The following is a 56,942-nucleotide window of genomic DNA, read 5'->3' on the forward strand; positions in this document are numbered from 1 at the left end:
TTCAGGCTGTTGCGCTGAGATTGAAAATCAACCGTCCCTCTTTTTTCAAAATGTCGCGCACCTCGTTCTTAGTAATCGGCTTTTCAAACAACGAAAGCAAAGCGAACGAAAAATCATTAACCGCACACATTCTATGGGTGGCACAACTCAGCAGTACTCTTAACCCCTCTTTTGAGCGTCCGACTTCTTTAACAAACGAACTTTTAACCAATTGAAAACCGTTATCGTGCATTACATAATCGGCATCGATATTTGTATTCAGCAATCCATAATGCAACAGTTCTTCTATCGCCCTTGTCAGCTCGAGGTCGCCCTGATCAAGAATAAGAGAAATGCTACAATCGGCCTCCAATAAACGGGCCAACTTAAGGTATACCAACTGGGAAACAGCATAGACATGATGGTATTCAGAATTATAGAAGTAGGCAAATGGCTCAACGAGCACGACAGAGGTCTTGGAATCCAGCCAGATTCGATCAGCTGGATTTAGACTAGTTAGCCGTCGCTTTACTTTGGTCAAATGTCCCTTATACCTGACAGCGTGAATAGAATCTAGGATCCAGGTCACCTCTGAAATATGAAGCCGCTGGGGCAAGTCAATTGTGTCGCTACCGTTTATGACCTCTTGCATATAAAAATCAATATGATGCTCATCAGATAAGGATTTTGCTTCATTTAAAGTTAAACCAGTGCCTGAAACATAATCCACTTCGAGGCGCAAATCCTCATATTGGGACTTCGGCATTACAGAGACACCATACTTATCGGGATGATTCCAAACATCCGACCCCATAACGAGACCAAAATTCGTAAATCCTCTCGTGGAATATGGAACACCACATACCTGTTTTGAATAATTCAAAACATTCTCTGTATAAGCTAAGGTGTTCAGAGCCTCTTCTTTAGTTTCGGTCGGAAAGCCAATCATAAAAAATAGATGAACAGGAATACCCGCATTGAGACAATCATGGACATTGCGATCAATCCAATCAACTCTCGTGTTCTTCTTCATTAGATCAAGAACTCTTTGGTTGTATGACTCGAGGCCAAACTGAATCTGCCTACATCCACTTTGGTATATCTTGTTAAAAACTTCTGTACTTAGGGTTGGAGAGAACCTCGTTTCTCCATGCCAGAAAAACGTTTTTCCCGATGCGTTTATTTCATCCGCGAGTTGCTCCATTCTTTTGCCTTCGAATGTTTCATCCACAAAAGAGAAAACTCTCGTGCCGTATTTTTCATTTAACCGACACATTATTTCAAATACTCTCGATATAGGCATCTTTCGGTAACAACCACCGGTGGCACCGGGAATGGTGCAGAAGGCGCAATGATTAAAACACTGCCTAGAGGAATAAACCGGCAATATTAACTCAGGCATGAAGTATTTAGAAAGGGCGAAGCCATCGAAATCGGGAACTGTATCGTTGATAAATGTTTGCTCAATCCGATGGTTTTTATATATCTTTCCACCTTTAGCATGGCAAAGGTTTGGAACACAGTCGAGATTGTCATCACCAGAGTCAAGAGCCTCAAGAAGACGTGCAAGCGGCTCTTCGCCGTCATACATCATTATCGAATCAATGTATTCAAAAAAGGGATGCCATTCTTTCATGCAGTCATCTGCTAAACGAGTAATGTAATTGCCGCCCAATGAGACGTGTTTAACAGATGGACATTCTTCCTTAATCAGTTTCGCTAACGTAACTGCAGAAATCAATTGGAAACAGCCGCTCACCGAAATCCCAATAAACTCGAATTTTTCCCTCTGAATACGCTTAAGAAAGGCAGTTTCATAGAAGGAAATAAACGGATTATGCAAGGTATCCGCAAGCGATTTCATTATTTCTGGTGTCGAATAATAATCATAGGGCAGATCTATGGAGTTGAACGTGTATTTAACTCCATATGAGACGTGATTTATGATATAGAGTGCATTTCTAAAAATGTTTTCAGCATATTGTCTTTCTTTTAGATTAAAGTATCTCTTCGATCTGAAAATATCTTTTGCCTCGTCAACATTAAGTGCCGACTTTTGTATCAACTCGATTGTTAATTGAACATTCGAACTAAACGAATCCTTTGATTCCCGATACCTTTTACAGCACTCTTCGACATGTCTAAAAGATAGGAGGTCATCGTAAAATTCCACGTTTAAGTCAACAATGTCAACTTTGTATTGTTCAACCTCTTGAAGATATGACTTCAAAACAGGCAAGGCAAGATACGGCCCCACTGGACTCCATCCTGGGGGAAATACTAAAAGCGTTTTAGGCATATCAACGTCACATCTTTCGCAAATAATTCAATTGAAACACAACTACCATCATAATTGAAAATACACCAAGTCCTGTAACGAGAATTGAGAACATCGCGATGCTCGTGAACAGCGAAACAAGAAGTGTTGAAATAACAACAGCAACCGATTGCAAAGACTCCCTAATTGAAAACAGGCTTATCGATTCAGATCCGTCTCTCGCCAAATCCTGCAGCGATGTTATGAGAAGCACATCTTGAATGGCGTTTCCGGCACCGACGATAAAAAGGAAAATAAACGATATCCCAGACGCATAGCGATAGCCAAACGCCAGATACGCACCGAGCGCAAGATACGTCACAAAACAATATGATTTAACGCAATCGGAACCACTGATTAAACGACCATATATTGTATTTCCGAACAACAGTCCGATTGTAAGACTACTCTGAAGGAATCCGTATTGTATCGATGACGAGTCAAATTGCAATTGCGCTATAGCTGGCAAAAGAGAATTCAGAGAGCCGAATGCCACGCCACTAGAAATATCGATTAATAGGAAACCAATTGCCAAGTGCTTCGCGCTAAGATCACTAAATGCAGTCCTGTTTTTTTCATTTTTGCTTATTCCCTCTTTATCATTAACCTCGATAACCGACGGAACATCTCGCAGCAACCAGAACGACGCGGCAAAAGAAAGCGCGTCTAATGCAAGAACAGCCTCCGCCCCAAATTGAGCGACAACAAAACCGCCGGCAACTGGCCCCAGAACCATCATCAAATTCTGCAGGAACCCAAACGAATTATTAATTACGTCGCGATTGATACTATTCGTATTGGCTCTTAACAACGAGTAAAAGCAGGGCATTTCTACCGTTCGGCAAAGCGATACCGCGCACGTAATAGCAAACATACTCCATTTACTATCAACAAAAATATAGCAAACGAATAATCCCGCGCGAATTAAGTCTGCCAATCTCATGGCCTGCAGTGTCCCGATACCCATCTTCTGAGGCAGCTGCGCGAGCGCAACTGAAAACAGAGAGGGGGCAAATCTGCAGCAGACCATCAAAGCAGTTGCAGAAACATCGTGAGTTACCTCGTAAATCAGCATTGGCAAAGCAATATTCGCACACCAATTGCCTATTTCGCTTATCCCTCTAGCAATATATAGGACCCGAACCGGACGGCTAGCTCTCAATACCGTGAACATCACGATTAACCTCGTATTTCAGGCCTCGTTCATCCCTTAATAGGAATCCATAATCAACCAAGTACCGCCTCAACACGGCATAATCAGGATAGAGCTGTGACAGCACACGATTAACCTGAAGCTCCGTATAACTTGTATTTAATTCAAAGAAAGAGACGGCCCATAGCAGCATGATTCTTTTATAGCTTTCCTTTTTTGGAATTGAAACCAGCTCGCCATTCTTGAGAAATCGTTTTTTAAAGTCTATTAGCTCATCCATTCACATCCTCCATTTCATACGCATCTAATACTAAAAATGCATACGCTTTAGGTCATCGCATTCAGCTTCTTTATTCGAACTAAACTCGAACTAATCTAAATTATTTGCTCAGACACTCTTCGAAAGCTCGTTTTTCACTCTGAGTAAAATGCCCTTCCCAGTCAGTCCACGAACAGGAAGGCAACTCACAACGAGCGGAGTCGAAGCCCTCTGCCGTCGGTCGCTCAAAATGCACGATAACCTTTTCAATATCGCCATCTGTAATCAGGTCAGAATGAATGACCTCGGTTCCATCTTCGAATGTCATATACGGGTACATCACGTAAACCACCTCGCAAACATAAATCCAGTTTAGCATCAAGCTATTGCACCAAAGACAGCAGGCCCCCTTGATGAGTTGATGGTATCTGTTAAATGTCACGTATGATTCACATCTGGTGGGTACCCTGATGGCTACACGAAACGAAGCAGATTTACACCGGGAGGACCCCGTATGACAACCAAGTACACCGACGCGCCGCGCACGCGCGTCATGACGCCGGCATCGCTCAACAACGGCGTGCACGAGAACCATTCCATCGGACAGACCATGGCCATCGCGCCCAAAAAGGGCCTGTTCGATGACATTTCCATTCCCCAGATCATCGCCGGCGCCGCAGCTGCCGCCACGAGCGTGGCGCTTGCCTCCAAGATTGGTATCGCTGGTTCAGTAATTGGTGCCGCCGTGAGCTCGGTCATCACCGTTGTGTCCTCGCAGGTCTACCGCCACTTTATCTCTGCCAGCGCCGAAGCCCTCAAAGGTACGCACGCCGCCGTCGACTACCCCGCCGGCGCCTATGAGCCCGTTGAGCTTAATGCCGAGGAGCACCTGGGCGGCGCCGCGACTACGCAAGAGATGCGTCAGGTCGCGGGACGCGCGACCACGGCGCGCGTCGCCCCCAACAGCCTGCGCGCCAAGGCGGCGGAAGAGCGCAGCCAGACGCAAAAGAAGGTCATCATCTTCTCGATCGCCATCGCCATCGTCGCGGTTATCGCCTGCGCCGGCGCCATCCTTATAACCACCGCCGGTGAGGGTCTGGGCGAGCGCCCCGAGCCAATCCTTTCGTCGCGCACGACCGAGCAAGACGCGGACAGCGCCGGCCAATCGCAAAGCCAGCAGAACGACTCACAGGCCAACTCCGCACCCACCGATTCTTCCTCGACCACCCCTGATCAGTCGCAAGGCACCGATTCCTCTTCGAACAGCGGCGGCACACAATCCGGAACGACCGACTCCAGCCAAACGACCGACGGCTCTCAGCAGAGCACGGGTGACCAGACGAGCGGCAATGCATCGGGCACGGGCTCAACCGACAACAGCAACACAAACAGCTCGAGCGGAACCGCATCCGGCACGGCATCCGACAGCTCGAGCCAAGGCACGACATCGGGCAACTAAGCACGATCGCCTCTCACAGATAACCGACCTGTATAACGGGCGCGAACCGGCAACGGTCGCGCCCGTTTGCTTTGGGCGCCGAGGTGGCAAGCCCTGCGCGATGGCAAGATGCTTTGGTGTGTAAAGAGGAGATTTGCCATGAGCAAGACAATAGTTAAGCCCACGCTATCGCTGGGCAACCACATCTATCTGTATCGCCTGCTGCGCGATGCGATTGGATGCGGCAAGCAAACGTTTATGACACAGGTCGAGGAGACACTCGCCGCTGGCGATATGACCGCTTATGACCTGGGCTTCGAGTCCACGCGCGAGCTGCTCGAGGAACTCGACGACTGCATTAAGCTGACCGTCTTTAAGGGCGGACGTCTGTATGCCACCGTCATCGCCAATGAGGCCTGGGATGCTGCCCTTGCCAAGGGCGAGGACAAGCCCAAGGCCGCCAAGGGCGCCAAGCAGTCCTACAAAAAGAAAAAGCGCGGCGAGAAGGACCTGAAGGCCGTGCGTCCCAAGCACGTTAAGCGTCCCGAGCCCGAGTCCGTGGCCGAAGTCGCTCCGGAGCCCGAGCCCGAGGTAGAGGCTGAAGTCACTGCTGAAGTAACGGCAGAGGTCGAAACTGAAATCGCTGCCACGACCGAGCCCGAAGTCATGGCTGAGCAGGAAGCCGCCGTTGAGCTCAACGAGGTTCCCAAGTCGAAAGCCGAAGAAACCGCCGGCCAACCCGAGACGCCTGCGTTCCAAAACAGCGATGTCTTTGGCGACAACGCCGAGGACGACCAGTCCGACGAGCCCGCGAATCAAGACGCTACCGAGGCGACGCCGGAACCCGAGACGCCGCAGCCCGCCATCTCGCTCACGGTTGTCTATGACCCCGAGAACGCCAACGCCGGCATCACCACCATGGTATCCACGCCGGTCGAGGCCAAGCCGAACGTCGAGGCAGAGGACACTCCGCAGGCCGGTGCCAAAACCGGGACCGAAGACACGTCCATCTCCGTGGAACCGACAGATTCCATAGCTAAGCCAGAAGCGGCATCTGAGTCTGCACCTGTCATTGAGTCCGCATCCGCACCCGCCTGTGACCAGGCTCCCACACCTGCACCGACTCCGGTCCCCAATTCAGCACCGGCCCCCGCTCCCGCAGCACCGACCATCCCCGGGGACTTCCCCATCGATTTCGCGACCGAGGTCTTCTGCCCTAGTCCGCTGCTGCACCAGCTGTCGACTTATCTCCCCTACGGCGCCGACACCCTCGGCATCGTCGGCGAGTACTACTGGATCGCTCGCGAGCGCGGTACCATCGAGGCTGGCCGTAACCGCGCGAGCTTCCCCCTGCGCTACACACAGGCCGGCAAACGCCACGAAGTCACCGTACGCATTCGCCGCAACACCACCGGCGGCCTCGGAGCCACCTGGGCCATCGACAAGGTCGAAGCCCCGGTCGAGTAAAAAACGGCCTCGGATAGCCAATTGACCATCCGAGGCCGTTTGAATTCAGGCCTTTTAGTTGTCATCGGCGCATATAGACACCAGAGAAGCAAGCTCATCCTCAAGTTGCGGAGCAAAGTATCTAAAAGAAACCTGCGCTCCAGTCGGTATCGACTCAATCATATTCGCAGCATTATCTGAAACTCGGTACGATGCAGTTTCACCTGTCTTCAAATCCTCTATTGAGCAGACAGCGTCTTCAGCATCAATCGACCTAAGCACGCCTTCTCCTTGTAACATCACATCGGCATGCCCGCCAGCTATTTCTAATGAACCTGAGTCTGTCGCAGTCACTTCTCCGGAACCTCCGCGCGATATCTCTTCCTTTGTTGAACAGCCCACCAATGAAGCCATCAGCACCAAAGACAGAGCTAGACGAATCGCCCTACTTCGAAAAAGTCGTTCCATAAGTCCACGCATAATAGCTCTGATCATACTTCAGGAAGGATAAAGATGAATTCCAGCCGTCCGCTATGCCAATCATCTGCCTTGTCTCTCCAGTTTTCTTACCAGTAAGTGTGGCGTAAGCCTCCGCTGTTACAGAATGGGCTGATCCGTTGTACAAACTCGCATGTAAAACATTCGGTCTATTAGAGTTAATCTCATTTTGAATGCTCGCGATAGCCGGAGAGGAGACAGTGCGGGCGATAAGAGTACTTCCTCTGCTTGCGCAGTAATTTGTAAACCCCGTTGCACAGGTTGATATCGGCGTTCCGCCCAAAACAACGCCGGGAACAGTCTGTTCTTCATCGGAAAGAGCATGGGTATTGGTGTAATTCCATATCTGCATATATTGCGAAGGGTCGCTATATAAATTGGCAATGCCATACAGTTCCGCAACGTTCGAAAAAGCTGTCACCATACAAGCATAGTGGGCAGTAAGCCTCTTAATCTCGCTTTCATCATATGACATAAACTGAGAAATGGAACGAAATCCAGATACTGTGTAATCCTGCATTTGAGTTGCGTAAATTACGACATCGTTCCAGCTTGAAGGTTTATTCGATAAAACGACAGGCCGTCCTTCTATGGAAACAGCCGGGATTGTTCTTCCGCAATTTGTTGTTATTGAACCGTCCAAAGATTGCACACCGAATTCGAACGGATTGATCATTACGACTGGGTTATTGAAAGAATAAGACTCAACACCAAGATCTCCTCCCCGATCCATAGGGCTGACTAAGCCGTCACCAAAACGGTATCCCGTAAGTATTTCATCATCTGAAGCATCTAAAACCAAATAGCCCGCGGCTCTATTGAATGTCACAACCGGAACAATGTAGCCAAGCGGGGACCCATCAACGTCTACAAAAGGAATAGGGTCAGAAGGCGTATACGAAGAGCCGAGGAGTCCCTTTATATATTTATCGGCAAGCTCTTGCGCAATTTCTGAAGTAAATTGTATCTGCTCACCATCAATATTGCCCGTCGAAGCAAAAACCTCTTTCGGACGTGCGGCTAAGGCGACAATTGAAGACGCGACAAGTTGCAGAAAACGACGACGCGAAAGCATATGTTCTTCTTTCTAGAGGAGCGACTTATAAGATACTCCTATTCTATAACCTTTTTTGTAACGTTACAGCACTGGTTATATTTCAATTCGATTTGCTTATGTCCTTGTAACCCAATACGTCTTTACGTTTTAAACGGAATTAGAAAATCACTCATAGCAAAAACGGGCTTTAATCCCAAAGAGATGACTTTGATTATGAATCAAACCAGCAGCCAGGGCATAGCTGCAGTGCAATTGCTACAAGAAAGGCCGCCCTTGCTGGCGGCCTTTCTACTTGCTACTAGTCACGCGTGAGCTTGCGGTGAATACGATGCGGCTGGGCTGCGTCCTCGCCCAGGCGCTCGATGCGGTTGGCCTGATAGGCCTCGAAATTGCCCTCGAACCAATACCAGTTGCCCGGATTCTCGTCGGTGCCCTCCCACGCCAGAATGTGCGTGGCAACGCGGTCCAGGAACATACGATCGTGGCTAATGACCACCGAGCAGCCCGGGAACTCGAGCAGCGCCGCTTCGAGCGAGGAAAGCGTCTCGACGTCGAGGTCGTTCGTGGGCTCGTCGAGGAGCAGCAGGTTGCCGCCCTGCTTGAGCGTAAGCGCCAGGTTCAGACGGTTGCGCTCGCCGCCGGAGAGCACGCCAGCGCGCTTCTGCTGGTCCTGGCCCTTAAAGCCAAAGCTCGCCACATAAGCGCGGCTCGGAACCTCGGTCTCGCCGACCATCATGTGGTCCAGGCCATCCGAGACGACCTCCCACAGGTTCTTGTCGGGGTCGATGCCGGAACGGTTCTGGTCGACGTAAGAAATCTTGACGGTCTCGCCCACCTCGAGCTCGCCCGAAGTCAGCGGCTCCAGGCCCACAATCGTCTTGAACAGCGTGGTCTTACCGACACCGTTGGGGCCGATAACGCCCACAATGCCGTTGCGCGGCAGGGTGAACGAAAGGTCATCGATGAGCACGCGGCCATCGAACTCCTTGTGCAGGTGATGGGCCTCGAGCACCTTGTTGCCCAGACGCGGGCCCACAGGGATGCGGATGTCGGTCCAGTCGAGCTTCTGGCTGGCGCGGGCCTCGGCCTCCATCTCCTCGTAGCGAGCCAGACGGGCCTTGTTCTTGGCCTGACGAGCCTTGGGCGAGCTGCGTACCCACTCGAGCTCGGCCTCCATGCGCTTGGCGAGCTTGGCATCGCGGTTGCCCTGCGCCTCGATACGGGCGGCCTTGGTCTCCAGATACGTGGAGTAGTTGCCCTTGTAGGGATAAAGGTGGCCGCGGTCGACCTCGCAGATCCACTCGGCGACGTTATCCAGGAAGTAGCGATCGTGCGTGACGGCAAGCACCGCGCCCTGGTAGTTGTGCAGGAAGTGCTCGAGCCACAGGATCGACTCAGCGTCTAGGTGGTTTGTGGGCTCGTCGAGCAGCAGCAGGTCGGGAGCCTCGAGCAGCAGCTTGCACAGGGCCACGCGACGGCGCTCGCCGCCGGAAAGCACGTTGACCGGCATGTCGGAATCGGGCAGCTGCAGGGCGTCCATGGCCTGGCCGAGCTTGGAATCGATATCCCAGCCATCGGCGGCATCGATCTCGTCCTGAAGCTTGCCCATCTCGGCCATGAGGGCGTCCATGTCGCAATCCGGGTCGCACATTTCCTCGCCGATCTTGTTGAAGCGATCGACCTTGGCGATCATGTCGCCAAACGCCATGCGCACGTTCTCGATGACGGTCTTGTCGTCATCGAGCGGCGGCTCCTGCTGCAGGATGCCCACGGTGTAGCCGGGGGTAAGCCTGGCATCGCCGTTGGAGACTTCCTCGATACCGGCCATGATCTTGAGCAGGGTCGACTTACCCATGCCGTTGGGACCCACAACGCCGATCTTAGCACCGGGATAGAAGCTCAGGGTCACGTCGTCAAGAATCACCTTGTCGCCATGGGCCTTGCGAGCCTGATACATCTGGTAGATAAACTCCGCCATTTGCCTGTTTTATCCTTTCTACCTGCTGTTTCCCTATTCTTGATTCGCTTTAGTGGAAACAAAATGAGGAAACCAGCTCTGAAACTTAACGAAAAAGGGGCATGGTTGCCCACACCCCCTAATACTACCTGGGAAAAGTCCCTCTTAACACACTATGAACTGCGTACGCTAGTTTTCCGCAACCTTAGCGAGCGGCTCGCTGCGATTTGCGCCACAGCAGATACGAATAGACGTAGGCAGCTCCAGCTGAACCAAACGCCAGAACCGCAATCACCGCAGCGACGACTTCACTCGAAAGCACGCTACCCGCCACGCCCATCACAATCAAACCAACACCCAGCACCATAAAGCAGGCGCCGCCAAAGCGCTGCGTGCGTCGCCAGTTTTCGGGGTCGGCAAGCGCCCAAGGTGTCTTGATACCGAGCGTATAGTTCTGCTTCACACGCGGCAAGTAGTTGCCTACGCCGATGAACAGCAAACCGACAACACCGGAAATCAGCACGTTAACCGAACCGACCGCCGGCACCACGCCCCAGACCGTAAGCTCACCCAACCAGCTTATGGCACACATGAACAAGGTGAAGGCGATTACGAAGCCCTGATAGAACTTGCCCGAGGTCCGATACGCCTCACCTTTGGGGTCGATGCGCGGCACCACGCAGAACATTGCGAGAAGCGCCAGAGGCAGCACGCCGAGCGCGGAGGCCATCCAGCTAGGACCCCAACCGTCGACGGCGCCGTTCGCGCCCCAGTGCGTGGGAATCTGCGCAGGCAAGCTCGGCATCACCATGAGGTGCGCTACGACATTGGCGACGCACAGAGCGACCAGCGCAACCCACACGCGCGACGATACCCCCGTGGGGTGAATGCCCTTGTTTTCGTTATTCATCCTTATCACCTTCAGTGTTTGTAAAGCCCATAAACCAGCCAATTAAATCCTGCATGACGGTGGTGTTTAAGCTGTATACGATGTTTTGGCCATGGCGCTCGTCGGTCACCAACCCGGCGTTTTTGAGCGTCGCCAAGTGATGGCTCAGCGACGGCTTACTGATATCGAAATGCTCGGCAAGCTCCCCCGCCGTGCAATTGCCTTCGCGCAGCAACTCCAAAATGCGCCGTCGCGTTGGATCGGCAAGCGCCTTAAAACCCTCTCCCGGCATAAGACCTCCTCTCATCATCTCTCATGACGTGCACACTATACTCGATATTTAGATGTTTGTCTAATTATCTAATTTGATACTAAGTATAGAACATGCGTTCGTTTTTAGATACAATGGGCCAAGAAGCAGATGGGTCAGCTCCCTCTTACCAAGAAGGAGATGGACTATGAGTATTAACGATGTCCTGACGTTGTTGTTGCTTGTAATCGCGGCCGTGGAGCTCGGCATCCACATTGGGGGTCGAATGAAATAGCCGCCTCCGCGTAATGCGAAGACGGCCACTTCTCACGCCATAAACGTGTTTCGGAGTTGGCTAACCCGCGGCAACGGGTGCCATCTGCTTCATCTTATGCGAATCACCGCCTCATTTCAACAAGCCCCTAGGGCTCAAATGGAATCGCGATAATACCTATAATGGTGATAGCTAAAACACGATTCGCTTCCCCATCGGAGGATGTCTATGACCGAAACCGCCGCTCTCGTCGAGACACGCGACACCAAACTCGAGATCATCATGGGCCGTGAGGCACTCGATAGACTCGCCAACGCCACGGTGCTGGTGCTCGGCTGCGGAGGCGTGGGCTCCAACTGCTGCGAGGCACTTGTCCGCGGCGGCATCGGTCATTTTGTGATTCTGGACAAGGATATCGTCGCGCCCAGCAACATCAATCGACAGGCCATCGCCTTTCACAGCACCGTCGGCAAGCGCAAGGTTGACGTGATGGAAGCCATGATCCACGACATCAATCCCGCCGCCAGCGTTATCAAGCGCACCGAATACCTGCTGAGCGACAACATCGACGAGTTCTTCGCGGGCGTTTTGGAGCAGACGGGTGGCAAGCTCGACTACGTCGTCGACGCCATCGACACCATCTCGGCCAAGCTCACCATTGCCAAATATGCTCAGGACCATGACATCCGTTTGGTTAGCTCCATGGGCGGGGCCAACAAACTCCATCCCGAGTGCCTCCGCTTTGCCGACATCTTCGATACGGTACGTGACCCCATGAGCCGCATTATGCGCAAAGAATGTAAGAAGCGCGGAATCAAGAGCCTACACGTACTGTTTAGCTGCGAGGAATCGGTTAAGACACAGCCCCGCGATCCTTCCAACATCCACGAGCGCACCGAGCTGGGAACCGCCAGCTTTATGCCGCCCATCATGGGCCAGATGATCGCCGGCGAGGTTATCCGTCAGATCAGTGGCCGCGGCACCGAGCGCGTGCGCGCCGATGGCCAGCGCCTAGACTAGCGGAGCGCGCCGAGATGGAGCCCCGGTTATTTGATGCACACTGCCATCTTGATCTAATGGCTCACCCGGACGCCGTTGCCGATGAGGCAACGGCGCTGGGCCTGATTCTATTTGACTGCGGCGTCGATCCGCACGACTTTGCACGCGCCAAGAAGCGCGCCTGCGGCCGTTCAAATATCTTTGCCGGCATCGGCCTCCATCCCTGGTGGCTCGCCGACGGACGATGTGGCAACGCTGAAATCAATCTGCTTTGCGAAGTCGCTGCACAAGAACGCTTGATCGGCGAGGTCGGGCTCGACTTTTCCGCTCGTTTTGCCGGAAGCGAGTCGCTACAAGTACAGGCATTTGACCGGCTCTGCGATGCACTCGTGCAGCACCCTCTTGCCGGGCGCGTGATATCAATTCACGCTGTTCGTTCGGCAGGAACCGTACTGGACGCCCTTGAGTCATATGGATTGCTCACCCCAAGCCCCAACTCCCCCGCCGTCATCTTTCACTGGTTTAGCGGTACCTCGAACGAGTTCGTCCGTGCGCGAAACGCAGGCTGCTATTTTTCCGTGAACGAGCGTATGCTCGCCACCAAGCGCGGTCGCGAATATGCCCGACAGATTCCACTCGACCGTCTACTGCTCGAGACCGATGCGCCGGCCGAACCAAACACAGAAACAAGTGTGCAATCGCTCATCAGATCGCTCGCAAGGACCTCGATGCACATTGCCTCACTCAAAAACTGTGACGCAAAGCGCATCGAGTCGGTAGTTTTAGCAAATGCGCACTCTGTTTTTGACCTTCGCTAACCCCTGTGGGCAAAAATGCCAAGGGACATGCGAATCGCACAACGCAGTCCCTATTGGCAGGCAGTACAATTCGGCAGCATTACACCAATTCGTGCATGAGATCACGGTTGCGTGCATACAATTCGTCAAAGATATGACGACGCGACGCATATAGCTCGTGGGCATCCATATCGGGCACGATTGTTTGTGCAACGCCAAGGACTTGGGCGAGTTCATCCCATGATGCATAGGCGCCACCTGCGAGAGCTGCCATGATGGCATCACCGAAGCATGCGCCCACCGTAACCTTGGCAACCGAGACCTCGCGCCCGCATACGTCGGCGATAGCCTGCATCCAAACTGGATTCTTGGTTCCACCTCCGACAAGCATAATGCGCCCAATTGGCAGTCCATGCTCTCGCTCGATAATGTCGACATGGGATGCAACGGTATACGCGACGCCTTCCAAGGCGGCGCGAACCATATGGGCTCGCGTATGCCTTCCGGTCAGGCCAAAGAAGACGCCACGTGCCTCGGGATCGTTGAGCGGAGTACGCTCCCCCGCAAAGTACGGCAGGCACAGGAGCCCATCGGCACCCGGCGCCACATCGGCGGCATCATGCGCCATGACCGAATATGCATCGGGGCCACCGTGGCCCTCGGCCTCCACGGCGTCGCGATACAGCTCTTGGCGCAGCCACGATGTGAGTGCACCCGCCGTATTGGTCCCCGCGCAGATCCCGTAAGTTCCGGGAATGATAAACGTCCCTGGCCACAGGCGGGCATCATCGACCATATGATCAGCTAGGTAGATGAAATACGCCGTGCTCCCCAACTGAACCATCATATCGCCGGGACGAAATACACCCGTCGAAATGGCCTCGGCACCAGAGTCGCCCGTTCCCACTAAGACAGGTGTCCCTGCCGCGAGCCCTGTCGCCTCAGCCGCGCGCTGCGTAATCGCCCCGGCAATATCGGTAGCCGACATTACCTCCGCCATCTGGTCAGGCCGGCAGAAACGAGCACATTCCCGAGCATCAACCCTCCAAGTGTAGCGGTCGTATAGGGGAAGAAAATCCTCCGCCAAGTAACGGTCCACCGTAAAACGCCCCGTCAACTTTGCGCATAGAAACGATGATGCCGTCAGGAACTTCGCGGCACGTTCGTGCACCTCGGGCATTTTCTCCTTAAACCATAAGATCTTAGGAGCAATATCTGATGAGCAGGGATCGTGCCCGAAAAGTTCGCGTGCGCGACCTGACCCATATTCGGAAAGGAGCTCGTCAATCTGCGGCTTCGAACGTGCATCGACTCCATACAAAATCGCGGGCGCCAGCGCGTTGCACTCGGTATCGACCGGCACACAGTCGCAACCCAATGCGGAAAGGCCCACGCATCCGATCTGCGCCGCGTTAACCCCCGATCGCATCACCAGCTCGCGCGACAAGCGGCAAAAATCGCCCCACCAAACTGCCTCAGCATCATGCTGGTACCATCCATCACACGGGTTGTCCGTCTCATGTCCACAAGAGGCTTGGCAAACGATGTTGCATCGATCATCGATTAAGACGCCTTTAGAGGCGCTTGTCCCAATATCAATACCCAGATAGAGCGCCATAGGTGCCTACTCCCCTCGCGCCGTACGAGCGGCAGCCATAAAACGAACCACCCGCTCAACATCAATCGGGGCATCCAGCTTTCCGTCGCGCTTTAAGCACGTGCCGACAAACGCGCCATCGTAGTGAGCAAATACGTCAGCCACGGTATTTTCGCGACAACCGGTGCCACATACCACGGGCACTTCGCCAACACGCTCGCGGACCTCGTCGGCAAGCTCGCCCGAAGCGCCACGACCGGCAGCCGAACCGCCGATGACCATCGCATCCGGTAGGCAATTAAAGAGAAGTGAATCGGCAATGTCCGCGGTCGTGCGGTCGTTGAGATAAACCTCGCCCTCGCTCGTGATGAAGTGAAAAAGCTTGAGGTCGTCCAAGCGCAGCGCCGCCTTGCGACGCATGGTGTGAGCGAAATCTCGGTTAATCAGCCCGAGATCACCGGCCCAGGCACCGCAAAAATTGCAGCGCGTGAACTGCGCGTCGACGGCAGCGCACAGCTCGATTGTGGCATCACCATCGTAAATTGCCTCAGCTCCCCAAGGAGTCGACAGATCATGGGACAGAGCCCCGATTACATAGCCCATCGATGCAAGGGTTGAGGGAGAAACATGCTGCTCATAGGGCATCGAGAGCTCATTGGTAATCAAAATGCCATCGACACCGCCCTGCTGCAACGCCTCGAGATCGCGCTTGGCGGCTTCCACGACCTGCGATACGCTTCCGCCCGGGTAATACAGCGGATCGCCCGGCAGAGGACGCAGGTGCAGCATTCCGATAACCGGCTTTTCGTTCTTGAACATCGAAGTTAGAAACGACATAACGTGCTCCTTCATAGGGTTATTGCAGGGACGTTACTCCCCCAGCACCTCGACGTACACTTTTCGCTTCTGCGGACCGTCAAACTCCGCAAGATAGATGTTCTGGGCACTTCCGCACACGATGTGGCCATCTTGGACGGGAAAGAAGCAACTGTTTCCACAAATCATGCTCTTGATATGCCCACAGGAGTTGTTACCGGTGGCTCCATAGCTCGGCAGGAAGTGTGCATGCGCATAGGGGGCATCGAGTGGGGCGATGCGATCAAGCGTCTCCATAAGATCCGTCTCCACGCAGGGCAGCCCCTCGTTTACCACGATTCCGCAGGTCGTATGCGACAAAATAATCGCCGCCAAGCCATTGGTCACCGAGCTGCGTTCGATGGCAGCGTGCACGTCCTCGGTAATATCGATGAACTGGTCCGGAGCAGTCGATAGATAGCTCAATGTCTCGAGCGTCACCATGTTCACTCATCCCCTTCAAGAAAACGCAGGGCATTACCCCAGTAGAGCCTTTCTCGCGCATCATCGCGCATGGGCACGGTATCGAGCGCCCGCTTGAGTTTGAATGCACGGAAGCGCGGCGTATTGCTGGCGAACATCACTTGGTGCGATAGCGCGCGCTCATACCACAGCGGCCCCATATCGACCGTGAAAAGACGCTGCATCATCTCCTCGGGCGAATCGATGTAAGTGATAGAGGTGTCCGCGTAGCAGTTGGGATACTTGAGCAGCATCGCCACGGTCTCGCGCACCCAGGGCCAGCCAAAATGGGTCAAACTAAAACGCACATTTGGATGCGTTGCGATTGTGTGCTCAAATGCAAGCGGGTTACTGCGCGAGAGCTCTGCGCCCGGCTCCCAAGACATACCGGCATGGAAAACCACCGGCTTGTTATAGCGCTCGCACAGTTCGTAAAGCGGCTCGGCCACAGCATCATCGGGGGCAAAACCCTGCTTTGCAGGATGCAGGCAAAGCCCCTTTGCCCCCAACTCGGTAAAGGCGCGCTCCAATTCGTCTGCGGCACCGCTCACCTGCGGGTCTACGCTCGCAAATCCCCACAGACGATCGGGATGTGCGGCAACCAGCATGGCAATCTGGTCATTGGTGCCAAAGTGCCCTCCGCATGCCGTGGTTACATCGAGCGGCATGAGCACGCTCTTCTGCACATCGCAGACGTCCATCTCGACTTGAAGCTCATCCCAATCCATGGGGCCCATATGCCCCATACCAAATTCTCGTGACCAAAAACCGAATCCATCAGGCTCATCACCCGGCGTACAGATCTCGCCGTAGAGCATAGGATGGACCAACATGTCGATAACCATTTCGTACTCCTTTCCAGGCATTTGACCCTAGTACGGCTCAAACGAACCGATCACTCGGGACGACAGCTCAGCGCCCGCCTTCATACACGCCGGAATATCAAGGCCATCGATCACGCCCTTGGTAAACCCGGCGATATACGAGTCGCCGGCACCCACGGTATTAACGACCTTCTCCGCCGGCACGATCCCGCACTCATAGAAGCGCTCACCGTCATAGGCAATGCTTCCCTTCTCGCCAAGCGTGGCAACCGCAACGCGCGGCCCCAATTCCTGCGCGTGACGTACCCAGTCCCGCAGCTCCGGAGTGTCATCTTCAAACGACATAAATGCGTAGTCAACGTAGGGAAAATGATTCTCGCAGGCATATTCGGGATCCTGGCTGAACACCGAGAAGTCCATAACCACCGTCTTGCCCGCATCATGCCACTCGGGCAGGAGGTCCAAACAATTGCCAAACAGGTCGGTATGAATGATGTCATGCTCTAGGATAAACGCCCGGTCATCTTCATTCGGACGATATGTCTCCATTACGCCATCGATTGCCTCGAGATGCACGCGATCGACGCCGTCTTTCAATGCCATGAGCATCACCGAGGTGTCGCCATCCTCCACCCGCAGATGAGAGATATCAAACCCCTCGGCGGCCAGCGCCTCTCTCATCTTGTCTCCGTACTCGTCCTTGCCGACAACCGACACGGCGGATACCGAAACGCCCATTCGTGCAAGATGGATACCCCAGTCAATGCCATTACCAGTCGGATAGAACACGCCGATGTTTTGATAGACGTCCGCACAGCAAAAACCAGCCGCACACGCTTTAATACCCATGGTCTTCTCCAATGTTCAAAAGGGGACCCACCACATGGCGAGCCCCCTTTTCGCGTTTCGCTTATTGTTTTGCATCGGCTGTCCAAGGCCTCATAGCCAGACCGCCGTACGCTTTCTTAAGCTATTCGACGATTGGTGCTCCGTGGCCCCAAGAACCTTCCATGCCGCACACGGTCGAGGCAAACCCGGCAGCAAAGTCGAGCGCGCGCTCGATGGCCTCGGCGCCACCCTCACCACGCTTGGCGGAATCGAGATAGCACATCAAAAACGAGGTGAGGAACGAGTCGCCCGCCCCCATGGTGTCCTTCATGTCCGTTACCGGTTTAGCCAGCTGGCGGTAATAACGCTCGCCGTCGTAAGCGATGCAGCCCTCGGCGCCCGCCGTAGCCGACACAAAACGCGGACCCAGATCCTTCACCCATGCCAGACGCTCGCGAATCTCGTCCTCACTCGCGGCATCCGCCGCACTAAAGAAAGCAAAATCGACATAGGGCGCAATCTGCTCGTAGTACTCGTCGGTGGAGTCGTCCGAAAAGTCAAAAGAGACCGTGACGCCCGCAGCCTTCAACTTGGGCAGCTCGCGCTCGGTGAAGCAATAGTTGCCCGAATGAACCACATCGAACTGCTTCATGTACGAAAGGTCAAAGCGATCGAGAACATAGCGCGCATCGCCACGGATACCGCCCTCGTTGGAGCCGAGGAAGACACGGTCACCGTCAACGACGGTCACGCGAGCCGCTCCGTTCTCGCCAATCATCTGCTCGCACTTGTCAAGCTCGATACCCTCATCCTCGAGGCTTGTAATGACATGCTCGGCAGCGGCGTCATTGCCAAAAATGCCCATGTATGCAGAGCGTGCGGCACCGCATTTCTTGGCATAAACGGCGAAGTTCACCGCATTGCCGCCGGGATACATGGTGTGGATATGCTCGTAGCGATCGACGACGTTGTCGCCAAATCCGAGCGCGTTAACGTTAAATGCCATGGCCTTTGCCCCTTCTAGTACTCGACAACACCCATATAGCGACGGAAATCGGGATCGTGATCAAACACCTTGCCGCGTGCAGCACGCAGCTCGCAGTTCATGGCGTAGAACAGCACCGGGTCCAGATAGGCACGGACGCTCGCCGGCACGGCTTCCATACCGTACTCCTTGGCATCGAGCACCATCAGCGTATCGGTATGCGTCTTAAGGAACGCAAGGGCGCGCTCGTCCATGGCACGGCACTCGCTGGAGCCCATCTGCAGGAAGTAAAAAACGCCATCCTGAGTAGCCTCGAAGGGGCCGTGGAAGTACTCGGCAGAGTGGATGTAGCTGCAGTGCTGCCACTGCATCTCCATAAGAGAGCAGATAGCGAAACCGTAGGTCTGGCTAAAGTTGGGACCGCTGCCCAGAATGTAGAAGAACTCGTGCTCCTGGCAAAGCTTGGCAAAACGATCGCCTAGCTCGGCATTTACCTTCTCACGTGCCGGGGGAAGAATCTTATCCATCTCGGCGATACCGGCATACATATCGGCAAGATCGGCGTAGCCCTCCTGCTGATCGAGCAGCTCGGCCGCAAGCGACAGCGAAATGCCAGCGGGGACCTCGGCCTGCGGCACGCCCTCGCCCCACGGGTAGACCCACGTGGTCCACTTGCCGGAGTCAATCTTGGATCCAGCGTTGTCGGTCTGGGCGATCACCGTAGCGCCGGCAGCAAGGGCAATCTCACAGCCCTCGACGACCTCGGGGGTGTTGCCACTGTGGCTGCAAGCAATGACCAGGGATTTCTCACCCAAGCGGCGCGGGCGCATGATATCAAACTCGCGAGCCGTATAGATATACGAAGTGAAGGTGGTTGCCTCGCGCTGCAGAAGCTCATGAGCCGGGATCAAATCGATCATGGAGCCACCGCAAGCAATCCAGTAGACGCTGTCGAACTTGCCCTTCTCGGCAATTGCCTCTTTGATCAGATCGTGTGCGTTCATATCCAGTTCCTTTCTTGTTTGGTCCGCAATCAATGACGTTGGCTGCGTGGCCGATAGTTGGTTTAGTCAATCAGATATTTCTCGAATGCGGCCATGTTCTTGGCATCTGCCGCCGCCGGGTCATCGTAGTAACGCCCGTCCGTGATTTCCTGGCCCAGCATGCCATCGAAACCATGGGCATTAAGCGTAGCGACGAAGGCGTCCATATCGTGCTTGCCATCGCCCCACACCAGATGGCCATACGGGTCACCGTCGATAAAGTGCATCTCGTGAATTGCCCCATCACCAAAGGCGGCAAACCAGTCCTCGAGCGTCTCGCCCGCAACGCCCATCGCGGTTGTATCAACCATGGGCTGTAAGTACGGGCTCGCGACCTCGTCAATCATGCGCTTCGCATCGGAAACCGTCGTTACAAGGTTGCTCTCCTCGGGACGCAGGCTTTCCATCGTAAGCACCAGACCGTGCTCACCGGCATACTCCGCCAGAATGGACAAGTGCTCGCGGCTGCGCTTCCAGGCTTCCTCGCGGTCCTCGTCCCAGTCGCCCCAGCCCGAGTTGACGGACATACGGTCGCACCCAAGTACCTCGGCAAGCTCAATGCCGTGCTTAAAGTACGCCAGGCTGCGCTGTTCATGCAGCGGTTTGCGTGCGCAGTACTGCCAAGGATAGACAACATTCTCGGGGCACAGAGTACGATACCTAAGCCCACGGTCTGCAGCCTTTTTCGCCAGGACCTCAGCCTCAAAGTAGCCCGTGTGGTCGAGCGTCACATGCGGCTCCGCACACCACAGCTCAATGGACTCAAAGCCCAAACGCTGCTGCACATCAAGGAAGTAATCGAGCGACCACATGATGTAGTGGATATTCATGCCCGCAATCTGTTCGCGGCGCAGCGTCGGTTTGGATTCAGACATCTTATGCCTCCTTATTTCGATCGAACACGATTTGTCCGTCCGACATCGTCATATCAACCGAAAGATCGCGTGCGTCGCGATAATCGAGGTCGAACACATCCCGATCGAGCACGCAGATATCGGCAAGCTTGCCGACCTCAAGCGTACCCAGTTCGTCTTCGCGCATCAGATCGTACGCGCCCCCGGCAGTCCAAGCACGCAAGAGCTCGACAAGCGTCAGCGCGTTGGCCTCATTCACGGGCAGCCCATCGTCGAAGTATCCACCGCACGCGCTGTAGATTGACTCGCCCAGGCTCGGAATCAGCAGTGGCAAATCCGTACCACAGCACACCGTGCATCCGGAATCTTCCATGCCGCGGCGATTCCAGCTGTGCAAAAGTCGCGTCTCGCCAATTTGTCGACGCATCATCGACAGGCAATCCTCGCGCCGGTCCAGCGTCAAAATCTGCGGATAGACCTCGCAAATTCCACCTAACTTGCCAAACTCGACAAGATCGGTCGGATCAGAGTTCTCGAGATCGGTAATCGCATGGCGGCGAAGCAACCGTCCATGCTCGTCTCGAGGCAGCGAGGCATAGAGCGCCACGGTGCGACGAACGGCGCCATCGCCCTGGCAATGCAAGGAATATCGGAAGCCGTCAGCATCAATTGCGCGCAGCTCGTTCTCAATCAGATCCCACTCGGGCTCCTCGACAACCGTCTTGCCGGCAGCTCCCGCATCGGCCGTGTCCTCATAGGGGTCAATCATCTCGGCAAGCCCCGCCCATACGCCGCGATCGGTCATACGGTTGAAGCCAGAAAAACGAACGAACGGTCCCCGAAAGCGCTCTCGTGCCTCGCGAGCATACGACAGATTTGCACCGGCACCCACCGGCTGCGACATCATAGAGACGCGAACCGTCAGCTCACCAGATTCTTCACGGCGAGCCATTTCGTCGGCAAAACCGTAGTAGTCATCAAACGCCATCTCCTTGATGGCGGTAACGCCGCGCTCGTTAAGCATGCTCATGTAGTCCGAATACCCCGCACGTACCTCGGGCAGCGCGAGGAAATCGCTCATCATGCGCCAGATCTTCTCGGCATAGCACGCCTGGGGTGTGAAGCCGTATCGCGCACTGGCGGCAGCATTGAGAACGCAGGTCTCCGCACCCGGTGTAAAGCAGACGACAGGGATATCGCCAAAACAATCGTCAAACACAGCCGCCGTATTTGCGTTCTCGGCATCCGATGCCAACGTTTCGGGTAGGTTGTGGCCAAAAGCCGCCGCGCAATCCGGATGATCTTCTTTCCATGCACGCAAGAGCGACACGGCCTCTTTGGCATCAGCGATGCCGGACAGATCAGGCCCCAACGTCCGCAGCGCCCAGCCTGTATAGAAGGTATGCACATCGATCAGGCCAGGCATGACGGTGCGGTCGCCCAGGTCAACTACCTCGTCCGCCTGGGTCAAATACGAAGCTAGCTCACACTTGGTGCCAACAGCCTCAATTCGATTGCCACGGACCGCTACGAAACCTTCAAACGGCAGGTCCCCCGTACCGGTAAAGACGCTCTTAGACGTCAGGACCGTCAAACGATCAGACATCACAACCACCTACGCCGGAAGCATGCCAGAAATTGCCGTTACGATCAGGCCAAAGACGACCATGAAGATGAAGAACTTCCAAATGGTCTTCCACCATTGGCCAAACGAAATCTTAGCCACGCCAAGGCCGGCAACCGTCATGCCCGCCACGGGACTGATGGTGTTGATGGTCTGGTTGGCAAACTGGAGCGCGGTAACGGCCGCCTCGGGATTGAGGCCCATGAGCTCGGTCAGGGGGCCCATAACGGGCATGGTGAGTGCCGCCAGGCCAGAACTCGAGGGAACCAGCAAAGAGAGCAGGCCAAGGACGATATACATAAACGTGGTGTAGACGGCGGCGGGCGCACCGGCGAGCGCAGTAGCGAGCGCCTGGAGGATGGTGTCGATGATCATGCCGCCCTCGGCGATGACCAGAATACCGCGAGCGATACCGATAACGATGGCGGCGTACGCAAAGTCGGCGAGACCTTTAACGAACTCCTCAGCAATCGTCTGCTGGTCAAGACCGCCCAGGATACCGGCAAGCAAGCCCATGCCAAGGAACACGGCGGAAATCTCATTCATGTACCAACCCTGGGTAACAAGACCCCAGACGATAATGCCCATACCGCAAGCAAAATCGATAAGCACGAGCTTCTGACGGGTAGTGAACTCTTCCTCGATGGAGGCATCGGTCACGGAAAACTCGATACGCTTGAGCTTATCGTCCTCGTACGTAATGGACGACTCGGGGTTTTTCTTGACGCGCATGGCGTAGCGCATGGCCCATGCGATACCGACGGCAGTGAAGATGACCCAAGAAACGGCGCGCAGCCACAGTTGCGGATTGCCCTCGATGCCAATGATGCCCTGGGCGATCAAAACATTAAACGGATCGATGGTCGAAGCGCAATATCCCAGGTTAGGACCAAGGAAGCAGATGATGAATGCCGTCATCGAGTCATAACCGATACCCATCATGATGGGAATGAAGATGGCATAGAACGGCAGGGCTTCCTCAGACATACCAAACGTGGTGCCGCAAATGGACAGCAACGTCATCGTGATGGGAATGATGAGGATGTCCTTGTTCTTGAGCTTTTTAATCACGCGGCTCATGCCGGCATTCAAAGCGTTGGTCTTGGTGATGATTGCGAACGACCCGCCAATCAATAAGACGAACGCAACGACGTCGGCAGCCTCCTGGATGCCCTTAGTGGGCGCTTGCAGGACCGCGAAGATATCCTGCCCCAGATTGATGGTCTCGCCGGTCTCGGAATCGGTGTAGTTCTTATCGACCTGTTCATAGGTTCCAGCAACGGCGACTTCACGCTCGCCCGCCGCTGTCGAAATCGTCTTGCGCTGATACTGACCAGAGGGAACGATCCAAGTCAAGACCGCAAAGACAACGATCAGCAAGAACATGATCGTATAGACATGCGGTAATTTGAACTTAAAACGTCTGTTTGTCTTCTTCGCCTTCGTATCTGACATAGATACCTCCAAAGAACTCGAGACTGCATCGCATCTCGCTTCAACGTTTGCACAAGGCAAACGTTCTATGACGTTCTATAGGTTACCAGCAGCTTTTCTCGCCATCAAGATAATTTCAAACTGATTGCCGCAACGCGGTTGAACGGTTGCGTTTGCGCCGTGAACGGTATGGAAACGCCCGGTGAGATGATCCACCGGGCGCTTTCATACGCAATGTCCTAGATGTCAAAAACGTAGCGAGACCCAACGATCCGCTGACGACCGATGATAAACGGCCGCCGCTGCTCATCGAAAAAGAAGGCTTCCATATAAAACAAGGGTTCGCCAACGGGAACTGCCAACAACCGAGCGACCTCGGGCGACGCACACGCGATCTCAAGCGTGCATGGGTCGGTAAACGCGGGCGTGCGGCCCGTCAGGTTGCGCACGAACTCAAAAATGGATTGGTTAGATAGAGGTGCCGTTGATAGATAGGCGTTGTCCTCGTAAACATATATGTTGTTCTCGAGCATGACAGGGACGCCATCGGCAGTACGCACGCGCTCAACGCAGATCAAGTCAGTTCCAACGGGAACACCAAAGAACTGTGCTTCGGTGGAATCCGCCGGCAGCATCTTTCTCGAAATGACACGCGCCCCCGGTTCCATTCCGTTAACGCGGCATGCGTCCGAAAAACTCTGGACGTCATCCTTCTGGCGAATCTTGCGCTTGAGCTTGGGGGCATTGACAAACGTGCCTTTCCCCTGTCGCTTCGTTAGATAGCCCTGTTGGACGAGCTCCTCAATAGCGCGTCGCACGGTAACGCGGCCAACTTTATAGCTCTCAGCCAATTCGAATTCGTTGGGTATCCGCGCACCTGCCTTGTAGGCACCGGAGTTGATTTCGTTTTTGATGATATCGATAACCTGTTGGTACAGCGGTATCGCTGCTTTACCGTCAGTTAGCCCTTCAGTCGGTGGCATATACCCTCTCCAAGCACAATTAAGCCTAAAACGGACTTAGGGGCATTCAACAAGTCCTTAAGCCCGCATTAGCTTAAAGTATGCTAGGTGTCGCACCAAAATGTCGGCTATTTACTCATCAGACCCGAAAAACGCGCAACTACCGCGCTCCTAAGAAAGCTCAAGCAGTTCCGGCAGCTGGTCGATGATCTTGTCCGCAGCATCCTGGCTAAAGCCAAACCGCTCCTCGCGCTTGGCGATTACCGTCAGACCCGCTCGCTTGCCGGCAGTGATGCCAGGCACCGAATCCTCAACGCAGCAGCAACGGACCGCAGGCAGCCCCAACAGGTCCAGCGCATGCAGGTAGATGTCGGGCTCGGGCTTGCTCTCCTTAAACTGCTCGCCGCTCACCACGTACTCAAAGGCATCCGACAGACCACATGCATCGAGTACTTCCTCGATGCTGTCCATGGGAGACGAGCTCGCCAGCGCCACGCGAACGCCGCGGCGCGGCAACTCTCGAATCGTATCCACAGCGCCCGGGTTAATCAAAGCCTGGTAGTCACGCGGACGCTTATGCGCCCACTCGTCCCAACGGGCCAATGCCTCCTCGCCAGTGAAGTGCCCTTTACCGGCGCGCTCAAACCAATCGACTAGCATATGCAGGAAGAACTGATGTGAGGTACCAACCTGCCCGTTCAACTCCTCTTGGGTCAGATTCAACCCAAGCTCCTTGGCAAACGCGGCAGTCTCCCCCAGGTAGTAATACTCGGTATCGACAATGACGCCGTCCATGTCAAAGATAACGGCGTCGAACGGAAATGCGGACACGGCACCCTCCCTAACAAAAGGGCGCCCGCAAGCGGACGCCCGAACCATGCACTATCGGCGATTCTAACCCAGCAGCTGGTCAAGTGCTACCGCGATACCGTCTTCGTTGTTGTTGGCGGTCACCATCTGGGCCACGGCCTTGACTTCATCGACAGCGTTACCCATGGCGACGCCGGTACCAGCCCACTCGATCATAGACTTGTCGTTCTGGCCGTCGCCAAACGATACGACCTCGCTGGCATCGATGCCGAGCTTGGGCAGGGCACCCTCGAGCGCACGGGCCTTATCGATACCGGGCGCCGTGTACTCAAAGTACCAGTCGGCCGTAAACATGCCCGAAAGCGTCTGCTTAAAGGGCGCATACATCTCCTCGTAATGCGCCTGCAGGTAGGCCGGATCGCCCGCCGTCAGCAGCTTGTCCACGGGATAAGTGTCCACGACCTCATGCAGGCTCTCGACCTCGCGAATCTTAAGGTCGCACGCATCGCGCTCGTATTTGACGATGTTTTTCTGCGAGCCGTCAGGCAGCGTGATCATGCAATGGTACGAGTCCTCGACGTGCAAATCGCGACCGAGCGAGATGATGGGGATCACGTCAAAATTACGCAGGTGATCAATCAGGCGATGCAATTCGTCGGCAGGCATAGCCTGATCGAACAGCACCTCGTCGGTCTGAGCATCGACGACGTGCGCGCCATTAAAGGCAACTAGCAGACCATCATGGTTCTGAAGGTCGAGCTCCTGCGCCAAGGCATGCAGCCCCCATGCGGGACGACCCGAAGCCAAGATAAGCTTAATGCCCGACTCCTGCGCCGCGAGCAGTTTCTCGCGCGTACGCGGGCTGATGACCTTTTGGTCGTTGGTGAGCGTACCGTCGATATCCATTGCGATGGCTTTGATTGCCATATATGCCTCCCTGACATTGAACAACCTTGTCTGAGCCATCATACAGAACACCCACGGCGGCGTTGTTTGCAACGGGAAAAATGTCATATTGTCCCAAACATGAACGGCGCGCCTTCGACGATTGCGATGCCCGTCGAGGCGCCTCCCGATACATTCCATCCTATCCAAATAGCAAAGGGCCCGCATCCCAACGGATACGGGCCCTTGTCGGCTATGCGTTAGTTTTCGCAGCGAATCCTACTTGCGGTGAGCTCGGTAGAACTCGATGAGCGCCTGGGTCGAAGCGTCCTGTTCGGCCTTGGCGGCGTCGTCGTGGAAGGCCGGGGTGATCTGCTTGGCAAGCTGCTTGCCAAGCTCGACGCCCCACTGGTCGTAGGAGTCGATGCCCCAGACCGTGCCCTCGACAAACGTGATGTGCTCGTACAGGGCGATGAGCTCACCAAGCGCGAACGGGGTCAGCGTGTCGCCAAAAATCGAGGTCGTCGGACGGTTGCCCTCAAAGCAGCGGGCCGGGACGATCTGCTCGGGCGTGCCCTCGGCACGCACCTCATCGGCCGTCTTACCAAAGGCGAGCGCCTTGGTCTGGGCCAGGAAGTTGCCCAGGAACAGCTCGTGCACGTCCTGACCGCTGTCGGTCGCAGGGTTGGCGGTATTGGCAAAGGCGATGAAATCGGCCGGGACCACCACGGTGCCCTGGTGCAGCAGCTGGTAGAAGGCGTGCTGACCGTTGGTGCCGGGCTCGCCCCAGAAGATCTCGCCGGTATCGGAGGTCACAGCGCTGCCGTCCCAGCGGACATGCTTGCCGTTGGACTCCATGGTGAGCTGCTGCAGGTAGGCCGGGAAACGGTGCAGATACTGGCAGTACGGAAGCACGGCGTGGCTCTTGGAACCGAAGAAGTTGACGTACCAGACGTTGAACAAACCCATCAGCGCGACGGCATTGTTCTCGAGCGGCGTGTTGCAGAAGTACTCGTCGATGGCGTGGAAGCCCTCAAGGAACTGCTGGAAACGCTCGGGGCCGAGCACGACGATCAGCGACAGGCCCACGGCGGAGTCGACGGAGTAGCGGCCGCCGACCCAGTTCCAGAAACCAAAGGCGTTAGCCGGGTCGATACCGAAAGCCTCGACCTTCTCGAGTGCGGTGGAAACGGCGACGAAGTGCTTTGCCACAGCCTCGGCGTTCTGCTCATCGGAGCCATCGATGGCGCCCTGAGCCTTGAGCTGCTCGAGCATCCAGGTCTTGACCTCGCGGGCGTTGGTGAGGGTCTCGAGCGTGGTGAAGGTCTTAGAGACGATGATCACGAGCGTGGTCTCGGGATCCAAACCCTTGAGCTTCTCGGCCTGGTCGTTGGGGTCGATGTTGGAGATATAGCGGCAGTCGATACCGGCGTCGGCATAGGGACGCAGGGCCTCGTAAGCCATGACCGGGCCCAGATCGGAGCCGCCGATGCCGATGGACACCAGGTGCTCAATCTTCTTGCCGGTAACGCCCTTCCACTCACCGGAGCGCACGCGCTCGGCGAAGGCATACATGCGATCGAGGACCTCGTGCACGTCGGCGACGACATCCTGGCCGTCGACGATAAGCTGGCCTTTCTCGCTTGCCGGACGGCGCAGCGCGGTGTGCAGGACGGCGCGGTCCTCGGTGGTGTTGATGTGCTCGCCGGAGAACATGGCGTCGCGGCGCTCCTCGAGCTTCACCTCGCGGGCAAGATCGCACAGCAGCTTGACGGTCTCATCGGTCACCAGGTTCTTGGACAGATCGAAGTGAAGGTCGCCGGCGTCAAAGCTCAGCTTGTTCACGCGGTCGGCGTCAGCGGCGAACCAGGCCTTGAGGTCGATACCCTCGGCCTCGAGCTTCTCCTGATGAGCCTCGAGCGCCTTCCAAGCGGCGGTCGACGTAGCGTCGATAGGTGCGGCAACAGTTGCCATAAAGTCCTCCTCAGCATACGGGCGCAAGCCTCCATGCGCCCGGATAATCAGATAGTCCTATTCTAGCGCAGGTCAAGACTACAATCAGCGAGCGTTGCCAATCCGCCCCCCCAACGGCAACCGACCAAAAAGGGACAGGTTTATTTTGGCAGGTCAAACGCTTTACCAACCAAAAATAACCTATCCCTTTATGGTAAATATTAGGCCGCGGCGCACACACTGCCGAGCAGCTCGCGCAGAGGAGACCCGATGTCCTCCAGCAGTTCGGGCGCGATAATGGCAAAAACGGGGACCTCGCCGGTGCCCACGACAGCAGGCACCTTGCCCTCCGAGACAATGCATCCATAAGGCACAAAGCCGTCTTCGTCGGCATCGAGCGCCGCCATGCGACGCGCGAGCTCGCGCGCAAAGCCAGCAGTATCGGCATCGCCAATCGCCAGGACAAAGTTTACGCCTTCGTCGGTCGCCAGGGCCACGGCTTCGTCGATCAGCTCGTCTCCCCCGTCGCCCTCAAACGAGCCGCAGCGGAAAAGCACACGCTCGAGTAGGGCTCGATCAAGCGAGCCAAGTGCCGCCGAGACAAGCTCATCGCGCGTATGCTTGTCACCGCCCAGCACAACCAGCGCCTTGGTGCCACCGTAGTGAGCGACCAATCGTCCGCACCAGCGAGCCACATCCCCATCCGCAACCAAGCGCGTCGGCATACCAAACCCATAGTTGACCATTATCCCCACAACCCTTCCGTGCGTATAGGCGGTATCAATCGTTAGGCTCATGCTACGAAGCGAGGTTTTCCGAGCTGTTTCGCTCTCTTTAGAGCTGCGTTAAAAAACCCGATGCAACCGCACGACCATACCCGCCAAAGAGGGACAGGTTTTGACGATGTCCGCGCAAGCAGGTATTATCGAACATGTATTCGATAAGAACATGTGTTTGATGGGAGGACGCGTGGGACACGAGCGTCACACCTATATCTGCATCGACCTTAAGACGTTTTACGCCAGTGTCGAGTGCGTCGACCGCGGACTCGACCCACTCACTACGTGCCTGGTCGTTGCCGACGAATCGCGCGGGCGCACGACCATCTGCCTCGCCATCACACAGGCTATGAAGGACCTCGGGATACACAATCGCTGCCGTCTGTTCGAGATTCCCGACGGCATCGACTGCATCAAGGCCGTACCGCGCATGCAGCACTACATGGAGGTGTCGGCGAAAATCTACGGCATCTATCTGGAATACGTGAGTCCGCAAGACATTCACGTCTACTCCATCGACGAATGCTTTATCGACGTGACGCCCTATCTGGACCTCTATCACACCGATGCGGAAGGGTTCGCCTGCATGTTACGCGACGAAGTCCTCGCGCGCACGGGCATCACGGCAACGGTCGGGATCGGCCCCAACCTATTTCAGGCCAAGGTGGCGCTCGACATTACCGCCAAGCACGTACCCAGCCGCATCGGCATACTCGACGACGAGACCTTTCGCAAAGAGATCTGGCCTCATCGTCCCATTACCGATATCTGGGGCATCGGCCCCGGCGTGGCAGCCCGCCTCGAAAAGTACGGCGTCTACGATCTGATGGGCGTCGCCGCGCTCGACGAAAACCTGCTTTACGATGAGCTCGGCGTCAATGCCGAATATCTTATCGACCACGCCTTTGGGCGCGAGCCAACGACCATCGCCGATATCCAAGCCTATCGCCCGCAAGCGACCTCGACCACCACGGGGCAGGTGCTCTCGAAGGGCTATGCCTACGAGCAGGCCTACACCGTCTTGCGCGAAATGGTCGATGCCGCCGTGCTGGATTTGATCGACAAGCACGTGGTGTGCGACAGCATCTCGCTCTTTGTGGGCTATGCAAGCGAGCGCGCCGACATACGCCGGCTCAACGCCAGCGGCACGGCGCAGTATATAGACGGCTGCGGACACCTGCGCTCGAGTACCTCGGGCATCGAACCCGCAGCGACCGACGGCTCCGAGCTCGCGCCCCGTGCTCCCAAGCCCGTCCAGCGCGATGACGAAAGGCGTCGCCTGGTGCGCGAAGCGCAGGCAATCGATGGCATCTTTGTGGGAGAGCATGGCGGCAAACCGCGTGGTGGCTATGCCGCACTCTTTGCGCACTCCAACGCCTCGCGAAAGCTGCCCGAGCGCACTAATTCGTTTAAGAAAATCATGGGGTATTTCGATGACCTTTGGGCACAAACGGTCGATCCCAAACGACCGGTCAAGCGCATCAACCTGGGATTTGGCAACCTCATGCCCGAGGAATTTGCCACCATCGATCTGTTCAGCGATATCGAGGCCGATGAGCGCGAGCGCGATCTGGCGCGCGCCGTCCTGGCCGTGAAAGACAAGTACGGCAAGAACGCGCTCGTCAAGGGATTAAGCTTTACCGCCGGCGCCACCGCGCGCGAACGCAACGATCAGGTAGGAGGACATCGTGCCTAAGTCCCAACAACAGCCGATGCGGCCACCGACGCCTTTTGAACGTCTAGCGGACCCCGAGGGAAGACGTCGATCCGCCGACCCCAAGCTCACCGCCAACGGCGCCGTCCGTGCCGGCCGTGCCGCGCAGTTTATGCCCTTTGCCGCCCTCACGGGATACTACGAACTCGTGCGCAAGCAGGAAATCACCGTCGAGCCAAAACGTGAGCTCACGGAAGAAAAAGCCCTCGTGCTCTCTAAAAAACTCGAGGGTCTCAAACGTAGCGACTTGGTTCGTGTCACCTATTACGATACATACGGCTATCGCAGCCGCACCGGCATCCTCGACGAGGCGCTCCCCGCCTTCAAGCTCCTCAAGCTCCGAGACATCGCCATCGACTTCGACGACATCCAAGACATCGAGCTGCGCGGACGAGCCTAGCCAAGGAAGCGCACCCAGAGCGACGCTTACAGCGTCATGACGTAGTAACCCGCATCTCTCACGGCAGTCTCAAGGACACCGCGATTGATCGGCCGCTTGGAGCGCACACGCGCTGTGTGGTCCGCGTACGTTACCGTAGCCCACACACCATCCAGCGCATTGAGGGCATTGGCTACGTTCTGAGCGCAGCCGTCACAGCTCATGCCGCCGATGAGCAGCTCATCGCTATAGGGATAGTGTGACGCATCGGTATCCACCACAACAACCTTTTTGGCCTTCTTGCCGCTCGCACCATCGCTGCAACAACTCTTCCCGTGTGTCGAAGCGGCAATGCGACGCAGTCCAAAAAACATGCCGACGGCAATGACGGCCAGCACGATGAGATTCGCAGGGTTGAGCAAGTCACTCATGCGCCCCCCTTTCAAGTAGCACTATCTAGATACCCCCATGGGGTGTCCCCATCTTAACCCAAAATCATGTCTGTTCGGTCAATTAGTTTCCCTCTTCAAACTTTTTTGTTGACCATGGCTTACTTTCGTGTATAAGTTTTCCTAGGCTAACAGTTTAGATCCGTAAGGAGCGCCGTGACTCGAACCATAGACATCCCAACGTTTCAGGCAGCAATCGTGCGCAACTGCTCTCCCACGCTCGCGGGCATCAAGCCGGCATCGCTCTTTACCTATCCCGGCGTCTACGCAAGTCAAAACGGCAAGCCCGGCAACCCCCATATCGAAGTGCGTCGTACACATCTCCTTGCCGTCATAGCTCAATGCAACCGAGAACTCCAACCGTTCGGCATCCACACGAGCGTCTTGGTCTGGCGCCCCTGCGGAGCGCTCATCTATGTGTACCGCCCTGCGGACCTCATGCGATACCTCTCCGACCCCCGCGCCACGACGGCGCTTGCCGCCGAAGGTTACGATGTCCACAACCTGCCCGCATCCCTGGTGCATCTCGCCGCGCGCATCACGCTGGCAAGCAGCAATGCCACGGAAAGCGCCTGCGCCGACGGACCATGCGTTCTTGCGCAGAGCGAACCTTGCGGCGACGGCTGCACCTGCGAGTTTCCTCACGAAATTGGCTATTTTTTGGGATATCCCTACGAAGATGTGCGTCAATTTATCGTCCAGCATGGCGAGAACTACAAGGTCTTTGGACCTTGGAAGGTCTACACGAATGTCGGGCAAGCGCTTGCGACGTTCGAATCCTACCGCGCTTGCACGCAACACCTCACCCATGTCTATCAGCAGGGCCATAGCCTGGCAAAACTTGCCCAGGCAACCCGATAGAACATACAAACCGCGGCCGCACGCCGCACAACCGAAAGGACAACACATGAGCAAGATCGCGGTCGTCTACTGGAGCGGCACGGGCAACACCGAGGCCATGGCAAACCTCGTTGCCGAGGGCGCGACGTCAGTCGGCGCCGAGACAGATGTCATCTCCTGCGCCGACTTCTCCGCCGACAAGGCCACCGGCTATGACGCCTTCGCCTTCGGCTGCCCCGCCATGGGCTCCGAGGAGCTCGAGTACGATGAGTTCCAGCCGATGTGGGACGAAGTCAAGGAAACCCTCGGCGACAAGAAGGTCGTCCTCTTTGGCTCTTATTCGTGGGCCGAGGGCGAATGGATGGACAACTGGAAGGCGGATGCCGACGAGGCAGGTGTCAACGTCGTCGATTCCGTCATTTGCTACGACGCCCCCGACGATGAGGGCGAGGCGGCCTGCAAGGCTCTGGGAGCGGAGCTGGCCTAACGAAGCCGGCATAAAGTCTCAAAGCAGCTGACAGCCGAGCACCGCACAACAACAGTCGCTCATGCCCAAACAAAAACGGGGCCGGATACATATCCGGTCCCCGTTTGTTATATCGACAACCTCGAGGCGCCGCTACGAGATATTGCCCAAAAACGCCTTGGTGCGCTCGCTCTTGGGATGGTCAAAGACCTCGCTCGGCGTACCCTCTTCCACGATAACGCCGCCGTCCATAAAGACGACGCGATCGGCGACGTCACGGGCAAAGCCCATCTCGTGCGTCACGACGATCATGGTCATGCCGTCGCGGGCCAAGTCGCGCATAACGCCCAGCACGTCGCGGACGAGCTCTGGGTCGAGCGCGGACGTGGCCTCGTCAAAGAGCATCACGTGCGGGTTCATCGATAGGGCACGGGCGATGGCCACGCGCTGCTGCTGGCCGCCCGAAAGCTGACTCGGCATAAAGTCGATGCGCTCGGCAAGACCAACCTTGGTCAGTTCCTCGACGGCGATCTTCTCGGCCTCTTCCTTGCTGCGCCTGAGCACCTTTTGCTGCGCGAGCATGACGTTCTTTTTGACCGACAGGTGCGGGAACAAATTGAACTGCTGGAACACCATGCCCAAATGCGTACGCACCTTGTTAAGGTCGACGCCCTTGGCGCACATGTTCACGCCCTCAACGACGATCGAACCGCTCGTGGGGTCCTCCAGGCGGTTGATGCAGCGCAGCATCGTCGACTTGCCCGAGCCCGAAGGACCCAACACAACGACAACCTCGCCCTTATGCACGTCCAGATCGATATCGCGCAGAACTACGTTGTCGCCAAAGGCCTTCTGAAGGTTCTTGATGCTGACGACAACCTCGTTGGAATTCGTTTCACTCATGCCAGGACCTCCTTACAGACCGGCGATATGATCGGCGGGCGTGGCGACAACCTGCCCAGCGCTCTTGTTGGGACGCTTTTTCTTGGTCTCGGTCGTCCCCAAAAGCCTCGCCTCAAGACCGCTCACCAAGCGCGCAAGCGGCAGGGTAATAACCAGATAGAACAGGGCGGCAACCACATACGGCGTAATGGAGCCCGTCGTGGCCACGATGGTACGGGCGTTCATGACGATCTCGACCACGCCCACGGCGGCGAGCAGCGACGTATCCTTGTAGAGCAGGATAAACTCGCTGGTCAACGTAGGCAGAACATTGCGGAACGTCTGCGGAATCATAACGTAGAGTAGTGTCTGGAAGGCATTCATGCCCAGCGAGCGAGCAGCCTCGTTTTGACCCTTAGGAATCGACTGAATACCGGCACGGAAGATCTCGCACAGATACGCAGACGAGTTCATGGCCATGACGATGACGCCCAGGACATAATCATCCACCTTGACGCCGGCCAGTGGCAGGCCAAAGAACGCGATATAGATCTGCAGGAACGCCGGCGTGCCGCGGATGATATTCACGTAGATGCCGGCAAGGCAGCGCAGGATGCGCGACTTGGAGATGCGCATGAGCGACAACGCAAAACCGAAGGGAATTGCCAACGGGAACGCCACAAGCACGATCGAGAGCGACATGAGGAAGCCCTTGAAGACGATCGGCAGGCTCTGGACCAAAATAACCGGGTTCAGGAACAGGCGGAGGAACATATTTGAGTTCCACGCCTCGATCCACGGCTGCTCCTTAAGGTCGGCCAGGAAGTTATCGAATGCCGTCACGCCCTTGATCTCCACCGACGGAATCTTGGAGATCTTCTTGGTCGAGCCGTCAGCCAAGATGTAGGTTCCGCTAAAGGCCTCGTCGCCGCCCTCGACGGGGAACGTCACGCCGTAAACCTCGACACGGAAAAAGCCGCCGGCAGGCGCCGTCTCGCCAAAGTCGATCTTGAGCGTCTGGCCATCGGCCTTGCACGTGGGCTTCATGGGCGTACGGTCCATGAGGTCCTCGCCCGAGAGCATCGTCAATCGCGTGTCATCGGTACCAAACGTCGCGCCGTCGACAAACGTCAGCGAAAGACCGCTCAGCTCCTCGTCGGCATCGGCCTGAACTTCCCAGGTAATGCGCGTCTCGGTGCCGCCGACCACAGCGCTGCCCGAACCGGTGTTGGGTCGGGCGGTAATCTTTGCGGTCTCAAGCGCCTGGGCGGTCGTGGGCGCATATGCCCCCGCGCACACCAGCGCGAGCGCCACGGCCATGACGCAGGCTAGCTTTTGGAGCAAGGCGGACAGTGAAAAACGCTGCTCCGTGGCCCCTTTGTTCAATCGAGACAAGGTGGCTCCTATCGTAGAAGTTGCCGGCAAAACAAGACGGAAACGCGGTCCGTCGAGAGAAGCGCAAAGGCCCTCTCCGCAAAACGGAAAGGGCCCGCACGCAATCAAGCATTAATTTACTTGATGCTGTACTTAGCCATGAGGGCGTCAACGGTACCGTCGTCGGTCAGGTCCTTGATGGCCTGGTTGATGTCGTCCTTGAGCTTGGTGTTGCCCTGGTTGATGGCGATGGCGTACTCCTCGCCGGTGCTAATCTGCTTGATGGTCTGGCAGGTGTTGAACTGCTCGGCGGTCAGCTGGCTGGCAACGGAGCGGTTGGTGACTACGGCGTCGCCCTTATCGGACTGCAGGGCGCTGAAGCACTCGGTGGCGTCCTTGTAGGGAACAATCTTGGCCTTGGGGAAGTTCTCCTGGGCAAAGGCCTCGGCGGTCGAGCCAGACTGGACGATGATGGTAGCGTCGGCGTTGTTGAGCTTCTCGCTGAAGTTGTCGGCCGTGATGTCGGTGTTATCGACCTTGGTCACGATAGCCTGATCGTCCATGTAGTAAGAGTCGGAGAAAGTGACTTCCTTCTCACGCTCGGGCGTGTCAGTGATAGCCGCGATGGCGACGTCGTACTTGGCGCCCGAAGCGACGCCCGGAACCAGCGTGTCGAAGTCGTTGTTGACGTACTCGACATCCAGACCCAGCTTATCGCCGATAGCCTTAATGAGTTCAAGGTCAAAGCCCTGGTAGTCGCCGTTGTCATCCTTGTACTCAAACGGCGCGTACTCGGCAGAGGTGCCGACGGTGAGCGTACCGTCCTTGACGAGCGCGTACTCCTTGGAGCCGTCGACCTTCTCGACCTTAGCGTCGTCAGAGCTGCTGGAACTGGCATCAGAACCAGAGGTGGCGTTGGACGAGCCGCAGCCCGTCAGTGCAAGAGCGAGCGCCATGGCGCCCGTGGCGGCAAATGCACCAAGCTTCTTGAGCTTCATAATCAGTCTCCTTCCAGTGACCCCATTTGATTCAGAGGTCTGCAAAAACTGTTGGTTATTATGCACCTGTAAGTGCGAATCTGCAATTAGAAAACTGATTGAAACAATCACATAACGTGAATGGAACACTCCACTTTGTGACAGTCGTTACTGCTGTAACGACCTTAAAAGTTTGATTTCAGCTGCATAACCTGCAAGTTCGTTCGGCGTCTCCAAAATGAACGGCAATGCACGCAAACGGCTATTCGATACAATAATCTGCATAACCTGCATACCACCGCCAAACTCCTCGCTGCCAAGGTATCCCTTGCCGATGCACTCGTGACGATCTTTATGGGCACCACAGGGGTTCTTCGAATCGTTGATGTGTACGGCACGCAAGCGGTCGATACCCACCACGCGGTCGAACTCGTCGAGTACGCCGTCCAGATCATGGATGATGTCGTAGCCGGCATCGCTCACATGGCAGGTGTCCAGACACACGCCCAGCTTGTCCGATAGCTCTGGACGCCTGGCGGCAGCACCCTCGATAATGCGCGCCAGCTCTTCAAAGCTACGGCCCACCTCGGTACCCTTGCCCGCCATGGTCTCGAGCAGCACCGTCGTCTGCTGTCCCCCAAACATCACCTGACACAAGGTGTCGACGATCATCTGAATGCCGGCATCAGTCCCCTGCCCCACATGCGCGCCGGGGTGGAAGTTGTAGTAGTTGCCGGGCAGCGCTTCCAGACGCTGCAAGTCCTCGGCCATGGCCTCCAAGGCAAACTCGCGCGCCCGCTCTTTAGCCGAACAGGGGTTATAGGTATACGGGGCATGAGCCACAAGCGGGCCAAAATCGTTTTGCTCCATAAGCTCGCGCAGGGCCGCCACATCATCCATATCAAGGTCTTTCGCCTTGCCACCACGCGGGTTGCGCGTAAAGAACGCAAAGGTATTGGCGCCAATGGACAACGCCGTCTCCCCCATCGCCCGATAGCCCTTCGTCGTCGAAAGATGACACCCGATCGTCAGCATCTCCAACTCCCCCTCATCAGTTGCGGTGAAATACGGTCTATTGGTGCCTTATTTTGGCGCAAACAGACCGTATTCCACCGCAACTTATAAAAGGGTCATGAGGAGCGCGTTTTGTTGAAGGCCTTAAGCACCGCCGTCACGGGACCAGGCTGAAAACGGCGGCGTACGTCGTCCAAGCGCCCGGGGATATCGATGTGCTGCGGACAATGCCGCGCGCATTTGCCGCATTTGACGCAATTGCTCACCAACTTGGACTCGCTCGTGCGCACCGCACTCGCCGTAAAGTATTGTGACAGCCCCGTAAACCAGCTGTGCGCATAGCTCGCGTTGTAGGCGGCAAAGCAGCCGGGAATGTTGATACCCTTGGGACATGGCATGCAGTAGCCACATCCCGTGCAGGGCACACGGTTCGATTTCTCAAACTCCATCAACACGCGCGCAATCGTGTCGAGCTGGTTGGCAGTCATCGAATTCGGCAACGCGAGGTCTGCCAGTGACGAATTCTCGTCCACCTGCGCGGTATCGGTCATGCCCGAAAGCAGCATCGTCACCTGAGGATGGTTCCACACCCACGAAAGCCCCCAGGCGGCAGGAGTACGCAGGTGCGGGTCACGGGCGTCGTCGAGCACAGCGCGAGCCCGCGGCGGTAGCTTGCCCGCCAGACGCCCGCCCAGCAGCGGCTCCATCACAAACACCGCGAGCCCGCGCTCCGCGGCCGCCATGAGTCCTGCTGTTCCCGCCTGATATCGCTCTCCAGCGTAATTGTACTGGATCTGGCAAAAGTCCCACTCATATGCATCGAGCATCGTCATGAAATCCGCCGCGCTGCCGTGGTACGAAAAACCAATCTGGCGAATGCGCCCCGCCGCCTTTTGACGCGCAATCCAGTCCTCGATGCCCAACGCCACCACACGTTCCCACTGGGCGGGCGAGGTAATGTTGTGCATGAGGCAATAGTCGATACGGTCGGTCCGCAGGCGACGCAGCTGCTCGTCGAAGAACCGATCGAAATCCTCCGCGCATTTGCACGAAGCATGCGGCAGCTTGGTTGCGAGCAAAACCTGGTCGCGCAAGCCCAGGCGCTCAAGCGACGCCCCCACGCACGCCTCGTTGCCGGGATAGAGATAGGCCGTGTCCAGGTAGTTAATCCCCTGCTCCACCGCACGGGAGATGATGGCGTCGGCAGTCTTCGCATCCGGGCGTCCCGGCGCACCGGGAAACCTCATGCAGCCCAGCCCCAACGCCGAGATACGGTTGCCGCTTTTGGGGTCAACGCGGTATTGCACGGCCCCTCCCTTCGCCATCAGCGCCCCGGCAAGGCGAAACACAATGGTCACGCAGCCGAAACATCGTGGAATCGCAATCGAGAACGTATCGTAACGCAGCAGAAATCGAGCTGTCACGGCACCGCATTAACATCAGCAAAAAGCCCGATGAAAGGAGCCAAGCGTGACCACACGCGAGGACGTCTACCTCTACCCCGGCGAGCAGTACATCCTCTCGGTCGACCGCTATCAGATCGAAGTCATGGACCATCTGGACGAGCTTCCTGCCACAAGCGCCGTCATCTTCTGCACCTTCCCCAAGGTGCGCGATGGCGTCGGATTCCTCGCGCGCGTTTTTGCGGTCTGCCCTGCAGCGTAGCGTCCAGGCAAACGTTTCTTTTTTATAACAGCCGCTCCGCGCACCCACCAATCACCCTGGCAGCATACTATCCATCAGGCGCCCCTTACGCGGGCGCCTTTTATATGGGGAGATGATTCGCATACAGATCAACAAGGTCGCCTTTATCGGCAAGGGCGGCGTGGGCCTGCTCTACGGCAGCATGATTGCCAAGGCCCTCGGCAATGACGCCGTCGAATACGTTATGGATGACGCCCGTTTTGAGCGTCACGCAAACGATGCGCTCACCGTCAACGGCAAGCCCTGCGCGCTCAAGTCCGTCCGCGCCAGCAAGGCAACGCCCGCCGATCTGGTCATCCTGACGGTCAAGACGACTGGACTCGATGCGGCGCTCAAGACTATGGAACGCATCGTAGGGCCCGACACGCTCATCGCATCCCTTTGCAACGGCATCACGAGCGAGCAAAAGATCGCCGAGCGCTTTGGCTGGGAGCACACCGTCCTCGGAATCTGCCAAGGCATGGACGCTGTGTTTCTCAACGGCGCGCTCACCTTTACCAATGCGGGCGAGATCCGCTTTGGTGCGGCCGCCGGCACCGACCCCGCGACCGTCGCCGCCATCGACGAGCTCTACACGCGCTGCGGCATCGCGCACACCGTCGAGGCAGACATCGCGTACCGCATGTGGGCCAAGCTTATGCTCAACGACGGCATCAACCAGACCTGCATGGCCTACGGCGGTACGTACGGAAGCGCCACGGAACAGGGCTCCGAGCAGCGTCGTTGCTTTGTCTCCGCCATGCGCGAGACGCTTGCAGTCGCCAACGCCGAGGGTATCAAGCTCACCGAGGCAGACCTAACGCAGATGGTGCATCTCATCGAAGGGCTCGACCCCGCCGGCATGCCCTCGATGGCGCAGGACCGCGTCGCTCAACGCAGAACCGAGGTCGAGGAGTTCGCGGGCGCCGTCCGCCGCCTCGCGGCCAAGCACGATATCCAGGCGCCGCAGAACGAATGGCTCTATCAGCGCATCCGTGATATCGAGGCAAGCTGGTAACGCCGCCGCACCGCATCCAACAGTCTCAATAGCAAAAACCGCCGCAAAGGGCACTCCCCTTGTGGCGGTTTTCATGTTCAGCCATGGCCAACAGTCATTTTCGCAACAGTTAGAGATGCGACTCCGGAACCTCATCCTCATCATCGCGACAAAGGACAACACCGGCGCTTCCCAGCAGTGTGGCCGCGATCAACGCGCCGACCACGATAGAGGCAGCCCCACAAGACCCCTGCATGCCCGCGACGAGCGCGGCCGTAGGACCAAGGCAACCAAGCGTCAATGCAACGGCGGCAACGGCGATATCTCGAGCATTCACAAGACCACTTCCTCCACGAGAAAGACCTTATTTCTCATGAACCAGTGTGCCCCGCATGCATACGCCCAGCGTACCGCCACGGTAAGGGCTCTGTTAACTCAAACGCACATAAAGAAAGGGCGGCTTTACGTTGCCTAAAAGCTCAGCAAAGACGCCCGCCCATCATGTGCCTATTTTGCTCTGATGGCAGATTACCAACCGGTATAGTAGTCGGTGGTTCCGGCAGCACAGCCGGAGTCATAGACCTTGCACTCGCCCTTGGAACCGGTAAACGTGGAGCCTTGGGCCTTATCGCCCGCGGCAACGACGTAGTAGCCATCGGGATCGCGCCAAAAGCCCTCGGAATCCTGCGTCCATTCGCCCGTGCGGTGGTGATACAACACGTTGCTGCTGTAATAAGTCTCGCGGCGGCCGTTATAGTTATTGACGCCGCTCGAGCGCGTCAGACCCGAGCCGTTCGCGTAATACGCAGCAGACGTGTAAGACAAGCCGGAGCCGGCGTTGTAATACGAAGCCTGAGCGGCCTCGGCGGCCTCGGCCTCGGCTGCGGCGGCCTCGAGCGCTTCGCGCTTGGCATTCTCAAGCGCAGTGCGCAGCTCATCGAGCTCGGTCGACTTCGTGTCGACCTCCCCCATCGTCAACAGACTACCCGCACCGTCGATACAACCCTGCAGCACAGCGCGCTCGTCATCGGTAGCATAGTCGCCATACATATTCATAATGATCTGAGCGCGCATCTCAAGGGAATCGCGCTTGGCCTCCATCGAGGCGTTCCACTCCTGCATGGAACCATAACCATCGCCGCGGTAGTCGACGGGCTGCACCAGCGTCGCCTCGGACGGCGTAGATCCAACCGTATCGGACAGTGTTGCCGCGTGGGCATCAGTTGCGCCGGCGCCCGCCAAAAGTGCCACGGTCAGAGCGGCGGAAAGGGCAGCGGCTCTCGGTTTTCGTGAATCGATCCTCATGTAGCTGGAAACCTCCGTAGTGCGTTTTTGCTGCGTTTGAGCTGTGTGTGTGATTCGATCGCGCTGCATAGTACCTCGAGCAAATCGCGACCTGCGGTTTTACTCAAAAGGCGCACGTCAATTGCGTAAAACTCACATCCTCTCAACAGGAGTTTTCCACAACTCGAATGCATAAAGCATGCCAAAAACCCTGTAATAGCGCCCTTCCTATGCAGAAAAGATGCCTGCGCAACCATTGCTTGCGCAGGCGCCTTGAGCAGGCATTTATGCAGTTATACCTATCGAGTCGCAAGGGGTCCTTGCACAAGTCGCCTTACTCGTCCAGCGCGGCGAAGGCCTGCTTCAGATCCCAAATGATGTCCTCGGCGTTCTCGGTACCGATGGAAAGACGGATCGTGGAGGGCGTGATGTTCTGCTCGGCGAGCTCCTCGGCAGAGAGCTGGGAGTGCGTGGTGGTAGCCGGGTGCACGACGAGCGACTTGACGTCGGCCACGTTGGCGAGCAGCGAGAACACCTGCAGATGATCGATGAACTTCCAAGCTGCCTCCTGGCCACCCTTAATCTCAAAGGTGAAGATCGAAGCGCCGCCGTTGGGGAAGTACTTCTGATAGAGCTCGTGATCGGGGTGCTCAGGCAGGCTCGGGTGGTTCACCTTGGCGACATGGCTGTCACCAGCCAGGAACTCAACGACCTTCTTGGTGTTCTCGACATGGCGGTCGACGCGCAGCGACAGGGTCTCGGTGCCCTGGAGCAGGACCCAGGCGTTGAACGGGCTGATGCAGGCACCCTCGTCACGCAGCAGGATGGCGCGGACATAGGTTGCGAAGGCGGCGGGACCGGCAGCCTCGGCAAACGAAACACCATGGTAGGAGGGGTTGGGCTCAGCGATCTGGGCGTACTTTCCGCTCGCCTTCCAATCGAAGTTACCGCCGTCGACGATCACACCGCCCAGCGAGGTGCCGTGGCCGCCGATGAACTTGGTTGCGGAGTGGACAACGATGTTGGCGCCATGCTCCAGCGGACGGAACAGATACGGGGTGCCGAAAGTGTTGTCGACGACAACCGGCAGACCGTGCTTCTTGGCGATCTCGGAGATGGCGTCGATGTTGGGGATGTCAGAGTTGGGGTTGCCGAGCGTCTCGAGATAGATGACCGTGGTGTTGTCCTTGATGGCACCCTCAACCTCTTCCAGGTTATGAGCATCGACAAACGTGGTCCCGACGCCAAACTGGGAGAGCGTATGCTCGAGCAGGTTGTAGGAACCGCCGTAGATGGTCTTCTGAGCCACCACGTGGTCACCGGCCTGGGCAAGAGCCTGCAGGGTATAGGTGATGGCAGCGGCACCGGAGGCGACGGCAAGACCGGCCACGCCACCCTCGAGCGCGGCGATACGGTCCTCAAAGACGCCCTGGGTGGAGTTGGTCAGACGGCCGTAGATGTTACCGGCGTCGGCAAGACCAAAGCGATCGGCGGCGTGCTGGGAGTTGCGGAACACATAGCTCGTGGTCTGGTAGATAGGCACGGCGCGGGAGTCGGATGCGGGGTCGGCGCTCTCCTGGCCAACATGAAGCTGCAGGGTATCGAAACCAAAGGTGTGCTCGGGGTTGTTGATGAACTGGCTCATGATGATCTCCTTGATCGAACGAAAGTAAATAAATAAGAGAGAAGTAAGTCGCTGTCTCCTGATCACGCCGACGGGCGCAAACAGGAGCCCGGCATTCGTCTTGGTAAGCAGTTCATATGCGGTCCTCCTTTTGACATCCCGGTTCCGTGGTCGGCTTAATTACCTACCGCCTTTGTGTGTTTTGAATAGTACGAGCATTGTTTCGCTCAGTCAATCACTTAAAAGCGCTAACCTGTTATCGGTTTTTTAGATAGCTATCGAAAGGACGGGCACCGATGACCCTCCAGCAGCTTCGTTTTCTTATCGCCGTGGCAGAGTCCGGCTCAATCAACGCCGCAGCTCAGCGCCTCTATACCGCTCAGTCCAACATCTCAAACGCCGTCAAAAGCCTAGAACAAGAGCTCCATCTGGAGATCTTTACGCGCTCCAGCCGCGGCGTCACGCTCACCAACGACGGCACCGAGCTTTTGGGCTATGCGCGCCAGGTCGTAGAGCAGGCCGACATGCTCGAGGCACGCTACGAGGACGGTGGCACCCCGCAAGCCCGCCTCGCCATTTCCGCCCAGCACTACGCCTTTTCGGTCGAGGCCTTTGTCAATGTAGTCGAGCGCTGCCGCGACAGCAAGTTCGAGTTCATCATGCGCGAGACCACCACATCGCAGATCATCGATGACGTCCGTGCGTTTCGCAGCGATATCGGCATTCTGTATCTGGATGACTTTAACGCCCGCGTTCTGCAGAAGGCCTTCGCCGATGCCCGCGCAAGCTTCCATCCCCTATTCGACGCGACGGTCCACGTCTTCGTTAGCGAGCGCCACCCGCTCGCACGCCGCCCGCAGCTGTCCCTTGCCGACCTCACGCCCTATACGCGCTACAGCTTTGAGCAGGGAACCTCAAACTCCTTCTATTACGCCGAGGAACCTTTTAGCTATATCCCTTGCGACCGCAACATACGAATCTCGGACCGCGGAACACTTACTAACTTACTTATCACGTCGAACGGTTACACCCTGTCGACCGGTGTCCTCTCCAATGAAATGCAATGGGGCATGGCATCGATCCCGCTAGCAGACGCCCCAACGATGCACGTTGGCTACATCATGCACGACGAGCGCAAGCCCTCTCTCCTCTTGCAGCAATACCTCGACGAGCTCAACCGCATCATCCATGCCAACTAACAGTCGGAAGACGGGGTAGAAATCGTAGATTGCTGGCCCCCGGCGGGCATGGCGCTACAATGGTCACTCACACGAAACGTACCCAACGAAAGGAAGCCCGTGAAGGTCATCATCTATACCGACGGCTCGGCCCGATCAAATCCGGGACGCGGCGGCTACGGCGCCGTGCTCAAATACACCAACCCCGCCGGCAAGACCTTCACCTCCGAGCTTTCGCGCGGCTACGCCAAGACCACCAACAACCGCATGGAACTCATGGCGGTCATCGTGGCGCTCGAGGCGCTCAACCGCCCTTGCGAGGTCGAAGTCCATTCCGATTCGCAGTATGTCGTCAACGCCTTTAACAAGCACTGGATCGACGGCTGGAAAAAGCGCGGATGGAAAACCGCCAACAAGCAACCCGTCAAGAACCGCGACCTGTGGGAGCGCCTACTCACCGCCAAAAGCAAGCACAAGGTTGATTTCATCTGGGTTAAGGGTCACGCCGGTCACGAGCTCAACGAGCGCTGCGATGAGCTCGCCACCACGGCGGCCGACGGCAGCAACCTCGATATCGACGCCGGCTTTAACGAGAGCGACCTGTAATAGCGTTTTCGCGCAGCTTTATATCCCCACGCGCTACACTCATCCTGTAGACCAAACAACGCAAGGGGGACGTATGCTGCGCATCGCGACCATCGGCACATCCATGATCACCGACGACTTTATCCAAGTCGTCAACGCCAACGACCAAGCCGCGTTTGTGGGCACGCTTTCACGCGATGCCAATCGCGGTGCCGCCTTTACCGCCGAGCGCGGTGGCGAGCGAAACTTTACTTCACTCGATGAGCTCGCGGCAGCTGCCGACGTCGACGCCGTCTATATCGGCAGCCCTAACGCACTTCACTACGAGCAGGCCCTTGTCTGCATCGCCGGTGGCAAGCACGTCATCGTCGAGAAGCCCTTCTGCGCCACCGAAGCGCAGGCGCTGGAAGTCTTCCGCGCTGCCGAGGCAGCAGGTGTCGTGGCCCTCGAGGCCATGCGTCCCCTCCACGACCCCGCCTTCCACGCCATCGAGGACGCCCTGGGCGAGATCGCCCCCATCCGCCGCGCCTCATTGCGCTTTGGCAAATATTCCTCGCGCTACAACGAGATTCTCGCGGGACGCGCCACCAATATCTTCGACTGCAATATGGCATCGGGTTCCCTCATGGACATTGGCGTCTACACCGTCGAGCCCATGGTCGAGATTTTCGGCATGCCCTCCGGCCTTACGAGCATGGCTACTCTGCTCGACCCCGCCACGCGACAGCTCACGCACGGCCCCATCGACGGCTGCGGTTCCATCCTCGCCAGCTACGGCGGTGGCCGTATCTCCGTCGAGCTCGCGCACTCCAAAATAACGAATGACCTGCTACCCTCGCAGATCGAAGGCGAGCGTGGCACTATCCAGATCGACCATCTGTCCACGCCCCGCAATGTCCGCATCGACTATCGCGGCGATGTCGTACGCGGCTCGGCGACCGAGGCACCGCGCGAACAGGGCGACAACGGCCGCGTGCTCGACCTGCCCAAATCGAGCAACACTATGGAATACGAACTCACAGACTTTATCACCGCCATCGGCGGCATCGATAACGTTAAGGAAGAGATTTGGGAGACCCCGGCGGGACGCCACGAGCTTGGCCACTACCGCGATGTTACGCTTGTCTCACTGCGCATCATGGATGCCGTGCGCCAGCAGGCCGGCATTACCTTCCCGGCCGACGCAGGCAAGCAGGCATAGCGATGGGCTTCTTCGATACGTTCTTCTCCAGCGTCACCGGCGGCAGTCGAGAGCCTCAAAAACCATCAAACGTCGAGCTCGAACTGCGCCGCAGGCTTACTGTGCTCGCAAGCGACGAGGCCACTCAAGACACTCCCCTGCGCTTTTTCCTGCGCTGGGCGGGGCAAGTCCAGGGCGTCGGTTTTCGCTTTACCAACACCAACCTCGCGCAGGCACGCGTACTCACCGGCTGGGTGCGTAACATGGAAGACGGTTCAGTCGAGATGGAGATACAGGGAGCTCCGGCAAACATCCTATCTCATCTCGAGGCGCTTCACGCCTCCTACGAGCGCATGGGAACGCGTTTTCGCCTCGTAGACGCCCAGGCCCGAGCCCCACTTGCCAATGAAGACGGTTTCATTCCTCGTTATTAGTATTGTGTGCTAAATACGGTATCATTTACCTACGACCGTTGATAGAAAAGAGGCGAGGCGCATGGCGGTGCAAAGAAGGAATACCAGGCAGCGAAAGCTGGTTCTTGACGCCGTGCGCCAAAGTTATAACCATCCCACCGCCGACGAAATCTACAACGTCGTGCGCGCGCAGGATGACAAAATCAGCCGCGGTACGGTCTACCGCAATCTCAATCTCTTGGCCGACGCCGGCGAGATCCTCTCCATCAAGACGCCGGGCGGCAGCCGCTTCGATCGCACGATCGAGCCGCATGCGCATATCATCTGCACCTCATGCAGCCGCGTCATCGACGTACCGCTCCCCTTCGATGCCCAGCTCGACGCCAAGGCGTCCGAGCAAATCGGCTGGCACGTCACGTCGCACTACACCATCTTCGAGGGTCTCTGCCCCGACTGCCGGTAGATGTTTGGGACATGCCTACTCAGCAAGTAGACGACGCAGCTCCTCTTCGACCGTATGCGCGTAGCGGACACGGTCGTTGATGCCGCGCATGGTGGGGTTGCAGCTCTCCATCAGATAGGGATGGCCCACGACGTTGAGCATGTCGCGATCGTTCTCATTGTCGCCAAACGCCATCATCGCATCGGGCGAGATCCCCAGGGCACGACCGTAATCGGCAAGCGCGGACCCCTTGCCCGAATCAAAGCCGATAAAGTCGGTCCATTCGGTTCCCGACGTCATCACGTCAACACGGTCGCTAAAGAGGCACTCAAAATACTCCAGCGCCGCCGGCTGCTCCGCCTCGGGCGTCTGGAAGGCAATCTTAATGACATCCTCGTCAATGTCTTCGGGACGGTCGACTACCGCCACATCACAATGGACCTCATAACGCAGGTGGTCAACAAACGCATCGTTGCTGCTCATGGTGTAGAGGCGCCCCTCACACGAAAGGGTCACGTCGGCATGGGGGTACGCAACCACGGCATTCGCGATATCCATGGCCAGGCCACGCTCCATAGAACGCTTGACCACGGCACGCCCCTCGCTCATGACCAGGGCTCCGTTTTCGCATACATAGGAGAGTTCATCGGCCACCGGGGCAAACAGGTAGCGCAGGCTCGTATATTGACGGCCACTCGCCGGCATAAACACGATACCGCGACGATGCAGCTCATCGATGAGCTCAAAGGCCTCGGAACGCGGCTCGCGCTCCCCCGGATGCAGCAACGTGCCGTCCAAATCGCATGCAATCAGCTTAATTCCCTCAAGGCCCATATACTTTCCCCCAAAGCACCCCATCAACAGCAAGACGGGCTTTGAATAGTTGCCTCTCAAAGTCCGTCTTACTCATACGCACGTTAACCGCGCGCCTTCTTTACGATCGTAAAGTCTGGAGCCATACTCACAACGGCATCCGCCGCACTCGACGCAAAGCGCCGGTCCGCATCGAGTTCACGGGTAACCACCGAGAGCCGAACGCCCTCGACGCCCCGGAGCATGCGGCCCAAAACAGGCTGCACCGGCGTATACATGCGCACGGTATGCTCGTCCGAATCGCCTCGGAAAAGCGGCGTGTGCATATTGCCGATCTCCCAGCACGCATGCGCGAGCGCAATCGGGTCCATGCGATCGACTTCGACCAAATAGACCTCGGCGCTGCGCAGGCGCACGACAACCACCACGGGCACCATGCCCGAACGGTCAATGGCGAGCACATCGCCATCGGCAAGACGGCCGCCGTCGGCAGTATCCAACCGAACATCGATCGTGCGCCCCAGCTCCGTCACGCCCATAAACGCGCATGCATCAGCCTGGTCCCAATCGAGCAGTAGCTCGTCAACTTCAAAGACACCGCCCAGCTCCCGGCGAAGCAGGAGTTCATAGGACGGATCGTTGAGATTTCCCAAGCATGTCGTCGAAACCAAGCGTTCAGGCATACTCTAGCCCTCGACCTCGACGAGCTCGATATCAAAGTTGAGATCCTTGCCGGCGAGCTCGTGGTTGGCGTCGAGCGTCACGGCCTCGGGCGTCACGTCGATGACCACGGCGGGGACGGGCATGCCGCTCGGCGTGGACAGGAAGAGCTTCATGCCCTTCTCGATCTGCTCGATGTTGGGAACCTGTTCGGCCGGGAAGGTAATAACCATCTCGGGGTTGTGCTCGCCGTAGGCATCGGCAGCGGGAATGTGCACGGTCTTCTTCTCGCCCACCTGCATGTCGACAACAGCGGCGTCGAAGCCCTTAATCATCTGACCGGCGCCGCAGATGAACTCCAGCGGCTCGCCGCGATCGTAAGAGCTATCGAACTGCGTGCCGTCGTCGAGCGTGCCACGATAATGGGTCTTGACCTTCTTGCCCTTGTTGGACATGGTAACCTCCGTGATAAGGGCGGCGCACAACGCGGGCCGCCGTGAACATATGGCGCTAACTATACCCTAGTCATACAATTCAAAGACAGTTTGCAAAGAAACGCTGCAACCGGAGGAACCATGGCATATCCCGTATTTGACCTACACTGCGACACCGCCGACCGCATCGGCTGGGCCACGCTCGATCTCGACCTGCGCTTTACCGCCGGCACCGACGGTTATTTCCCCGGCGACGAAACGCATCCGCAAGATTTCGACCTCATCGAGGGCAACGCCTGCGCCATCTCGCTCGCAAAGATCGGCAACACGCCGTGGGCACAGTGCTTCGCCACGTTTGTCCCCGACGAGATTCCCACCGCCCACGCCGCGCGCTTCCAGGCGCAGATCATGGCACACATGAGCGGCCAAGCAATGCTCAACCACGACCGCATGGTCAACGTACGCAACGCCGCAGACATTCGCCCCGCGCTCAAAGACGGCAAGGTCGCCTGCATCCACACCATCGAAAACGCCACGTTCTTTGCCGAGGACCCCGCGCTGATCGAGGTGCTCAAGAGCCTGGGCGTACTCATGTCGTCACTCAGCTGGAATGCGCAGGGACCGCTCGCGAGCGGCCACGACACCCACGCCGGTCTCACCGCCGCCGGTATCGAGGCGCTTACGCAGATGGAGCACGCCGGCATGGTGCTCGACGTCTCCCACCTCAACGATGAGTGCTTTGACGAGGTTGTCGCCCATGCCACGCGCCCCTTCGTCGCCAGCCACTCCAACTCCCGCACCGTCTGCGGCGTCAAGCGCAACCTCACCGACGACCAGTTCCGCACCATTCGCGACATGGGTGGCATCGTCGGCCTCAACTACTGCAGCGAGTTCCTTTCCAACGACGCAACCGACAAAACCGCCGCAGACGTCACCTTCGACCAGCTGGCGGCACATATCGAGCACTGGCTCGACCTGGGCGGCGAGGACGTCATCGCGCTCGGCGGCGACTGGGACGGCGCCACGGTGCCCGCTTTCCTCTCCGATGCCAGCAAGATGCCCGAATTCCAGAACATGCTTTCCAAGCATTTTGGCAAGACCGTGATGCAGAAGCTCTGCAGCGACAACGCGCTTGCTTTCTTTGAGCGTTATTAAGAGCGCAATTATTTTCGCATCCCTTGAGCGGGCCGGCATGCCGAGCGGTCGACATGCCGACCCGCCCCCCCCCAATCTGAAGGATCACATTTGACGCAGCAATTTACGATTTCCGTATCCCGACCGGATGGGACGGCCTTGCCCGTCATCGTTACCAAAAAACGCGTCAAGAACTTCAACCTACGCGTCACATCGAGCGGCGAGGTCCACGCCAGCGCACCGCTCGGCGCCAGTCGCGAGCGCATCGAAGCGTTTGTGAAGCGCAACAGCGCCTGGATTATCAGCCGACTTGCCCAGCGCGAGCAACGTCAGGCGACAGCGCGAGAGCCGCTTAGCCCATCGACCATCATTGCACTTTGGGGCAAGCCCATCACGGTACAGGACGCACTCGATCACAACTTTGCATCGCCCGCACCGCGACCCAAGCAGGCCACCTTCGCAAGTTTTATGGGTACCGACGAATCGGACGAAAGCCCACAGGCTAAGCAGCGCGCAATCCTCGACGGCCTAACGTCCGACGAGCTCCAAGCCCACATCGACCAGCTCTATGCGTCCGAGGTCGCATCGGCGCTGCGCGATATGGTGCACGCATACGAAATCGCAATGGGTGTCGCCGTTTCCCGCATTTCCGTACGCAGCATGAAAACGCGTTGGGGCTCATGCACGCCCAAATCCGGCGCCATTCGCATCGCGCGCGAGCTCGCCGCCTACCCCGTCGAATGCCTCGACATGGTTGTCGCCCATGAGCTCGTCCACTTGCTCGAGCCAAGCCACAACCAGCGGTTTCACGCCCTGCTCGACACGTACTGCCCTAACAATAGAGCTCTGTCGCAGCGGCTCAAGCAGCCACCCCTCAACAAGCTCTAGCGTCGACTAGCGCACGCGCTCGATCTCGACGCCGCAGCTTGCCAGCGGCAAGCCGACAGGCGCCCACGGTTTATCGAGCTTTATGCGCACACCAAGCAGCGAGGGATAACGGCGCAGCAGCATCTGGGCCGTCCCCTCGGCTGCCGCCTCGATGAGTTTAAACGTATGCTCGCGCAGATAGCCATCAACATCGTGGCACACCGAGCCGTAGTCAATCGAGGCATCCAGGTTATCGTGCTCCCCCGCCGCGCGCAGGTCGGCATAGAGCACCAGAGAAACGATGAACTTCTGACCCAGCGCGTTCTCCTCGGGATACACGCCATGGTTGGCAAAAACCTCAAGGCCGTCAATGGCAATACGATCGGCATGGCGCAGATCGTCATAGCTCACGTGAGGCACCGCCGTTGCGGTGGATATTTCGCCCCTTCCACGGCGAGCGAGCTCGGCGCCTTCAGTCTTGGTGGCATTCTCGGGCAGTTTCTTGTTACTCATCGCGATCGTCTCCTTCGTTTAGAACCCCGACCGCGCAAATCAACTACACGCGAATCGACAGGTTCTTTTTATCATCGCTCCAGTTGCAAGCATTGCGCGCGGGGCATGCAAAGCAGGCGCGCGACGCTTTGTCGGCTGCATAGAGCAGACGCTCAAGCGGTTGGCTGTTCACGCGCAGCTTTCGATGGCCCAGAATGGCCGTCTTAATGGCTGCGGCATCGGCCGGCTCAAACGCCATGTCATCGGGCATGCCACCGAGGATCGCATCAGCGACGCGTTCGCTTGCAACATCATGGGATATACCCGATTCATACTGTTCATCTTTGCCGATATCGTGAAGAAGTGCCGTGGCGTAGATGACCTCGCGGTCAAATTCGAGCTGCTCCTCGAGATTCTTGATCCACATAATGCGAGCGACATCGAGCAGATGGTCAATACCGTGGCGGCAGAAGATGCGCCCCGATTCCAACTGTGCAATGTTGCCCAGGTGCCGCCGGAACAGCCCGTTGGTACAAATGTAATCAATGCGAGGCATGGCGCCAAAGGGGGCCAGGCCCGAAGCCATAAAGCCGCGACGCGACGTCCCCTCATCGGTCTTCGATGTAAAGTCGTTGACGACTCTCATGGTTAGCGGTCCAGCATCCTAAAGAAACGCTCCTCGAGCGCGGGATCGGTCTCAAAGACGCCGCGGCGAGCGAGCGTCACGGTCTTGGTGCCGGGCTTTTGCACGCCACGCATCGTCATGCACATATGCTCGGCCTCCATCAACACAATCGCTCCCTGGGGAGCGAGATACTCCATGAGGGCATCGGCAACCTGCGCACACAGCTGCTCCTGCAGCTGCAGACGGCGGGCATAAACCTCAACCGTGCGAGCAAGCTTGGAAAGCCCGGCCACCCGACCGTTAGGGATATAACCAATGGCGGCCTTGCCATAAAACGGCAGCAGATGATGTTCGCACAGCGAGTAGAACGTGATGTCGCGCTCGATAACCAAATCGTTCGAAGCGACGGCAAAGGTTTTGGACAGGTGCTCCTCGGCACTCTGGTCCACACCGCCGGCGATCTCGCCATACATACGGGCAACGCGCGCCGGGGTCTCCAGCAGGCCCTCACGAGTTGGATCCTCGCCTATGCCCTCAAGCAACAGCTTAATGGCGGCCTCGACTTTTTCCTGATCGACCATCTGGGCCTCACTTTTCCGATTTCACGTTCGCGCTATGGTACCACGCCCTCCGGCATCGACCACAAGCTACATAGTATGGGTCGAATAGACCGGATCATCGCGCCAAAGTTCAACCGCATCACAAAGCGCAACGCCCTCGCGCTCAGCACGGGCGCGCGTAGCGTTCATATCGATCACGCGCTGGTTGCTCGAGCCCCTAAAGCGCAGCGTGATATCGTACAGGTCCTGAACAAACGGGCCGTCCACCAACATGTCGAGGCAGGCAAGGATGCGGTCCGTCACCTCGGTATGATGACGACCACCCGGCATAAGCTCCTCGAGCACGTCACCGGTAAAGCACCAAATGGTCTTCCCCGACCCCACTGGATAGGCCGCGCGAACACGCTCGACAAACTCAACGAGCCCCGCCTGATTCTCGGGCTCCATGGGCTCGCCGCCCAGAATCGTCAGACCATCGATAAAGGGATGATCGAGACTCTTGATAATCTTGTCCTCGACGGCACGATCGAACGGCTCACCCGCAGCAAAGTCCCACGCAACAGAGTTAAAGCAATTCTTGCACCCACGACGGCACCCGCTTACAAACAGAGAAGTACGAACGCCTTCTCCATCAGCAATGTCGAAATACTTAATGTTCGCGTAGTTCATAGGTAACTCTCCCGGGAGGCCGGGACATATCATCCCGTCCTCAAACATTCTCGGCCTGCGGCCTGCGAAACTGCGGGCGGGACGATATGTCCCGGCCTCATGCAAAGGGTAACTCAATGAACGAAGCGAACATCGAGCATAGGGTTCGAGGTCTAATAAAAACTTTGTTGCAGCTCAACCGCCATCGCAAGTAAATCGAAGCTGCAGCTCGAATTATTTCCGCTAAGAACTTCGAAGAGTGAGCAGACCGCATGCTGCATCTCAGCTACATCAACTTGGCTGCCCCGTAGCGAGGCCCCGGACCTTTGCTCGATATGAGTTCCGCACGAACAGGAGGCGCCAGTGGCGCCTCCGTCGTGAGCCAGGACTGTCCGAAATAGCGAGTAAAGGTCCGGGGCCTCGCTACGGGGCAGCCTGGGATGGTTATTAGAGATGCAGCACGCGGTCGCGGATCTCCTCGGTTCGACCCTGGTTCCAGAACTGGGTACCGATGTAGCCGCACGTACGACGAGCGACGTTCATCTTCTCCTGGTCTCGGTTGCCGCAGTTGGGGCACTCCCACACCAGCTTGCCATCGTCCTCAACAATCTTGATCTCGCCATCGTAGCCGCACACCTGGCAGTAGTCGCTCTTGGTGTTGAGCTCGGCGTACATGATGTTGTCGTAGATGTACTGCATCACGCGAATGACAGCCTTGAGGTTGTCCTGCATGTTGGGAACCTCAACGTAGGAGATAGCACCGCCCGGCGAAAGCTGCTGGAACATGCCCTCGAACTTGAGCTTGTCGAATGCGTCGATCTCCTCGGACACGTGGACGTGGTAGCTGTTGGTGATGTAGCCCTTGTCCGTCACGCCCGGGATGATGCCAAAACGACGCTGTAGGCACTTGGCGAACTTGTAGGTCGTCGACTCAAGCGGGGTCCCGTACAGCGAGAAGTCAATATCGCTTTCTGCCTTCCACTCGGCGCACTTGTCGTTCATGCGCTGCATAACCGCCATGGCAAAGGGCGTGCCCTCCTTCTCGGTGTGGCTGTGACCCGTCATGTACTTGACGCACTCATACAGACCGGCATACCCCAGGCTGATGGTGGAATAGCCGCCCACGAGCAGCTTATCGATCGTCTCGCCCTTCTTCAGACGCGCCAGGGCGCCGTACTGCCAAAGAATCGGTGCGGCATCCGAAAGCGTACCCATCAGACGCTCATGACGGCACAGCAGGGCGCGGTGGCACAGCTCAAGGCGCTCGTCGAAGATCTTCCAGAACTTGTCCATGTCCTGATGCGAGCTCAGCGCGACATCGGGCAGGTTAATGGTCACAACACCCTGGTTAAAGCGACCATAGTACTTGGGCTTGGTCGGGTCATAGTTCAGCGCGTTGGCAACATTGTTAAAGCCGTTACCGGAGCGGTCGGGCGTCAGGAAGCTACGGCAGCCCATGCAGGTATAGCAGTCGCCGTTGCCCGCGGTCTCGCCCTTCGACAGTTTGAGCTCGCGCATCTTCTTCTCGGAGATGTAGTCGGGCACCATGCGCTTGGCAGTGCACTTCGCAGCCAGCTGAGTCAGGTAGAAGTACGGGGAATCCTCGTAAACGTTATCGTCCTCGAGCACGTAGATAAGCTTGGGGAACGCCGGAGTGATCCACACGCCGGCCTCGTTCTTAACGCCCTCATAGCGCTGACGGAGCGTCTCCTCCACGATCATGGCAAGGTCGTGCTTCTCCTGCGCCGAGCGAGCCTCGTTGAGATACATGAAGACCGTCACGAACGGCGCCTGGCCATTCGTGGTCATTAGGGTCACGACCTGATACTGAATCGTCTGAACGCCGCGACGGATCTCGTCACGCAGACGGTCCTCAACGACCTCGCGGACCTTCTCGGCAGATGCCGAAACGCCGAGCTCCTCGAGCTCGCGGGCGACCTCGCCGCGAATCTTTTGACGGCTCACCTCAACAAAGGGGGCGAGATGGGTCAGCGAGATAGACTGGCCGCCGTACTGGGAGGATGCAACCTGGGCGATGATCTGTGTCGCGATGTTGCAGGCCGTCGAGAAGCTGTGCGGCTTCTCAATCAGCGTACCCGAGATAACAGTACCGTTCTGGAGCATATCCTCCAGGTTCACCAGATCGCAGTTATGCATGTGCTGGGCAAAGTAGTCGGAATCGTGGAAGTGGATCAGGCCCTCATTATGAGCATCCACAATCTCCTGGGGCAGCAGCACACGCTGAGTCAGGTCCTTGGAGATCTCGCCGGCCATGTAGTCACGCTGAACGGAATTAACGGTCGGGTTCTTGTTGGAGTTCTCCTGCTTGACCTCTTCGTTGTTGCACTCGATGAGCGACAGAATCTTGTCATCGGTCGTGTTCTTCTGGCGCTTCAGGCTCTGAACATAGCGATAGATGATGTAGTGGCGGGCAACCTCGTAGCAGTCGAGGCGCATAATCTCGTCCTCGACCAGATCCTGGATCTCCTCGACCGATACGGTGTGGCCGGCCTTCTCACATGCCTCGGCGACGTTTTGCGCCGCGTAGATCACCTGGCGGTCGGTAAGACGAGAGCCCTCCACGACCTCCAAGTTTGCGGCGCGGATCGCATTGACGATCTTTTCGATGTCAAAGACAACCTCGGTGCCGCTGCGCTTGATGATCTTCATCCTCTTGCCTCTTTCGCGTCGTAGTCTCATTGCGCTTCAGAGCCAAACGATACCCGGCAGGGCGTGCCCCTGTCTTGCGGCGCCGTCGCGCAATCTGTGTTCTCGATAAACCATAAGTCTCCATGCGGACATGCCCAGGAGCCGATCAAGCGGCTCAGGGACACGTTCAAAAGAGGCAGTTAAGGTCTTCGTTCTTTGTCCGCCATCTATCATACGACAAAGACGCATCTATATCCTGTATTCTTTTTTTAAGTCAAACACAACATATAGTGTTTCAGCAGGTCAAAGCAATTGGTCATTTTGCAGACGCATTAATTATGAGGGGCTCTTGGCAAGTCGGTAAAACGTTACCAACACGGCTACCTGCATGGCAGTTATAAAACCCCCTTAGTCAAGCCGCTGACAAATCCTACCAAAACCAAGCCGCTCACGCCAAAAGAATCCAAAAGATAATGCTTGACCAACATGTTGCGGTCGTGCCTTGCCGAGCCTCATGCAACCGCGGCACGAGTCCTTGAAAGATATGTGTATGCAAACGGAGAAGATGAGAGTTTCCCCGGATGACTACTGAGAAGCATCCCGGAAGATCAAAAACTCGAAATTTGGTGACGTATTTGGCGACACATTTGGCAACCAAAACAAAACAGCCCAGAGGACATAGCCTCTGGGCTGCGAACATTTGGTGGGCGTTAGAAGATTTGAACTTCTGACCTCTTCCGTGTCAGGGAAGCGCTCTCCCCCTGAGCTAAACGCCCAAATGGAGCGGACAACGGGGCTCGAACCCGCGACCCCAACCTTGGCAAGGTTGTGCTCTACCAACTGAGCCATGTCCGCTTACGAGGATTAATCTTACGTGATGCCCGCATCCTATGCAAGAACTTTTTTTGAAAAGTTTTGCGACGCCCTCGCGAACCTCGCGAAGACATCAGCCGCCGCGGAAGGCGCAGGCAAACGCAAGCTCGCCGCAAGAGACTCCTATATCTCACCGAGCATGATCCAGGCAGAGCTGTCCTGCGCGAGCCTGCCGTCTGCAAGCGGTGATGAGGTGAGCAGGACTCTGCCCGCCGGCAGCTCCACGGGTACTGCGCCGAAGTTCGTCACACACGCCCAGCCGTTGTCGCGGCGATAGGCGATGACGCCACCCTCAGCGCCCTCGGCACCATCCGCAAGGCCGGTGCGCCCGTCGAGATTGAGCCACGCAAGATCGTTGGCGCACCCGCGCAGCTTGCGCCGCAGCCAGAGGGCGTCGCGATAGAGCGCAAGCATCGATGTCGGGTCCGCTTCTTCCCTATCGGCAGCGTAATCGGAAAACCATGCAGGCTGTGGCAGATGGGGCGCCGCATCGGCGTC

59 protein-coding genes and 2 tRNA genes (1 of these 61 running past the window's edge) are annotated in these 56,942 nt (G+C 57.0%); 17 read left to right on the forward strand and 44 right to left on the reverse strand.

Features of this window, described 5'->3' with window-relative positions; genetic code table 11:
- Position 1: 1 nt before the first annotated feature.
- The 4 genes from DWX39_RS03680 to DWX39_RS03695 form a co-directional block, all read right to left on the reverse strand.
- The gene (locus DWX39_RS03680) at positions 2–2,278 is read right to left on the reverse strand and encodes a radical SAM protein (RefSeq protein ID WP_117758545.1); all 2,277 of its coding nucleotides are present in this window, start codon (positions 2,276–2,278) and stop codon (positions 2–4) included.
- A 7-nt stretch (positions 2,279–2,285) separates the two neighbouring features.
- Complete coding sequence (locus DWX39_RS03685; protein WP_082435530.1) at positions 2,286–3,470, reverse strand: MFS transporter; 1,185 nt, start codon at positions 3,468–3,470, stop codon at positions 2,286–2,288.
- Positions 3,448–3,729, reverse strand: coding sequence for a DUF2087 domain-containing protein (locus tag DWX39_RS03690; protein WP_055251466.1), 282 nt, complete (start codon positions 3,727–3,729; stop codon positions 3,448–3,450). Before DWX39_RS03690 ends, DWX39_RS03685 begins: the two co-directional genes overlap by 23 nt.
- A gap of 100 nt (positions 3,730–3,829) precedes the next feature.
- A complete protein-coding gene (locus tag DWX39_RS03695; RefSeq protein ID WP_055251482.1) occupies positions 3,830–4,051 on the reverse strand; it encodes a hypothetical protein in 222 nt (73 codons plus the stop codon).
- A 171-nt stretch (positions 4,052–4,222) separates the two neighbouring features.
- On the opposite strand from DWX39_RS03695, the gene DWX39_RS03700 reads away from it, so the two are divergent.
- Both DWX39_RS03700 and DWX39_RS03705 read left to right on the forward strand, forming a co-directional pair.
- On the forward strand, positions 4,223–5,167 hold the full coding sequence (locus DWX39_RS03700; RefSeq protein ID WP_117758546.1) for a hypothetical protein: 945 nt from the start codon (positions 4,223–4,225) through the stop codon (positions 5,165–5,167).
- A 138-nt stretch (positions 5,168–5,305) separates the two neighbouring features.
- Positions 5,306–6,613 (forward strand): hypothetical protein, encoded by a 1,308-nt coding sequence (locus DWX39_RS03705; protein WP_117758547.1) that lies wholly within the window; start codon positions 5,306–5,308, stop codon positions 6,611–6,613.
- 54 nt (positions 6,614–6,667) lie between these two features.
- Here DWX39_RS03705 and DWX39_RS10900 read toward each other — a convergent pair whose 3' ends face one another.
- From DWX39_RS10900 to DWX39_RS03725, 5 genes are all read right to left on the reverse strand, one after another.
- On the reverse strand, positions 6,668–7,006 hold the full coding sequence (locus tag DWX39_RS10900) for a hypothetical protein (RefSeq protein ID WP_147336371.1): 339 nt from the start codon (positions 7,004–7,006) through the stop codon (positions 6,668–6,670).
- Between the two features lie 31 nt (positions 7,007–7,037).
- Positions 7,038–8,165: a hypothetical protein gene (locus DWX39_RS10905; protein WP_147327747.1), complete on the reverse strand. Its 1,128-nt coding sequence runs from the start codon at positions 8,163–8,165 to the stop codon at positions 7,038–7,040.
- Between the two features lie 280 nt (positions 8,166–8,445).
- Positions 8,446–10,125 carry an energy-dependent translational throttle protein EttA gene (gene ettA, locus DWX39_RS03715; protein ID WP_055251458.1) on the reverse strand — a complete coding sequence of 560 codons (1,680 nt, stop codon included), beginning with the start codon at positions 10,123–10,125 and terminating at the stop codon, positions 8,446–8,448.
- Positions 10,126–10,309: 184 nt separating this feature from the next.
- Positions 10,310–11,014, reverse strand: a complete 705-nt coding sequence (locus DWX39_RS03720; protein ID WP_117758548.1) for an SdpI family protein — start codon at positions 11,012–11,014, stop codon at positions 10,310–10,312.
- Positions 11,007–11,285 carry an autorepressor SdpR family transcription factor gene (locus tag DWX39_RS03725; protein ID WP_022094448.1) on the reverse strand — a complete coding sequence of 93 codons (279 nt, stop codon included), beginning with the start codon at positions 11,283–11,285 and terminating at the stop codon, positions 11,007–11,009. The genes DWX39_RS03720 and DWX39_RS03725 overlap by 8 nt, the downstream gene beginning before the upstream one ends.
- A gap of 460 nt (positions 11,286–11,745) precedes the next feature.
- On the opposite strand from DWX39_RS03725, the gene DWX39_RS03730 reads away from it, so the two are divergent.
- Both DWX39_RS03730 and DWX39_RS03735 read left to right on the forward strand, forming a co-directional pair.
- Positions 11,746–12,537, forward strand: coding sequence for a ThiF family adenylyltransferase (locus DWX39_RS03730; RefSeq protein ID WP_369831455.1), 792 nt, complete (start codon positions 11,746–11,748; stop codon positions 12,535–12,537).
- A gap of 14 nt (positions 12,538–12,551) precedes the next feature.
- Positions 12,552–13,334, forward strand: a complete 783-nt coding sequence (locus tag DWX39_RS03735; protein WP_117629758.1) for a TatD family hydrolase — start codon at positions 12,552–12,554, stop codon at positions 13,332–13,334.
- 79 nt (positions 13,335–13,413) lie between these two features.
- Here DWX39_RS03735 and DWX39_RS03740 read toward each other — a convergent pair whose 3' ends face one another.
- From DWX39_RS03740 to DWX39_RS03810, 15 genes are all read right to left on the reverse strand, one after another.
- Positions 13,414–14,931, reverse strand: a complete 1,518-nt coding sequence (locus DWX39_RS03740; RefSeq protein WP_117758549.1) for an FGGY-family carbohydrate kinase — start codon at positions 14,929–14,931, stop codon at positions 13,414–13,416.
- A 6-nt stretch (positions 14,932–14,937) separates the two neighbouring features.
- A complete protein-coding gene (locus tag DWX39_RS03745) occupies positions 14,938–15,747 on the reverse strand; it encodes a BtpA/SgcQ family protein (protein WP_233503156.1) in 810 nt (269 codons plus the stop codon).
- A 33-nt stretch (positions 15,748–15,780) separates the two neighbouring features.
- Positions 15,781–16,209 (reverse strand): secondary thiamine-phosphate synthase enzyme YjbQ, encoded by a 429-nt coding sequence (locus tag DWX39_RS03750; protein WP_006234356.1) that lies wholly within the window; start codon positions 16,207–16,209, stop codon positions 15,781–15,783.
- A 2-nt stretch (positions 16,210–16,211) separates the two neighbouring features.
- Positions 16,212–17,072, reverse strand: coding sequence for an amidohydrolase family protein (locus tag DWX39_RS03755; RefSeq protein WP_233508867.1), 861 nt, complete (start codon positions 17,070–17,072; stop codon positions 16,212–16,214).
- Between the two features lie 27 nt (positions 17,073–17,099).
- Positions 17,100–17,900, reverse strand: coding sequence for a fructoselysine 6-kinase (gene frlD / locus DWX39_RS03760; protein ID WP_117637477.1), 801 nt, complete (start codon positions 17,898–17,900; stop codon positions 17,100–17,102).
- Positions 17,901–18,021: 121 nt separating this feature from the next.
- Complete coding sequence (locus DWX39_RS03765; RefSeq protein WP_117716562.1) at positions 18,022–18,885, reverse strand: PfkB family carbohydrate kinase; 864 nt, start codon at positions 18,883–18,885, stop codon at positions 18,022–18,024.
- A 14-nt stretch (positions 18,886–18,899) separates the two neighbouring features.
- Positions 18,900–19,868: an SIS domain-containing protein gene (locus DWX39_RS03770; protein ID WP_022094440.1), complete on the reverse strand. Its 969-nt coding sequence runs from the start codon at positions 19,866–19,868 to the stop codon at positions 18,900–18,902.
- A gap of 62 nt (positions 19,869–19,930) precedes the next feature.
- The gene (locus DWX39_RS03775; protein WP_117629752.1) at positions 19,931–20,782 is read right to left on the reverse strand and encodes a sugar phosphate isomerase/epimerase; all 852 of its coding nucleotides are present in this window, start codon (positions 20,780–20,782) and stop codon (positions 19,931–19,933) included.
- Between the two features lies 1 nt (position 20,783).
- Entirely contained in the window at positions 20,784–22,367 is a 1,584-nt protein-coding gene (locus tag DWX39_RS03780; RefSeq protein WP_117716560.1) for an amidohydrolase, read from the reverse strand.
- A 9-nt stretch (positions 22,368–22,376) separates the two neighbouring features.
- Positions 22,377–23,840 carry a YfcC family protein gene (locus DWX39_RS03785; RefSeq protein ID WP_117716559.1) on the reverse strand — a complete coding sequence of 488 codons (1,464 nt, stop codon included), beginning with the start codon at positions 23,838–23,840 and terminating at the stop codon, positions 22,377–22,379.
- Between the two features lie 218 nt (positions 23,841–24,058).
- A complete protein-coding gene (locus DWX39_RS03790; RefSeq protein ID WP_117716558.1) occupies positions 24,059–24,802 on the reverse strand; it encodes a GntR family transcriptional regulator in 744 nt (247 codons plus the stop codon).
- A gap of 150 nt (positions 24,803–24,952) precedes the next feature.
- Positions 24,953–25,612 carry an HAD family phosphatase gene (locus DWX39_RS03795; RefSeq protein ID WP_316242585.1) on the reverse strand — a complete coding sequence of 220 codons (660 nt, stop codon included), beginning with the start codon at positions 25,610–25,612 and terminating at the stop codon, positions 24,953–24,955.
- 63 nt (positions 25,613–25,675) lie between these two features.
- Complete coding sequence (locus DWX39_RS03800; RefSeq protein ID WP_187361818.1) at positions 25,676–26,518, reverse strand: Cof-type HAD-IIB family hydrolase; 843 nt, start codon at positions 26,516–26,518, stop codon at positions 25,676–25,678.
- A gap of 237 nt (positions 26,519–26,755) precedes the next feature.
- Positions 26,756–28,450 carry a glucose-6-phosphate isomerase gene (gene pgi, locus DWX39_RS03805; protein ID WP_117637472.1) on the reverse strand — a complete coding sequence of 565 codons (1,695 nt, stop codon included), beginning with the start codon at positions 28,448–28,450 and terminating at the stop codon, positions 26,756–26,758.
- Between the two features lie 200 nt (positions 28,451–28,650).
- Positions 28,651–29,175 carry an iron-containing alcohol dehydrogenase gene (locus DWX39_RS03810; protein WP_158561608.1) on the reverse strand — a complete coding sequence of 175 codons (525 nt, stop codon included), beginning with the start codon at positions 29,173–29,175 and terminating at the stop codon, positions 28,651–28,653.
- A 202-nt stretch (positions 29,176–29,377) separates the two neighbouring features.
- Here DWX39_RS03810 and DWX39_RS03815 point away from each other — a divergent pair, with 202 nt between their 5' ends.
- Together DWX39_RS03815 and DWX39_RS03820 are read left to right on the forward strand one after the other, a co-directional pair.
- A complete protein-coding gene (locus DWX39_RS03815; RefSeq protein ID WP_369831521.1) occupies positions 29,378–30,904 on the forward strand; it encodes a DNA repair protein in 1,527 nt (508 codons plus the stop codon).
- Positions 30,897–31,322: a hypothetical protein gene (locus DWX39_RS03820; RefSeq protein WP_233508865.1), complete on the forward strand. Its 426-nt coding sequence runs from the start codon at positions 30,897–30,899 to the stop codon at positions 31,320–31,322. The genes DWX39_RS03815 and DWX39_RS03820 overlap by 8 nt, the downstream gene beginning before the upstream one ends.
- Positions 31,323–31,348: 26 nt before the next feature.
- Here the strand turns inward: DWX39_RS03820 and DWX39_RS03825 are convergent, their stop codons facing one another.
- Positions 31,349–31,732, reverse strand: a complete 384-nt coding sequence (locus DWX39_RS03825) for a heavy-metal-associated domain-containing protein (protein ID WP_117758553.1) — start codon at positions 31,730–31,732, stop codon at positions 31,349–31,351.
- A gap of 174 nt (positions 31,733–31,906) precedes the next feature.
- On the opposite strand from DWX39_RS03825, the gene DWX39_RS03830 reads away from it, so the two are divergent.
- Positions 31,907–32,611, forward strand: a complete 705-nt coding sequence (locus DWX39_RS03830; protein ID WP_117758554.1) for a DUF3793 family protein — start codon at positions 31,907–31,909, stop codon at positions 32,609–32,611.
- A 46-nt stretch (positions 32,612–32,657) separates the two neighbouring features.
- Positions 32,658–33,077 carry a flavodoxin gene (locus DWX39_RS03835; protein WP_117758555.1) on the forward strand — a complete coding sequence of 140 codons (420 nt, stop codon included), beginning with the start codon at positions 32,658–32,660 and terminating at the stop codon, positions 33,075–33,077.
- Positions 33,078–33,209: 132 nt separating this feature from the next.
- Here DWX39_RS03835 and DWX39_RS03840 read toward each other — a convergent pair whose 3' ends face one another.
- The 5 genes from DWX39_RS03840 to DWX39_RS03860 form a co-directional block, all read right to left on the reverse strand.
- Positions 33,210–33,959, reverse strand: coding sequence for an amino acid ABC transporter ATP-binding protein (locus DWX39_RS03840; RefSeq protein ID WP_117758556.1), 750 nt, complete (start codon positions 33,957–33,959; stop codon positions 33,210–33,212).
- A 12-nt stretch (positions 33,960–33,971) separates the two neighbouring features.
- Complete coding sequence (locus DWX39_RS03845) at positions 33,972–35,333, reverse strand: amino acid ABC transporter permease (RefSeq protein ID WP_233508863.1); 1,362 nt, start codon at positions 35,331–35,333, stop codon at positions 33,972–33,974.
- A 116-nt stretch (positions 35,334–35,449) separates the two neighbouring features.
- Positions 35,450–36,310, reverse strand: a complete 861-nt coding sequence (locus DWX39_RS03850; RefSeq protein ID WP_117758557.1) for an ABC transporter substrate-binding protein — start codon at positions 36,308–36,310, stop codon at positions 35,450–35,452.
- A gap of 147 nt (positions 36,311–36,457) precedes the next feature.
- Complete coding sequence (locus tag DWX39_RS03855; protein WP_117758558.1) at positions 36,458–37,324, reverse strand: deoxyribonuclease IV; 867 nt, start codon at positions 37,322–37,324, stop codon at positions 36,458–36,460.
- Positions 37,325–37,419: 95 nt separating this feature from the next.
- Positions 37,420–38,610 carry an aldo/keto reductase gene (locus DWX39_RS03860; protein WP_117758559.1) on the reverse strand — a complete coding sequence of 397 codons (1,191 nt, stop codon included), beginning with the start codon at positions 38,608–38,610 and terminating at the stop codon, positions 37,420–37,422.
- Positions 38,611–38,773: 163 nt separating this feature from the next.
- Here DWX39_RS03860 and DWX39_RS03865 point away from each other — a divergent pair, with 163 nt between their 5' ends.
- A complete protein-coding gene (locus DWX39_RS03865; RefSeq protein WP_117735789.1) occupies positions 38,774–38,968 on the forward strand; it encodes a hypothetical protein in 195 nt (64 codons plus the stop codon).
- A 112-nt stretch (positions 38,969–39,080) separates the two neighbouring features.
- Entirely contained in the window at positions 39,081–40,004 is a 924-nt protein-coding gene (locus tag DWX39_RS03870; RefSeq protein ID WP_117758560.1) for a ketopantoate reductase family protein, read from the forward strand.
- A gap of 109 nt (positions 40,005–40,113) precedes the next feature.
- On the opposite strand, the gene DWX39_RS10910 is transcribed toward DWX39_RS03870, so the two are convergent.
- From DWX39_RS10910 to DWX39_RS03885, 3 genes are all read right to left on the reverse strand, one after another.
- Positions 40,114–40,320: a hypothetical protein gene (locus DWX39_RS10910; RefSeq protein ID WP_147336372.1), complete on the reverse strand. Its 207-nt coding sequence runs from the start codon at positions 40,318–40,320 to the stop codon at positions 40,114–40,116.
- 191 nt (positions 40,321–40,511) lie between these two features.
- Positions 40,512–41,288 carry a hypothetical protein gene (locus tag DWX39_RS03880; protein ID WP_118071998.1) on the reverse strand — a complete coding sequence of 259 codons (777 nt, stop codon included), beginning with the start codon at positions 41,286–41,288 and terminating at the stop codon, positions 40,512–40,514.
- Positions 41,289–41,601: 313 nt separating this feature from the next.
- A complete protein-coding gene (locus DWX39_RS03885) occupies positions 41,602–42,912 on the reverse strand; it encodes an O-acetylhomoserine aminocarboxypropyltransferase/cysteine synthase family protein (RefSeq protein ID WP_117758563.1) in 1,311 nt (436 codons plus the stop codon).
- 275 nt (positions 42,913–43,187) lie between these two features.
- Here DWX39_RS03885 and DWX39_RS03890 point away from each other — a divergent pair, with 275 nt between their 5' ends.
- The 5 genes from DWX39_RS03890 to DWX39_RS03910 all read left to right on the forward strand — a co-directional run bounded on the left by DWX39_RS03890 (position 43,188) and on the right by DWX39_RS03910 (position 46,710).
- On the forward strand, positions 43,188–44,090 hold the full coding sequence (locus tag DWX39_RS03890) for a LysR family transcriptional regulator (protein ID WP_055251412.1): 903 nt from the start codon (positions 43,188–43,190) through the stop codon (positions 44,088–44,090).
- 48 nt (positions 44,091–44,138) lie between these two features.
- Complete coding sequence (gene rnhA / locus DWX39_RS03895; RefSeq protein WP_117648313.1) at positions 44,139–44,675, forward strand: ribonuclease HI; 537 nt, start codon at positions 44,139–44,141, stop codon at positions 44,673–44,675.
- A gap of 73 nt (positions 44,676–44,748) precedes the next feature.
- On the forward strand, positions 44,749–45,855 hold the full coding sequence (locus DWX39_RS03900; RefSeq protein WP_117758564.1) for a Gfo/Idh/MocA family protein: 1,107 nt from the start codon (positions 44,749–44,751) through the stop codon (positions 45,853–45,855).
- A gap of 2 nt (positions 45,856–45,857) precedes the next feature.
- Complete coding sequence (locus tag DWX39_RS03905) at positions 45,858–46,268, forward strand: acylphosphatase (protein WP_117758565.1); 411 nt, start codon at positions 45,858–45,860, stop codon at positions 46,266–46,268.
- 61 nt (positions 46,269–46,329) lie between these two features.
- Positions 46,330–46,710, forward strand: a complete 381-nt coding sequence (locus DWX39_RS03910; protein ID WP_172677978.1) for a Fur family transcriptional regulator — start codon at positions 46,330–46,332, stop codon at positions 46,708–46,710.
- Positions 46,711–46,725: 15 nt separating this feature from the next.
- On the opposite strand, the gene DWX39_RS03915 is transcribed toward DWX39_RS03910, so the two are convergent.
- From DWX39_RS03915 to DWX39_RS03925, 3 genes are all read right to left on the reverse strand, one after another.
- A complete protein-coding gene (locus DWX39_RS03915) occupies positions 46,726–47,523 on the reverse strand; it encodes an HAD-IIB family hydrolase (RefSeq protein WP_158561609.1) in 798 nt (265 codons plus the stop codon).
- Between the two features lie 83 nt (positions 47,524–47,606).
- On the reverse strand, positions 47,607–48,185 hold the full coding sequence (locus tag DWX39_RS03920) for an urease accessory protein UreE (RefSeq protein WP_117758567.1): 579 nt from the start codon (positions 48,183–48,185) through the stop codon (positions 47,607–47,609).
- Between the two features lie 3 nt (positions 48,186–48,188).
- Positions 48,189–48,617 carry a peptidylprolyl isomerase gene (locus DWX39_RS03925; RefSeq protein WP_117758568.1) on the reverse strand — a complete coding sequence of 143 codons (429 nt, stop codon included), beginning with the start codon at positions 48,615–48,617 and terminating at the stop codon, positions 48,189–48,191.
- A 120-nt stretch (positions 48,618–48,737) separates the two neighbouring features.
- Here DWX39_RS03925 and DWX39_RS03930 point away from each other — a divergent pair, with 120 nt between their 5' ends.
- Complete coding sequence (locus DWX39_RS03930; protein ID WP_117758569.1) at positions 48,738–49,751, forward strand: dipeptidase; 1,014 nt, start codon at positions 48,738–48,740, stop codon at positions 49,749–49,751.
- Positions 49,752–49,889: 138 nt separating this feature from the next.
- Positions 49,890–50,618 (forward strand): M48 family metallopeptidase, encoded by a 729-nt coding sequence (locus DWX39_RS03935; RefSeq protein ID WP_158561610.1) that lies wholly within the window; start codon positions 49,890–49,892, stop codon positions 50,616–50,618.
- A gap of 6 nt (positions 50,619–50,624) precedes the next feature.
- Here DWX39_RS03935 and folB read toward each other — a convergent pair whose 3' ends face one another.
- From folB to DWX39_RS03975, 8 genes are all read right to left on the reverse strand, one after another.
- Positions 50,625–51,110: a dihydroneopterin aldolase gene (folB, locus tag DWX39_RS03940; protein ID WP_117758571.1), complete on the reverse strand. Its 486-nt coding sequence runs from the start codon at positions 51,108–51,110 to the stop codon at positions 50,625–50,627.
- A gap of 43 nt (positions 51,111–51,153) precedes the next feature.
- Positions 51,154–51,735: an HD domain-containing protein gene (locus DWX39_RS03945; protein ID WP_199411440.1), complete on the reverse strand. Its 582-nt coding sequence runs from the start codon at positions 51,733–51,735 to the stop codon at positions 51,154–51,156.
- 2 nt (positions 51,736–51,737) lie between these two features.
- Positions 51,738–52,295, reverse strand: a complete 558-nt coding sequence (gene folE, locus DWX39_RS03950) for a GTP cyclohydrolase I FolE (RefSeq protein ID WP_117564447.1) — start codon at positions 52,293–52,295, stop codon at positions 51,738–51,740.
- Positions 52,296–52,361: 66 nt separating this feature from the next.
- On the reverse strand, positions 52,362–52,943 hold the full coding sequence (nrdG, locus tag DWX39_RS03955) for an anaerobic ribonucleoside-triphosphate reductase activating protein (RefSeq protein WP_117564448.1): 582 nt from the start codon (positions 52,941–52,943) through the stop codon (positions 52,362–52,364).
- Positions 52,944–53,369: 426 nt separating this feature from the next.
- A complete protein-coding gene (gene nrdD / locus DWX39_RS03960; protein ID WP_117758572.1) occupies positions 53,370–55,592 on the reverse strand; it encodes an anaerobic ribonucleoside-triphosphate reductase in 2,223 nt (740 codons plus the stop codon).
- Positions 55,593–56,272: 680 nt separating this feature from the next.
- Positions 56,273–56,347: transfer RNA gene (locus tag DWX39_RS03965), tRNA-Val, on the reverse strand.
- A 3-nt stretch (positions 56,348–56,350) separates the two neighbouring features.
- Positions 56,351–56,426: transfer RNA gene (locus DWX39_RS03970), tRNA-Gly, on the reverse strand.
- A 141-nt stretch (positions 56,427–56,567) separates the two neighbouring features.
- Positions 56,568–56,942 carry the 3' end of a glycoside hydrolase family 13 protein gene (locus tag DWX39_RS03975; RefSeq protein ID WP_233508862.1) on the reverse strand. 1,359 nt of this gene lie beyond the right edge of the window, so the window shows 375 of its 1,734 coding nt (coding positions 1,360–1,734); the start codon falls outside the window, past its right edge; the stop codon is at positions 56,568–56,570.

The sequence above is a fragment of the Collinsella sp. AF19-1LB genome (assembly GCF_003459655.1).
Taxonomy (GTDB): domain Bacteria; phylum Actinomycetota; class Coriobacteriia; order Coriobacteriales; family Coriobacteriaceae; genus Collinsella.

Coding starts and splice junctions, on each gene's coding strand:
- DWX39_RS03680 (WP_117758545.1), bottom strand. CDS start 2,278: ATGCCTAAAACGCTTTTAGTATTTCCCCCAGGATGGAGTCCAGTGGGG.
- DWX39_RS03685 (WP_082435530.1), bottom strand. CDS start 3,470: ATGTTCACGGTATTGAGAGCTAGCCGTCCGGTTCGGGTCCTATATATT.
- DWX39_RS03690 (WP_055251466.1), bottom strand. CDS start 3,729: ATGGATGAGCTAATAGACTTTAAAAAACGATTTCTCAAGAATGGCGAG.
- DWX39_RS03700 (WP_117758546.1), top strand. CDS start 4,223: ATGACAACCAAGTACACCGACGCGCCGCGCACGCGCGTCATGACGCCG.
- DWX39_RS03705 (WP_117758547.1), top strand. CDS start 5,306: ATGAGCAAGACAATAGTTAAGCCCACGCTATCGCTGGGCAACCACATC.
- DWX39_RS10900 (WP_147336371.1), bottom strand. CDS start 7,006: ATGGCTTCATTGGTGGGCTGTTCAACAAAGGAAGAGATATCGCGCGGA.
- DWX39_RS10905 (WP_147327747.1), bottom strand. CDS start 8,165: ATGCTTTCGCGTCGTCGTTTTCTGCAACTTGTCGCGTCTTCAATTGTC.
- ettA (WP_055251458.1), bottom strand. CDS start 10,125: ATGGCGGAGTTTATCTACCAGATGTATCAGGCTCGCAAGGCCCATGGC.
- DWX39_RS03720 (WP_117758548.1), bottom strand. CDS start 11,014: ATGAATAACGAAAACAAGGGCATTCACCCCACGGGGGTATCGTCGCGC.
- DWX39_RS03725 (WP_022094448.1), bottom strand. CDS start 11,285: ATGCCGGGAGAGGGTTTTAAGGCGCTTGCCGATCCAACGCGACGGCGC.
- DWX39_RS03730 (WP_369831455.1), top strand. CDS start 11,746: ATGACCGAAACCGCCGCTCTCGTCGAGACACGCGACACCAAACTCGAG.
- DWX39_RS03735 (WP_117629758.1), top strand. CDS start 12,552: ATGGAGCCCCGGTTATTTGATGCACACTGCCATCTTGATCTAATGGCT.
- DWX39_RS03740 (WP_117758549.1), bottom strand. CDS start 14,931: ATGGCGCTCTATCTGGGTATTGATATTGGGACAAGCGCCTCTAAAGGC.
- DWX39_RS03745 (WP_233503156.1), bottom strand. CDS start 15,747: ATGTCGTTTCTAACTTCGATGTTCAAGAACGAAAAGCCGGTTATCGGA.
- DWX39_RS03750 (WP_006234356.1), bottom strand. CDS start 16,209: ATGGTGACGCTCGAGACATTGAGCTATCTATCGACTGCTCCGGACCAG.
- DWX39_RS03755 (WP_233508867.1), bottom strand. CDS start 17,072: ATGGTTATCGACATGTTGGTCCATCCTATGCTCTACGGCGAGATCTGT.
- frlD (WP_117637477.1), bottom strand. CDS start 17,900: ATGGGTATTAAAGCGTGTGCGGCTGGTTTTTGCTGTGCGGACGTCTAT.
- DWX39_RS03765 (WP_117716562.1), bottom strand. CDS start 18,885: ATGGCATTTAACGTTAACGCGCTCGGATTTGGCGACAACGTCGTCGAT.
- DWX39_RS03770 (WP_022094440.1), bottom strand. CDS start 19,868: ATGAACGCACACGATCTGATCAAAGAGGCAATTGCCGAGAAGGGCAAG.
- DWX39_RS03775 (WP_117629752.1), bottom strand. CDS start 20,782: ATGTCTGAATCCAAACCGACGCTGCGCCGCGAACAGATTGCGGGCATG.
- DWX39_RS03780 (WP_117716560.1), bottom strand. CDS start 22,367: ATGTCTGATCGTTTGACGGTCCTGACGTCTAAGAGCGTCTTTACCGGT.
- DWX39_RS03785 (WP_117716559.1), bottom strand. CDS start 23,840: ATGTCAGATACGAAGGCGAAGAAGACAAACAGACGTTTTAAGTTCAAA.
- DWX39_RS03790 (WP_117716558.1), bottom strand. CDS start 24,802: ATGCCACCGACTGAAGGGCTAACTGACGGTAAAGCAGCGATACCGCTG.
- DWX39_RS03800 (WP_187361818.1), bottom strand. CDS start 26,518: ATGGCAATCAAAGCCATCGCAATGGATATCGACGGTACGCTCACCAAC.
- pgi (WP_117637472.1), bottom strand. CDS start 28,450: ATGGCAACTGTTGCCGCACCTATCGACGCTACGTCGACCGCCGCTTGG.
- DWX39_RS03810 (WP_158561608.1), bottom strand. CDS start 29,175: ATGGTCAACTATGGGTTTGGTATGCCGACGCGCTTGGTTGCGGATGGG.
- DWX39_RS03815 (WP_369831521.1), top strand. CDS start 29,378: ATGTGTTTGATGGGAGGACGCGTGGGACACGAGCGTCACACCTATATC.
- DWX39_RS03825 (WP_117758553.1), bottom strand. CDS start 31,732: ATGAGTGACTTGCTCAACCCTGCGAATCTCATCGTGCTGGCCGTCATT.
- DWX39_RS03835 (WP_117758555.1), top strand. CDS start 32,658: ATGAGCAAGATCGCGGTCGTCTACTGGAGCGGCACGGGCAACACCGAG.
- DWX39_RS03840 (WP_117758556.1), bottom strand. CDS start 33,959: ATGAGTGAAACGAATTCCAACGAGGTTGTCGTCAGCATCAAGAACCTT.
- DWX39_RS03850 (WP_117758557.1), bottom strand. CDS start 36,310: ATGAAGCTCAAGAAGCTTGGTGCATTTGCCGCCACGGGCGCCATGGCG.
- DWX39_RS03855 (WP_117758558.1), bottom strand. CDS start 37,324: ATGCTGACGATCGGGTGTCATCTTTCGACGACGAAGGGCTATCGGGCG.
- DWX39_RS03870 (WP_117758560.1), top strand. CDS start 39,081: ATGATTCGCATACAGATCAACAAGGTCGCCTTTATCGGCAAGGGCGGC.
- DWX39_RS03880 (WP_118071998.1), bottom strand. CDS start 41,288: ATGAGGATCGATTCACGAAAACCGAGAGCCGCTGCCCTTTCCGCCGCT.
- DWX39_RS03885 (WP_117758563.1), bottom strand. CDS start 42,912: ATGAGCCAGTTCATCAACAACCCCGAGCACACCTTTGGTTTCGATACC.
- DWX39_RS03890 (WP_055251412.1), top strand. CDS start 43,188: ATGACCCTCCAGCAGCTTCGTTTTCTTATCGCCGTGGCAGAGTCCGGC.
- rnhA (WP_117648313.1), top strand. CDS start 44,139: ATGGCGCTACAATGGTCACTCACACGAAACGTACCCAACGAAAGGAAG.
- DWX39_RS03900 (WP_117758564.1), top strand. CDS start 44,749: ATGCTGCGCATCGCGACCATCGGCACATCCATGATCACCGACGACTTT.
- DWX39_RS03905 (WP_117758565.1), top strand. CDS start 45,858: ATGGGCTTCTTCGATACGTTCTTCTCCAGCGTCACCGGCGGCAGTCGA.
- DWX39_RS03910 (WP_172677978.1), top strand. CDS start 46,330: ATGGCGGTGCAAAGAAGGAATACCAGGCAGCGAAAGCTGGTTCTTGAC.
- DWX39_RS03915 (WP_158561609.1), bottom strand. CDS start 47,523: ATGGGCCTTGAGGGAATTAAGCTGATTGCATGCGATTTGGACGGCACG.
- DWX39_RS03920 (WP_117758567.1), bottom strand. CDS start 48,185: ATGCCTGAACGCTTGGTTTCGACGACATGCTTGGGAAATCTCAACGAT.
- DWX39_RS03925 (WP_117758568.1), bottom strand. CDS start 48,617: ATGTCCAACAAGGGCAAGAAGGTCAAGACCCATTATCGTGGCACGCTC.
- DWX39_RS03930 (WP_117758569.1), top strand. CDS start 48,738: ATGGCATATCCCGTATTTGACCTACACTGCGACACCGCCGACCGCATC.
- folB (WP_117758571.1), bottom strand. CDS start 51,110: ATGAGTAACAAGAAACTGCCCGAGAATGCCACCAAGACTGAAGGCGCC.
- DWX39_RS03945 (WP_199411440.1), bottom strand. CDS start 51,735: ATGAGAGTCGTCAACGACTTTACATCGAAGACCGATGAGGGGACGTCG.
- folE (WP_117564447.1), bottom strand. CDS start 52,295: ATGGTCGATCAGGAAAAAGTCGAGGCCGCCATTAAGCTGTTGCTTGAG.
- nrdG (WP_117564448.1), bottom strand. CDS start 52,943: ATGAACTACGCGAACATTAAGTATTTCGACATTGCTGATGGAGAAGGC.
- nrdD (WP_117758572.1), bottom strand. CDS start 55,592: ATGAAGATCATCAAGCGCAGCGGCACCGAGGTTGTCTTTGACATCGAA.